Origin of the sequence: Pseudobacillus sp. FSL P4-0506 (genome assembly GCF_038003025.1) — a bacterium.
In the GTDB taxonomy this organism is placed as follows: Bacteria; Bacillota; Bacilli; order Bacillales; family Domibacillaceae; genus Pseudobacillus.
This window is the reverse complement of sequence record NZ_JBBOOI010000001.1, coordinates 2508187-2564367: the sequence shown is the minus strand read 5'-3', so window position 1 is coordinate 2564367 and position 56181 is coordinate 2508187. Positions and strand designations below refer to the sequence as shown.

At 40.1% G+C, this 56181-nt stretch carries 69 protein-coding genes and 2 riboswitches (2 of these 71 cut by a window edge); of the genes, 20 read left to right on the top strand and 49 right to left on the bottom strand.

Features of this window, described 5'->3' with window-relative positions; translation table 11 throughout:
- The 12 genes from MKZ02_RS12950 to MKZ02_RS12895 form a co-directional block, all read right to left on the bottom strand.
- On the bottom strand, positions 1-403 hold the 5' portion of the coding sequence (locus MKZ02_RS12950) for a cobalt-precorrin 5A hydrolase (protein ID WP_340853905.1). Its footprint begins 725 nt before the window's first position; the window shows 403 of its 1128 coding nt (coding positions 1-403); it begins with the start codon at positions 401-403; its stop codon lies beyond the left edge, outside the window.
- Positions 400-1173 (bottom strand): precorrin-4 C(11)-methyltransferase, encoded by a 774-nt coding sequence (gene cobM / locus MKZ02_RS12945; RefSeq protein ID WP_340853904.1) that lies wholly within the window; start codon positions 1171-1173, stop codon positions 400-402. Before cobM ends, MKZ02_RS12950 begins: the two co-directional genes overlap by 4 nt.
- Positions 1170-1874, bottom strand: a complete 705-nt coding sequence (gene cobI / locus MKZ02_RS12940) for a precorrin-2 C(20)-methyltransferase (RefSeq protein ID WP_340853903.1) — start codon at positions 1872-1874, stop codon at positions 1170-1172. Before cobI ends, cobM begins: the two co-directional genes overlap by 4 nt.
- Positions 1871-3088: a precorrin-6y C5,15-methyltransferase (decarboxylating) subunit CbiE gene (gene cbiE / locus MKZ02_RS12935; RefSeq protein WP_340853902.1), complete on the bottom strand. Its 1218-nt coding sequence runs from the start codon at positions 3086-3088 to the stop codon at positions 1871-1873. The genes cobI and cbiE overlap by 4 nt, the downstream gene beginning before the upstream one ends.
- Positions 3081-4190, bottom strand: coding sequence for a cobalt-precorrin-5B (C(1))-methyltransferase (locus tag MKZ02_RS12930; protein ID WP_406908615.1), 1110 nt, complete (start codon positions 4188-4190; stop codon positions 3081-3083). The genes cbiE and MKZ02_RS12930 overlap by 8 nt, the downstream gene beginning before the upstream one ends.
- The gene (locus MKZ02_RS12925; protein ID WP_120031689.1) at positions 4187-4834 is read right to left on the bottom strand and encodes a precorrin-8X methylmutase; all 648 of its coding nucleotides are present in this window, start codon (positions 4832-4834) and stop codon (positions 4187-4189) included. The genes MKZ02_RS12930 and MKZ02_RS12925 overlap by 4 nt, the downstream gene beginning before the upstream one ends.
- Positions 4824-5615 carry a precorrin-6A reductase gene (gene cobK, locus MKZ02_RS12920; protein ID WP_340853900.1) on the bottom strand — a complete coding sequence of 264 codons (792 nt, stop codon included), beginning with the start codon at positions 5613-5615 and terminating at the stop codon, positions 4824-4826. The genes MKZ02_RS12925 and cobK overlap by 11 nt, the downstream gene beginning before the upstream one ends.
- The gene (locus MKZ02_RS12915; protein WP_340853899.1) at positions 5612-6526 is read right to left on the bottom strand and encodes a sirohydrochlorin chelatase; all 915 of its coding nucleotides are present in this window, start codon (positions 6524-6526) and stop codon (positions 5612-5614) included. The genes cobK and MKZ02_RS12915 overlap by 4 nt, the downstream gene beginning before the upstream one ends.
- 14 nt (positions 6527-6540) lie before the next feature.
- A complete protein-coding gene (gene cobJ / locus MKZ02_RS12910; protein ID WP_120031698.1) occupies positions 6541-8127 on the bottom strand; it encodes a precorrin-3B C(17)-methyltransferase in 1587 nt (528 codons plus the stop codon).
- Between the two features lie 19 nt (positions 8128-8146).
- Complete coding sequence (locus MKZ02_RS12905) at positions 8147-8530, bottom strand: (2Fe-2S) ferredoxin domain-containing protein (protein WP_340853898.1); 384 nt, start codon at positions 8528-8530, stop codon at positions 8147-8149.
- A gap of 155 nt (positions 8531-8685) precedes the next feature.
- Positions 8686-8875: riboswitch (cobalamin riboswitch) on the bottom strand.
- A gap of 109 nt (positions 8876-8984) precedes the next feature.
- A complete protein-coding gene (locus MKZ02_RS12900; RefSeq protein ID WP_340853897.1) occupies positions 8985-9854 on the bottom strand; it encodes a GHMP family kinase ATP-binding protein in 870 nt (289 codons plus the stop codon).
- Between the two features lie 12 nt (positions 9855-9866).
- The gene (locus MKZ02_RS12895) at positions 9867-10616 is read right to left on the bottom strand and encodes a MerR family transcriptional regulator (RefSeq protein ID WP_340853896.1); all 750 of its coding nucleotides are present in this window, start codon (positions 10614-10616) and stop codon (positions 9867-9869) included.
- An 86-nt stretch (positions 10617-10702) separates the two neighbouring features.
- Here MKZ02_RS12895 and MKZ02_RS12890 point away from each other — a divergent pair, with 86 nt between their 5' ends.
- From MKZ02_RS12890 to MKZ02_RS12880, 3 genes are all read left to right on the top strand, one after another.
- A complete protein-coding gene (locus MKZ02_RS12890; protein WP_340853895.1) occupies positions 10703-10996 on the top strand; it encodes a hypothetical protein in 294 nt (97 codons plus the stop codon).
- Between the two features lie 3 nt (positions 10997-10999).
- Positions 11000-11401, top strand: a complete 402-nt coding sequence (locus MKZ02_RS12885) for a CPBP family intramembrane glutamic endopeptidase (RefSeq protein ID WP_340853894.1) — start codon at positions 11000-11002, stop codon at positions 11399-11401.
- A 187-nt stretch (positions 11402-11588) separates the two neighbouring features.
- Positions 11589-12161 (top strand): biotin transporter BioY, encoded by a 573-nt coding sequence (locus tag MKZ02_RS12880; protein ID WP_340853893.1) that lies wholly within the window; start codon positions 11589-11591, stop codon positions 12159-12161.
- A gap of 60 nt (positions 12162-12221) precedes the next feature.
- Here the strand turns inward: MKZ02_RS12880 and MKZ02_RS12875 are convergent, their stop codons facing one another.
- The 5 genes from MKZ02_RS12875 to MKZ02_RS12855 form a co-directional block, all read right to left on the bottom strand.
- Entirely contained in the window at positions 12222-12992 is a 771-nt protein-coding gene (locus MKZ02_RS12875) for an NRDE family protein (RefSeq protein ID WP_340853892.1), read from the bottom strand.
- Between the two features lie 21 nt (positions 12993-13013).
- Positions 13014-14066 (bottom strand): mechanosensitive ion channel family protein, encoded by a 1053-nt coding sequence (locus tag MKZ02_RS12870; protein WP_340853891.1) that lies wholly within the window; start codon positions 14064-14066, stop codon positions 13014-13016.
- A gap of 368 nt (positions 14067-14434) precedes the next feature.
- On the bottom strand, positions 14435-15763 hold the full coding sequence (locus MKZ02_RS12865; RefSeq protein WP_340853890.1) for a D-serine ammonia-lyase: 1329 nt from the start codon (positions 15761-15763) through the stop codon (positions 14435-14437).
- Positions 15764-15830: 67 nt separating this feature from the next.
- Positions 15831-16823, bottom strand: coding sequence for a diaminopimelate epimerase (gene dapF, locus MKZ02_RS12860; RefSeq protein ID WP_120031719.1), 993 nt, complete (start codon positions 16821-16823; stop codon positions 15831-15833).
- A 202-nt stretch (positions 16824-17025) separates the two neighbouring features.
- Positions 17026-17367, bottom strand: coding sequence for a GlpM family protein (locus MKZ02_RS12855; RefSeq protein WP_340853889.1), 342 nt, complete (start codon positions 17365-17367; stop codon positions 17026-17028).
- A gap of 125 nt (positions 17368-17492) precedes the next feature.
- Between MKZ02_RS12855 and MKZ02_RS12850 the strand changes: the two genes are divergently transcribed.
- Positions 17493-18389 (top strand): LysR family transcriptional regulator, encoded by an 897-nt coding sequence (locus MKZ02_RS12850; RefSeq protein ID WP_340853888.1) that lies wholly within the window; start codon positions 17493-17495, stop codon positions 18387-18389.
- A gap of 48 nt (positions 18390-18437) precedes the next feature.
- Here the strand turns inward: MKZ02_RS12850 and MKZ02_RS12845 are convergent, their stop codons facing one another.
- A complete protein-coding gene (locus MKZ02_RS12845) occupies positions 18438-19724 on the bottom strand; it encodes an NCS2 family permease (protein ID WP_340853887.1) in 1287 nt (428 codons plus the stop codon).
- Between the two features lie 267 nt (positions 19725-19991).
- On the opposite strand from MKZ02_RS12845, the gene MKZ02_RS12840 reads away from it, so the two are divergent.
- Positions 19992-20195: a hypothetical protein gene (locus MKZ02_RS12840; protein WP_120031727.1), complete on the top strand. Its 204-nt coding sequence runs from the start codon at positions 19992-19994 to the stop codon at positions 20193-20195.
- A 122-nt stretch (positions 20196-20317) separates the two neighbouring features.
- Positions 20318-20779 (top strand): hypothetical protein, encoded by a 462-nt coding sequence (locus MKZ02_RS12835; RefSeq protein ID WP_340853886.1) that lies wholly within the window; start codon positions 20318-20320, stop codon positions 20777-20779.
- An 86-nt stretch (positions 20780-20865) separates the two neighbouring features.
- Here MKZ02_RS12835 and ribH read toward each other — a convergent pair whose 3' ends face one another.
- The 5 genes from ribH to MKZ02_RS12810 all read right to left on the bottom strand — a co-directional run bounded on the left by ribH (position 20866) and on the right by MKZ02_RS12810 (position 24978).
- On the bottom strand, positions 20866-21336 hold the full coding sequence (ribH, locus tag MKZ02_RS12830; protein WP_120031731.1) for a 6,7-dimethyl-8-ribityllumazine synthase: 471 nt from the start codon (positions 21334-21336) through the stop codon (positions 20866-20868).
- 16 nt (positions 21337-21352) lie between these two features.
- Complete coding sequence (locus MKZ02_RS12825) at positions 21353-22546, bottom strand: bifunctional 3,4-dihydroxy-2-butanone-4-phosphate synthase/GTP cyclohydrolase II (RefSeq protein ID WP_340853885.1); 1194 nt, start codon at positions 22544-22546, stop codon at positions 21353-21355.
- Between the two features lie 22 nt (positions 22547-22568).
- Positions 22569-23216 carry a riboflavin synthase gene (gene ribE / locus MKZ02_RS12820; RefSeq protein WP_120031735.1) on the bottom strand — a complete coding sequence of 216 codons (648 nt, stop codon included), beginning with the start codon at positions 23214-23216 and terminating at the stop codon, positions 22569-22571.
- 5 nt (positions 23217-23221) lie between these two features.
- The gene (gene ribD, locus MKZ02_RS12815; protein ID WP_340853884.1) at positions 23222-24310 is read right to left on the bottom strand and encodes a bifunctional diaminohydroxyphosphoribosylaminopyrimidine deaminase/5-amino-6-(5-phosphoribosylamino)uracil reductase RibD; all 1089 of its coding nucleotides are present in this window, start codon (positions 24308-24310) and stop codon (positions 23222-23224) included.
- 147 nt (positions 24311-24457) lie between these two features.
- A riboswitch (FMN riboswitch) is annotated at positions 24458-24599 on the bottom strand.
- A gap of 157 nt (positions 24600-24756) precedes the next feature.
- The gene (locus tag MKZ02_RS12810; RefSeq protein WP_340853883.1) at positions 24757-24978 is read right to left on the bottom strand and encodes a hypothetical protein; all 222 of its coding nucleotides are present in this window, start codon (positions 24976-24978) and stop codon (positions 24757-24759) included.
- A 128-nt stretch (positions 24979-25106) separates the two neighbouring features.
- Between MKZ02_RS12810 and MKZ02_RS12805 the strand changes: the two genes are divergently transcribed.
- From MKZ02_RS12805 to MKZ02_RS12765, 9 genes are all read left to right on the top strand, one after another.
- Positions 25107-25787, top strand: coding sequence for a hypothetical protein (locus MKZ02_RS12805; RefSeq protein WP_340853882.1), 681 nt, complete (start codon positions 25107-25109; stop codon positions 25785-25787).
- Positions 25788-26066: 279 nt separating this feature from the next.
- Entirely contained in the window at positions 26067-26288 is a 222-nt protein-coding gene (locus MKZ02_RS12800; protein ID WP_340853881.1) for a hypothetical protein, read from the top strand.
- Positions 26289-26819: 531 nt separating this feature from the next.
- Positions 26820-27563 (top strand): FxLYD domain-containing protein, encoded by a 744-nt coding sequence (locus MKZ02_RS12795; protein ID WP_340853880.1) that lies wholly within the window; start codon positions 26820-26822, stop codon positions 27561-27563.
- Between the two features lie 159 nt (positions 27564-27722).
- Positions 27723-27890, top strand: coding sequence for an aspartyl-phosphate phosphatase Spo0E family protein (locus tag MKZ02_RS12790; RefSeq protein WP_340853879.1), 168 nt, complete (start codon positions 27723-27725; stop codon positions 27888-27890).
- 822 nt (positions 27891-28712) lie between these two features.
- A complete protein-coding gene (locus MKZ02_RS12785; RefSeq protein WP_340853878.1) occupies positions 28713-28985 on the top strand; it encodes a hydrolase in 273 nt (90 codons plus the stop codon).
- A 234-nt stretch (positions 28986-29219) separates the two neighbouring features.
- Positions 29220-29501 (top strand): hypothetical protein, encoded by a 282-nt coding sequence (locus tag MKZ02_RS12780; protein WP_340853877.1) that lies wholly within the window; start codon positions 29220-29222, stop codon positions 29499-29501.
- Positions 29502-29907: 406 nt separating this feature from the next.
- A complete protein-coding gene (locus tag MKZ02_RS12775; RefSeq protein WP_340853876.1) occupies positions 29908-30456 on the top strand; it encodes a DUF7010 family protein in 549 nt (182 codons plus the stop codon).
- A 125-nt stretch (positions 30457-30581) separates the two neighbouring features.
- Positions 30582-30980: a YkvA family protein gene (locus MKZ02_RS12770; protein ID WP_340853875.1), complete on the top strand. Its 399-nt coding sequence runs from the start codon at positions 30582-30584 to the stop codon at positions 30978-30980.
- A gap of 362 nt (positions 30981-31342) precedes the next feature.
- Positions 31343-31942, top strand: a complete 600-nt coding sequence (locus MKZ02_RS12765) for a hypothetical protein (RefSeq protein WP_340853874.1) — start codon at positions 31343-31345, stop codon at positions 31940-31942.
- A 141-nt stretch (positions 31943-32083) separates the two neighbouring features.
- Here the strand turns inward: MKZ02_RS12765 and MKZ02_RS12760 are convergent, their stop codons facing one another.
- The 12 genes from MKZ02_RS12760 to MKZ02_RS12705 all read right to left on the bottom strand — a co-directional run bounded on the left by MKZ02_RS12760 (position 32084) and on the right by MKZ02_RS12705 (position 37915).
- On the bottom strand, positions 32084-32521 hold the full coding sequence (locus MKZ02_RS12760; RefSeq protein ID WP_445324328.1) for a DUF1064 domain-containing protein: 438 nt from the start codon (positions 32519-32521) through the stop codon (positions 32084-32086).
- Positions 32518-32706: a hypothetical protein gene (locus MKZ02_RS12755; RefSeq protein WP_340853873.1), complete on the bottom strand. Its 189-nt coding sequence runs from the start codon at positions 32704-32706 to the stop codon at positions 32518-32520. The genes MKZ02_RS12760 and MKZ02_RS12755 overlap by 4 nt, the downstream gene beginning before the upstream one ends.
- A complete protein-coding gene (locus tag MKZ02_RS12750; protein ID WP_340853872.1) occupies positions 32703-33608 on the bottom strand; it encodes an ATP-binding protein in 906 nt (301 codons plus the stop codon). The genes MKZ02_RS12755 and MKZ02_RS12750 overlap by 4 nt, the downstream gene beginning before the upstream one ends.
- Positions 33493-34212, bottom strand: coding sequence for a DnaD domain-containing protein (locus MKZ02_RS12745; protein WP_340853871.1), 720 nt, complete (start codon positions 34210-34212; stop codon positions 33493-33495). Before MKZ02_RS12745 ends, MKZ02_RS12750 begins: the two co-directional genes overlap by 116 nt.
- A 163-nt stretch (positions 34213-34375) precedes the next feature.
- Positions 34376-35179 carry a PD-(D/E)XK nuclease-like domain-containing protein gene (locus MKZ02_RS12740; protein WP_340853870.1) on the bottom strand — a complete coding sequence of 268 codons (804 nt, stop codon included), beginning with the start codon at positions 35177-35179 and terminating at the stop codon, positions 34376-34378.
- The gene (locus tag MKZ02_RS12735; protein WP_340853869.1) at positions 35133-36050 is read right to left on the bottom strand and encodes a hypothetical protein; all 918 of its coding nucleotides are present in this window, start codon (positions 36048-36050) and stop codon (positions 35133-35135) included. The genes MKZ02_RS12740 and MKZ02_RS12735 overlap by 47 nt, the downstream gene beginning before the upstream one ends.
- Positions 36050-36244 (bottom strand): hypothetical protein, encoded by a 195-nt coding sequence (locus MKZ02_RS12730; RefSeq protein WP_340853868.1) that lies wholly within the window; start codon positions 36242-36244, stop codon positions 36050-36052. Before MKZ02_RS12730 ends, MKZ02_RS12735 begins: the two co-directional genes overlap by 1 nt.
- A gap of 100 nt (positions 36245-36344) precedes the next feature.
- Complete coding sequence (locus MKZ02_RS12725) at positions 36345-36557, bottom strand: YqaI family protein (RefSeq protein ID WP_340853867.1); 213 nt, start codon at positions 36555-36557, stop codon at positions 36345-36347.
- Positions 36558-36661: 104 nt separating this feature from the next.
- Positions 36662-36814 carry a hypothetical protein gene (locus MKZ02_RS12720; protein WP_340853866.1) on the bottom strand — a complete coding sequence of 51 codons (153 nt, stop codon included), beginning with the start codon at positions 36812-36814 and terminating at the stop codon, positions 36662-36664.
- Between the two features lie 56 nt (positions 36815-36870).
- Positions 36871-37404, bottom strand: a complete 534-nt coding sequence (locus MKZ02_RS12715; RefSeq protein ID WP_340853865.1) for a helix-turn-helix domain-containing protein — start codon at positions 37402-37404, stop codon at positions 36871-36873.
- Between the two features lie 63 nt (positions 37405-37467).
- Positions 37468-37650, bottom strand: a complete 183-nt coding sequence (locus MKZ02_RS12710; RefSeq protein ID WP_340853864.1) for a helix-turn-helix domain-containing protein — start codon at positions 37648-37650, stop codon at positions 37468-37470.
- Positions 37651-37681: 31 nt separating this feature from the next.
- Entirely contained in the window at positions 37682-37915 is a 234-nt protein-coding gene (locus MKZ02_RS12705) for a helix-turn-helix transcriptional regulator (RefSeq protein ID WP_340853863.1), read from the bottom strand.
- Positions 37916-38076: 161 nt separating this feature from the next.
- Here MKZ02_RS12705 and MKZ02_RS12700 point away from each other — a divergent pair, with 161 nt between their 5' ends.
- Positions 38077-38445 (top strand): helix-turn-helix domain-containing protein, encoded by a 369-nt coding sequence (locus MKZ02_RS12700; protein WP_340853862.1) that lies wholly within the window; start codon positions 38077-38079, stop codon positions 38443-38445.
- A 196-nt stretch (positions 38446-38641) separates the two neighbouring features.
- A complete protein-coding gene (locus tag MKZ02_RS12695; protein ID WP_340853861.1) occupies positions 38642-40408 on the top strand; it encodes a DUF262 domain-containing protein in 1767 nt (588 codons plus the stop codon).
- Positions 40409-40848: 440 nt separating this feature from the next.
- Here the strand turns inward: MKZ02_RS12695 and MKZ02_RS12690 are convergent, their stop codons facing one another.
- The 7 genes from MKZ02_RS12690 to MKZ02_RS12660 form a co-directional block, all read right to left on the bottom strand.
- Entirely contained in the window at positions 40849-41562 is a 714-nt protein-coding gene (locus tag MKZ02_RS12690) for a hypothetical protein (RefSeq protein ID WP_340853860.1), read from the bottom strand.
- A 51-nt stretch (positions 41563-41613) separates the two neighbouring features.
- Positions 41614-42444: a DUF5677 domain-containing protein gene (locus tag MKZ02_RS12685; RefSeq protein WP_340853859.1), complete on the bottom strand. Its 831-nt coding sequence runs from the start codon at positions 42442-42444 to the stop codon at positions 41614-41616.
- 437 nt (positions 42445-42881) lie between these two features.
- Positions 42882-44456 carry an NACHT domain-containing protein gene (locus MKZ02_RS12680; protein WP_340853858.1) on the bottom strand — a complete coding sequence of 525 codons (1575 nt, stop codon included), beginning with the start codon at positions 44454-44456 and terminating at the stop codon, positions 42882-42884.
- 22 nt (positions 44457-44478) lie between these two features.
- Positions 44479-46065 carry an IS66 family transposase gene (tnpC, locus tag MKZ02_RS12675; protein WP_340853857.1) on the bottom strand — a complete coding sequence of 529 codons (1587 nt, stop codon included), beginning with the start codon at positions 46063-46065 and terminating at the stop codon, positions 44479-44481.
- A gap of 40 nt (positions 46066-46105) precedes the next feature.
- Positions 46106-46462 carry an IS66 family insertion sequence element accessory protein TnpB gene (gene tnpB / locus MKZ02_RS12670; RefSeq protein WP_082090092.1) on the bottom strand — a complete coding sequence of 119 codons (357 nt, stop codon included), beginning with the start codon at positions 46460-46462 and terminating at the stop codon, positions 46106-46108.
- Positions 46456-46770 carry an IS66 family insertion sequence element accessory protein TnpA gene (gene tnpA / locus MKZ02_RS12665; protein WP_039238169.1) on the bottom strand — a complete coding sequence of 105 codons (315 nt, stop codon included), beginning with the start codon at positions 46768-46770 and terminating at the stop codon, positions 46456-46458. The genes tnpB and tnpA overlap by 7 nt, the downstream gene beginning before the upstream one ends.
- A gap of 79 nt (positions 46771-46849) precedes the next feature.
- Positions 46850-47245, bottom strand: coding sequence for a hypothetical protein (locus tag MKZ02_RS12660; protein WP_340853855.1), 396 nt, complete (start codon positions 47243-47245; stop codon positions 46850-46852).
- A 570-nt stretch (positions 47246-47815) separates the two neighbouring features.
- On the opposite strand from MKZ02_RS12660, the gene MKZ02_RS12655 reads away from it, so the two are divergent.
- Positions 47816-48427: a hypothetical protein gene (locus tag MKZ02_RS12655; RefSeq protein ID WP_340853854.1), complete on the top strand. Its 612-nt coding sequence runs from the start codon at positions 47816-47818 to the stop codon at positions 48425-48427.
- A 96-nt stretch (positions 48428-48523) separates the two neighbouring features.
- On the opposite strand, the gene MKZ02_RS12650 is transcribed toward MKZ02_RS12655, so the two are convergent.
- Positions 48524-49396: a GIY-YIG nuclease family protein gene (locus MKZ02_RS12650; RefSeq protein ID WP_340853853.1), complete on the bottom strand. Its 873-nt coding sequence runs from the start codon at positions 49394-49396 to the stop codon at positions 48524-48526.
- Positions 49397-49898: 502 nt separating this feature from the next.
- Here MKZ02_RS12650 and MKZ02_RS12645 point away from each other — a divergent pair.
- Entirely contained in the window at positions 49899-51101 is a 1203-nt protein-coding gene (locus MKZ02_RS12645; protein WP_340853781.1) for an IS110 family transposase, read from the top strand.
- Between the two features lie 432 nt (positions 51102-51533).
- Here MKZ02_RS12645 and MKZ02_RS12640 read toward each other — a convergent pair whose 3' ends face one another.
- From MKZ02_RS12640 to MKZ02_RS12630, 3 genes are all read right to left on the bottom strand, one after another.
- Positions 51534-52061 (bottom strand): DUF2199 domain-containing protein, encoded by a 528-nt coding sequence (locus tag MKZ02_RS12640; protein WP_340853851.1) that lies wholly within the window; start codon positions 52059-52061, stop codon positions 51534-51536.
- Between the two features lie 406 nt (positions 52062-52467).
- Positions 52468-52752 (bottom strand): hypothetical protein, encoded by a 285-nt coding sequence (locus MKZ02_RS12635; protein ID WP_340853849.1) that lies wholly within the window; start codon positions 52750-52752, stop codon positions 52468-52470.
- A gap of 98 nt (positions 52753-52850) precedes the next feature.
- Positions 52851-53363: a DUF6843 domain-containing protein gene (locus MKZ02_RS12630; RefSeq protein ID WP_340853848.1), complete on the bottom strand. Its 513-nt coding sequence runs from the start codon at positions 53361-53363 to the stop codon at positions 52851-52853.
- A 124-nt stretch (positions 53364-53487) separates the two neighbouring features.
- On the opposite strand from MKZ02_RS12630, the gene resA reads away from it, so the two are divergent.
- Positions 53488-54030, top strand: a complete 543-nt coding sequence (gene resA / locus MKZ02_RS12625) for a thiol-disulfide oxidoreductase ResA (protein WP_340853846.1) — start codon at positions 53488-53490, stop codon at positions 54028-54030.
- Between the two features lie 134 nt (positions 54031-54164).
- Here the strand turns inward: resA and MKZ02_RS12620 are convergent, their stop codons facing one another.
- From MKZ02_RS12620 to MKZ02_RS12610, 3 genes are all read right to left on the bottom strand, one after another.
- Entirely contained in the window at positions 54165-54767 is a 603-nt protein-coding gene (locus MKZ02_RS12620; protein ID WP_340853844.1) for a hypothetical protein, read from the bottom strand.
- 205 nt (positions 54768-54972) lie between these two features.
- Positions 54973-55335, bottom strand: coding sequence for a hypothetical protein (locus MKZ02_RS12615; protein ID WP_340853842.1), 363 nt, complete (start codon positions 55333-55335; stop codon positions 54973-54975).
- Between the two features lie 214 nt (positions 55336-55549).
- Positions 55550-56181, bottom strand: partial view of an S-layer homology domain-containing protein gene (locus MKZ02_RS12610; protein WP_340853840.1) — the 3' portion only. It continues 358 nt past the right edge of the window; 632 of the gene's 990 nt are visible here — the last part of the coding sequence; its start codon lies beyond the right edge, outside the window — the gene reads right to left on this strand; the stop codon is at positions 55550-55552.

Here is a 56181-nt window from a genome sequence, read left to right as displayed (position 1 = left end):
CTTCCCGCGCCAGCTCATTCGCCCCGCCGATATGTCCTGAAAGAACACTGATTACGTGCTCCCCTTTATCATCAACAACGACCACACCAGGGTCCGTCTTTTTATCCTTCAGGATAGGAGCAATCATCCGGACGACAGCCCCCAAAGAGATGATGAGAATCAACCCCCGGTACTTGGCAAATAGCTCAGGCAGCAGCAAACGGACAGAACCCTCGAACAGTGTAATCCCCCGTTCTCCTTCATCGCCCTGCTCAAACTTTTTCATATAGTAAAGATCGCTGCCCGGAAAGACGGCGTTGATTTTTCTGGCAAGCTGGGTGCCGTGCTTTGTAATCGCTACAACGGCATAGTCCCCTCTTGCTATCACCTTAGGCAGATGGTCTGTTTCTGTCTTTACAGTCACGACTTCACCCCCCGGCGGTAGCCGTGCGTGAACTCTTTGTCATACAATTTGGAGCGGAAATCCTTTTCATGAATGGCAGGATCAAGCGCCCAGCCTGCTAAAATCATCGCTTGTTTGCGAATGCCGTTTTTTCTCATATCCTCATCCAGATTCTCTATAGTCGTACGGACGATTTTTTCATCCGGCCACGTTGCTTTGTAGACGACTGCCACCGGCGTTTCCGGTGCCCAGCCGACGTCCATTAATTCTCTCATAACTTTTTTAGTCAGCGTGGCGCTAAGGAAAAAAGCAATCGTGCAGTGATGCTTCGCTAAATCAGCTAGCTTTTCTCGCTCTGGAACTGGCGTGCGTCCTTCCGCTCTCGTTAAAATAACGGTTTGTGTCAGATCAGGAATCGTTAATTCCGCGCCCGCACTAGCCGCCGCTGCAAAGACCGAGCTGACACCGGGCACAATTTCAATTTCGACGCCTTTTTCTTTTAAGAGCGCCATTTGCTCCATAATCGCCCCGTATACAGCCGGGTCTCCGGTATGAAGCCGGACGACTTTCTTGCCCGCCTGCAAATGATCAATCATTGTGTCAACCATTTCTTCCAAATGCATACCGGCCGTCTTTAAAATTTCCGCTTCCGGTTTCGCTTCCCGGAACACTTCTTCATTGACAAGGGAATCCGCGTATAAAATGACATCCGCCTCTTTAATGAGCCGAAGCCCTCTCACTGTAATCAAATCTGCCGCTCCCGGGCCCGCTCCGACGATAAACAGCCTCATTTTCTCACCACCATTAAAGTCAGATATTCCGGCTCCGCGCCTTCCAGCTCTTCCATGCTCCAAACAATTTCTTCTTCTGATGTTACTTTGGAAACGACTTTTGCCTTATCGGTTAAGTCTAGCTCTTTCAAAATACGAAGCATTAAATCAATCACTTTCGCCACTTTAATGAAAATGACGCAATCGTGCTCTTCAATCGCTCTTTTCATTGCCTCATAGTCATCCTTCGCCGGCACAATAGCAACGAGGTCATCTCCATCCGCGAGCGGTAGTGATAGCCGTGCCGCAGCTCCGTTGATAGAGGAGATGCCCGGAATGACTTTCATGCTGACATCCCCGTAGCGCTCCTTCATCACATTCATCATATGTATAAACGTACTGTAGAGAAGCGGGTCCCCTTCGGTAATAAATGCGACATCTTTTCCTTCACTCAGCTTTTCCCATACCGCTTCCGCTGTCGCATTCCATTCTCGCTCCAAAATCGCTGGATCCTTCGTCATTGGAAACACGAGGCCGAGCATATCCTTTTCGGATGGATTCACATACGCATCGATGATTTTTCGTGCATAGCTCTTGCTGCCTTTTCTTTTTTTCGGATAAGCAATAACGGGCGATTCCTGTAATGCTCGAAAAGCTTTCACTGTAATCAGTTCCGGATCGCCGGGTCCTGCACCTACCCCATATAATGTGCCTGTCGTCATGACTGGTCCTCCTTCTGCCTCTTTGCTGTAATGATGTAAATCGGGTTCAATCCTTCCATTCTCGTTAAATGCAAAATCGGTTTGCTTCTCGCTATTTGGGCGAGTGTGATATCTACTTGAAAGCCACGCTCTTTAAGTGCCTGCTGCGCCTCGTATAAATTTTCAAGGGTCACGACATTCATCACAATCGTCCCATCGTCTTTTAAACGGCTGCAGCACTCGTCAAAAATCCCATTGATATTTCCAGCGGTTCCGCCGATAAACACCGAATCCGGATCAGGAAAGCTTTCTAGTCCATCCGGTGCTTTACCATGCACTGCGGTAATGTCTGTCCGGAACTTTGCAAAGTTTTCTCTGGCATTTTCAAGATCCTCTTCATTCTTTTCAATGGCGTAGACCGCCCCTTCTGAAGCAATTTTGGCCGCTTCAATGGCAACTGAGCCGGTACATGTACCGATATCCCAAACAATGCTGTTTTCATGAAGATTCATTTGGCCGATGGTAAGGACACGAATTTCCTTTTTCGTCAGCAAGCCCTTATCCGGCTTTCTTTGGGCAAACTCTTCATCAGGAATGCCAAGAGGCCATTGTTTCGGCTTCTCTATCTGCTTTAAAATCACTACGTTCAACGGTGAGAATTCCGACTTTTCCATCTCCGTTAATGACAGCCAGCGGCAGCGTTCCTGTTCGCCGCCAAGGTTCTCAGCTACGAATGCTTGATACTCATTCATCCCGAAAGATGTTAAATACCGGGCAATCGCCTGAGGAGAATTGACGTCATCCGTTAACAAAGCGATCTTTTCCTTGCCGTCAATCCGCTGGGCAAGACCCGTGATTTTCCGGCCATGCAAGCTAATGACGGCTGCATCGCTCCAGCTTTCGCCCATCCTGGCAAAAGCGAGCTGCACCGAACTCGGCTGCGGGTAAATATCTGCTTCTGCTTCTTTGGATAGATAACCGCCGACCCCATAAAACAGCGGATCACCGGAAGCAAGTACGACGATTTTTCCTTGCTGAGGTTTTTTCAGCCTTTCCTTTAATTCCCGCAAATTTCCTTTAATCGTGAAGGTCTCTCCCGCATAGTCAGGAAAAAAGGCGAGCTGCCGTTCCCCCCCGGCTAATAAGTCCGCCTCGCTGATCCACTTTTCATAAAGAGCCGGCAAGCCTGTCCGGCCGTCGTCCCCTATGCCAATAATCTTTATTCGTTCACCCATGACGCTCCGCCTTTCCTAAACATTCACCTTTAAACGTGTATAAAGTGGTTTCGATCTCCATTCCGCCGCCTACTTCCTTGAGCGCATGCTCGCAGCAGCTGGCACAAAGAATATCAAAAAAGCGATAATGACCGGCTGCCGCCATTAACTCCCCGGCATGAGAAGCCGTATTGGCTCCTCTGACTTCTTCTGCTTCCTCCGGAGAAGCCCCCGCCTGCAGTGCTGTTTCAGCCAAGAAGTTAAAATCAACAGGGGCACTTTTCGAATGAACCATCATGACTCCCTGGGCGACCTTGGAAAACTTGCCCATCATGCCGATCATGGATATTCGCTTAATGCCCAGTCGTTTGCAATGCTTCAAGGTAAACCCGATAAAGTCACCCATTTCAATAAATGCTTCTTCTTTCAATCCCGGAAGCTGCTGGATTGCATATTTCTCGCTGCGCCCACCCGTTGTAATAGCTACATGGTCACAGCCGCCAGCCCGCGCTACTTGTATCGCCTGAATAATGCTCGCTTTATAAGCGGCGGTAGAAAAAGGCATGACGATCCCACGTGTCCCTAAAATCGAAATGCCTCCGATGATACCTAACCGCCCATTGAGCGTTTTTTTCGCCATCTCTTCCCCGCCAGGAACCGAGATAATAATTTTTAAGCCTTCCGTCCGCTTAAAATCCGCTAAGATTTTTTCCGCTTCTGATAAAATCATCTTTCTTGGTACCGGGTTAATCGCTGCCTGGCCAACTTCGACTGCAAGACCTGGCTTCGTTGCCCGGCCTACCCCTTCCCCGCCGTCCAGCTCAATGCCGGGTTCTTTTTTTAAAATGACTTCCGCATAAATAATGGCTCCATGTGTAACATCCGGATCATCGCCGGCATCTTTTTTTATAGATGCTATCGCCCGATCTTCCTTTACTTCGCACTGCTCAACAGCAAAAGTGGCGAACACCTTGGCCGGAAGATAGATGGTGGCGGTTTCTTGTTTTTCCCCGGACAGCAGTGAAACCAATGCCGCCTGGACAGCAGCGGTCGCGCAGGCACCGGTCGTATAGCCTTTTCGAAGCGGCTTCTCTTCTTTCTTTTCTTGCGTTTTCATTGTCATGCTTTTTGCGCGAGCAGGGACAAAGCGTTGACAGCAGCAACAGTCACTGTGCTTCCGCCTTTTCTTCCAATGTTCGTAATATAAGGAATATCTAGCTTGGCCAGCTCTTCTTTTGATTCAGCCGCTGAGACAAAGCCGACAGGCAAACCAATGACAAGGCTTGGCTTGGCGATTCCCTCTTTCACAAGACGAATCAGTTCAAGCAAAGCGGTTGGTGCATTGCCGATGGCATAGATACCACCGTCAGCTTCCGCTGTCGCTTTACGCATCGAAACAATCGCTCTTGTTGTATTTAATCGCTTCGCTTCCTCCATTACGTCTTCATCAGAAATATAGACGTGGATGCTTCCGCCAAATTTTTCGATTCTCGGCTTGCTGACACCTGATTGCACCATTTGCACGTCACAAATAATGCGTTCTCCATTCCGGATGGCCTGGATGCCCGCTTGAATCGCATCCGGATGAAACAGCATGCTTTTTCCAAGCTCAAAATCAGCTGAAGCATGTACAACACGCTGCACGACTTTGTATTCTTCATCCGTCAGCGAATGCGGGCCAAATTCTTCTGTAATAATGTCAAAGCTAAGTCCTTCAATTTCCATTGGTTGAACCGTTTCCGGCTTAAATTCTGTTTTAAAATCCAATTCGTTCTCCCCCTCTAATCTCTAATTTGTGAAGCATGTCCCGTACTTCTTCGAAGCTCGAACAACGGTTTTTATAGTCAATTGCCGGCCGCTCGATGACAATTGTTTCGATGCCAAGTTCTTTGGCCGCTTCAATTTTCTGATCAACTGATCCTCTTTGGCCGCTCGCTTTCGTGACCATGCATTTTACGTCATATTGTTCATACAGCGCCTGGTCAAAAGCTTTTGTGAATGGCCCTTGAATGGCGACAATGTTTTTTTGCGGCAGGCCAAGCTGTTCACATTTCTCCATATTGTCTTTTCGCGGAAGCATCCGGCACACAAGGCGAATGTCCTCCATTGGCAGCAGTTTTTCGGTAAAAGTCGCCAATGTCTTACTTCCCGTTGTCAGCATAACCGTTCCTTTTGTCTTAGCTGCTCTATCTGCCGCTTCCTCGTACGTAGACACATATGTAATGAGCGGCGATTCTGTAAAGCTCTGCTCTTTTCTTTCAAAACGAATATAAGGAACGGCGGCCTGTTCTGCGGCTTCCATCGCATTTTTGGATGCTTCTTCTGCAAATGGATGGCTCGCATCGACAACGGCCGATACCTCTTTCTTCAATACGAATGCCTGCATTGCTTCTGCATCCATGCGTCCGGCAAATGCCGGAACATTTACCTGCTTCAGCTCTTTCGCCGCATTCTCTGTTACGACGGAGGCAATCAGCGGATAGCCATCCTGCTGCAAAGCGACCGCAAGCTCCCGTGCATCGCTTGTTCCCGCTAAAAAGAAAATCATTTAACTGTTGCCGCCTCACTTTCTTCTCCGTGGCTATGTTCATGGTGGTGATCATGGTCGTGGTGATGATCATCATGATCATGGTGATGGTGATGGTGATGATCAATGTGCTCCATCGCCTCAAAACGGTATTGACATGTGTCACAATTCATATACACTTCGCCTTTCAGCACTTCTTCCACCCGGTCTTTAATGACAGTTTTTAACTTCGGATGAAAGCCAAAGTATTCTGCCAGAGAGAAAGAAACTCCTGGATAGGCGAGGCGAAATTGTTCCGTCATGCTCTCCAAGCGCTTGATTAACACACCGGTAAACAGAAAGTAGGGAAGAATGATCACTTTTTCGGCGCCAAGACGGATCGTTTTCTCTACTGTTTCCTCCAAGCTTGGTGAAGTGACGCCAATAAAGGCCGTCTCGATGATGGGAACAGGCAGCTTTTCCCATAAAAGTCGGGTAATTTTGAACAAATCACTGTTCGCATCAGCATCGCTGCCACCTCGTCCAAGCAGGATAACAGCCGTCTGCTCGTCTGATCCTTCTTTGTATTCACCCGTTTCCAACACGCGGTTTTTGCAAATATCCACCGCTTCATAATGAATGCCAATCGGTTTGCCGTAAGTAAATTGGACGGCAGGGTATTTCTCCTTCGCTTCGTCGATCTCATGAGGAATATGGATTTTAGAATGGCCCGCTGGCAGCAGCATGAGCGGGACAAGCGCAACAGATGTTGCTCCTTTTGCAATACATGTATCGATCCCTTTAGCAATGTTCGACCGTTCAAACTCTAAAAAACAAGTTTCATAGATTACATTCTTTGCGAGCTCCGGGACAAGCTGATCGATAAATTGTCTGATTTGTTCATTTCCTTCTGGGTCCCGGCTTCCATGGCCGACAAATAAAATTGCCTTCATACTTTTCCGCTCCTTTAATCCCCACATGGTGCAGGTTCAAGATTTATTTTTGGTTCCATGTCGCGATAGTCAAAGTTTTGAATTCTTTTTACACGCTTAAAATATTTAAAGAATCGCTCATTTGGATGGCCTTTTTCTTTGTATTCAGCAATAATCTCCTCCAGCAGCGGAACGAGCGCCTCTGGTTCGACTCCTTCAGCAACAGGCTGGCCAGCATGAGCCGTACGTCCAACTGTCTTTGCCCCTAGAAACAAATCAAATTTGCCTTTGCGAAATACAATGCCGATATCCTCTTTCACCGCTCCATAGCAGGCCATTCCGCAGCCATTCAATCCAATTTTTAGTTCTTTCGGCATTTCTAAGCCGTCAAATTTCTCATGAAGCAGTTCAGCGTACGGAATTGCATCTTTCTTTTCTCCGTCACAGAAGTCACAGGCTTTCACCGTTGCAACATCCCCAATAGGTGAAAGCAAAAATCCGGCATCTTTTAAGGAAGCTGTTACTTGATGAGGATCTTCTGTCGGCACCCGTAAAATTACTTGGTGATGAGGCGTATATTCGATAGCCCCTTTTTCTCCGGCTGCTTTTGAAAGAACGAGCATTTGCTCAGCCGAGAACACCTTATTCGCCACTCCCGGGCTGACAGCTACTTCAAAAATGGATTCTACTTTTCTCTTGAACAGCGGCTGACTTGTCTCTTGTTTGTCTTTTCCATCTAAAAGGCGGAGCGCTTTCATTCCAAGCTTGTACAGGTCTGTTTTCTCCTCTTGCCCTCCATGAAGAGCCCACGGCTCATTTTTCGGCTTCAACCGTTCGTGCGGCTTTAGCGGCTGCTTTTCTGATGTTAATGTATATTTGCGCTGATAGCCCCTCGGTGTAATCATTTTGTTGTCGTAAAGGAATGTGGTTGAATTGCCAATGATTACGGTCGTCAGCATGCCGATATCATGATCCAGCATATTCTTCAAGTCTGTGATCACCACTTGTTCTCTTTCCCGGTAAGCGCTCTTGACGAGGCCGACTGGCGTATCCGGTGAACGGTGCTTTAATAAAATGCGCTGCGCTTCCGCAATTTGTCTCGTTCTTCTTCCGCTCTTTGGATTGTATAAAGCGATGACAAAATCAGCTGCCCCTGCTGCTTCTATCCGCTTGGCAATCAAATCCCACGGCGTTAGATGGTCACTTAAGCTGATTGTGCAAGCATCGTGCATAACCGGTGCCCCAAGAAGAGAAGCACAGGAATTGATCGCCGAAATTCCCGGTACAATCTCTACTCCCACGCCGTCCGCTTCTTTCCAACCTTGTTCAACGAGTACTTCATAGACAAGACCTGCCATGCCATAGACACCGGCATCTCCGCTTGAAATGACCGCCACCGTTTTTCCTTCTTCCGCTAATTTAACAGCGGCCTGTGCACGGCTCACTTCCTCTGACATCCCGGTGCTGATGATTTCTTTTCCCTCAATAAAGTCTGCGATCAAATCGACGTATGTTTTATAACCGATAATACAGTCGCTTTCCTTTAGCGCTTCCTTGGCCCGTTCTGTAATGTGCTCTGCGCTGCCCGGTCCAAATCCGACAACCAATAATTTTCCCTTCACTCTATTCGCCCTCCTCTGCTTACTTGGCTGTTTGCTTTTCTTTATCTTTGGCCACACCGGTTACACGGTCATTTTGAAGAATCATGCCTTTTTCGTAATAAGTGTACGTGACAGCTTCTTCAACCGGCTGGCCTTCTTGGAGATGGGAAGCCACAATTTTCTCTGCGAGCTGTTCATCCACCTCGTGGTACCATGTGCCTTCCGGGTAAACGATGACGACACAAGCATCTTTACAGCGGCCGTTACATCTTGTTCTTGTCGTATGCACCCGAACATCAAGCTCCCGTTTTTTTATTTCTTCTCTGACTGTCTGCGTGACCTCTTCTCCGCCTTTTCGCATACAGCTCGAACCATTGCAAATGAATACATGATGGTTCATTTCTGTTAAATCCCATGTCGCCACATTCCCCACTCCTTTTTGGAAAATAAAAAAGTCCTTAACTTCAGAAGAAGTTAAGGACTAAGAGCTACGTATATAAGCTACTCAAGGAACGAGTAATCATGCCGAATGCACCGACACCGTTCCATACAGTCATCCTGTTCTTCCCTCCGAAGAATGATGGTTCGAAGAAGAAAGCAGGTCTCCTGGCTTACGGGTCCACTTACTCTTGTCCCTTCCCGGCATTACGCCAGTGGCTGTTGACAATTTCATCACCGTTTACAGTAGCGGGGGCTGCATCGGACTTTCACCGATTTCCCTATTATCCCAGAAATGACTCTCCCGGGCACTCTCTTCTTATTATTCAATTTTTATGTATGTCATCCTGATTTTTCTAAATTTCAAACTCTTTTATTAGATTAGCAGGTTCTTCATTCATTTGACAAGGGAAATTTTACATAACGTTTCTTTTGTTGAACTATGAAGAAGAAGATAAAGCAGGTACAGGCACGGAAATGAAAGGCTTCCAGCCTGTTTTCTGCTTAATGATCTGCTTGACGGCAGACATTTTTTCTAAAAAAGAAGGATCATATCTATGACACAGCAAGCCTATCACGGTCCCGCTGTGACCTACAATGACTCCCAATTCAAATCTTTTAGCCAGCTCAGCGAACAACGAGAAAAAAGGCTTAGGCAGCAGCTCCTCATTTAACTTCGCGCTTTTCGTGACGGCAGACAAAATGGCAGGTACACTGCCGGACAAGAGACTGTCGTGCATTTCATCAAATAATTGAGCCATTTGCAGCTTTGCAGCAGCAGAATATTCACCTTTCATCCTATAGTACTGTTGTGTATTCAATCGTCCCCCACTGTCATAACCGATAAGAAACAACTCAGGGAAATTTGGATAAGAATAGAGCAGTTCGCCTGTTTTCTGGTTCACGGCATTGATGCCCTGATACATAACTCCATCTGTCGGTTCAACAGCAGCAGCGATTTCTGCAATAGCTGAGTCCGTAAAGTCTATCCCCACACTCATAGCGACAGCGCGCACGGCAGCAGTTATATCCGCAGAGCTGCTTGCCATCCCTTTGCTGACAGGAATTTGTGACGAAAAGTATAATGTTCCTCCTACACTCATCCCAGCTCTCTTCAATGCAAGCTCTGCAGCGTAGATCGCTTTTCTCTTATAAGGATGGTCACTGCGTACACCAGGAGAGTGAGTGGGAACAAACCATACTTTGCTTGTTAAGGGAACAGGCAGCGTAAATAGGAATGGCTGACCATTCTTTTCTCCCTGGGCAAGCTCGCCAAATGTACCGGTGGATCTTCCAACTCCTTTTTTCACTATATAACCACCTCATTCACGTGCTTGTTCAAATAAGTAAATAGCGTCCTCCAAAAAACAGATCACCTCTTTTTTAATAGGATATAAATTTAGAAGCTCTGATTTATCTGCTGATTTCCGTACACGCCAAAACTTTTCTTCCAGCTCCCGATTTCCGGCAAACATTTCATCTGTCAGTAAGAGAACGTCAGAAGCAATCAACTTTCCCTCCTCTGATTCTGGGCCAATATTTTTAGCTACACAAAGGTCAATCCTTTTCAATAAGTTCATCCACTTATTGATCAGCTTATCATCCTGTTCCAGTTTCGGAAGCTGCTCCTGCAGGGTGTTTTGCTCTTCCTCATCAAAGAACTTATTCCAATTTCCTTTCTCTTTTTCATCGCTTCTTTCTTTTCTGACTAAAGGAATTAAGTGCTCCCACTGTAAATCCCCTTCCACCTTTAAGATATTCAACAGCGTATTCGTATGAAGCACCGCTTGTTCAAGCTCCGCTATGTTTTGCCTCAATGACTGCTTATGTATGCTCAACAACTGCTCAATCGTTAATTGGGATAACACTTTCTTTATATCTTTAAGCGGCAGTTGGAGACTTTTTAAAATTGTCACCTTCTCTATTTTCAGAACATCTGCATCATTGTAAAACCTTTTTCCATGGTCATTTTTAAATGAAGGAGTCACTAAATCGATTTGATCATAATATCGCAGCGTCCGGACAGAAAGATTTAATTTTTTTGACACTTCCCCTGTAGAGTAATATCTCACTTCACTCACCCCTAAAAAAGTGCTTCCACGTGACGCGGCGTCACCTTTTACACTTACTATATCACAATGTAACGGGAGGAATAAGAATGAATGAGAAACCTTTATTTTTTAAATATTCACCATGGAAGCGGAAGGAACCTCTCCAGCTTCTTTTACTCGTGTTCGTGATCGTGCCCTTCTTTATTGAATATCTATTAAACGATTACTTGGAAAGCACATTTCAAAATGATTTATACGCCGGAATCCTCGCTGGTTTTATCATGTCTATTGTCTTTACATTGGCCGTTTATTGCCTTCCTTTAAAACCACAGCGACTTACCTGGAAGGAAGTCGGCTTATCCAGTTTCCCAAAAACTTATTGGGGGGCGATCGGCGGCTAGGCAATGGTATTAATTATCGCCAGCATTTTTTTAATTATAGTAGGAGATTTATTTGGGCTTGGCTATGAAAATAAAAAAACTGACAGCCTGCAATCTCATCTTAATTTTATTAATTTTACGATTGGTTTTATCTCAGCAGCTGTCATTTCGCCTGTGTATGAAGAAATTCTTTACCGCGGCTTTCTTTACCGCTGGTTAAGAAGCAAATATGGACTGGTTATTGGAATGATAGGCAGTTCTTTTATCTTCATGCTCGTCCATATTCCAACATACAATGTTCTGCCGATTACTTTCATATCCGGCCTCGTCTTTTCCTGGACTTATGAAAAGACTAAATCAATTATCCCCGGAATGATCATTCATGCGATTTTTAATGCCCTAGCTGTCATTCTTACAGTCGTTTAGTGACTAGCAGGGGATCATATGCCTCAATGCTCCTATTGCCTTTTGTTTAATAAGACTTTATTTGAATTTTTCATATAATGAATTTTATTCAAAAATAAACAAAAAACGCCGTTGACACAATGAGTCGCCTTTATTTAAAATAAGGTTAACATTTATTGCTTGTTTAATTTTATTTGGAGGGATTCTTATGTCTGCTCAGCACGAAAGATTAAGAATGATGCTAACAGCCGCCCTTTTCGCTGCTATCATCGGTATTTTTGCTCAAATTACCATTCCTTTGCCACTCGTTCCTATTACAGGACAAACGCTGGCGGTCGGTTTGGCAGCCACCATTCTCGGTTCCAGATACGGAGCACTGGCAGCTCTTTTATACATGCTGATCGGGGCAGCCGGCCTTCCTGTGTTCTCAGGTATGTCCGGAGGAATGGGCATTATCTTCGGTCCAACGGGCGGATATATTATCAGCTTTGTTTTATCGGCCTTCTTTATCGGCTGGTATATTGAAAAAACTAAACCGACTGTGCTGCAAGCTTTTCTAGCCAACATTATCGGCATGGTGATTAACCTCGCTTTCGGTACGGTCTTGTTAAAGATTTTCGCTGAACTTGGCTGGGTGGAAGCCTTTGCTAGTGGATTTATCCCATTTATTATTGGGGGCATCATTAAAGCCTTTCTTGCTGCCTGGATCGGTATTCAGGCACGTAAACGCTTAGCTTCAGCCCGCCTGCTGCCGCAATCGGCTTATAACCATACGGCCTAATTGCCAAAAAGAGCTGTCTGACAAGTTGGTCACTGATGACTAACTGTAAGACAGCTCCTTTTACATAGATTCAATTTTAAGCTGAAACGCTTCTTCACCAACAAGATTTCCCTGAAGATAGCTCCGTTCGGTGAAAGTAACATGGTTCGTCTGGTCAATTGTGACAACCGTTGATGAGCGGGTCCCATAGTCTTCACTTCTAATAAAAAGAGGCGAAAGCTTTCTTTCCCAATCGAGAGAGACGCCTGTACGAGGCAGTTCTTCATCCGGAGCCAATTCTTCATCCTGCAAAAAGGAAAACAAACAATCAACAGATAAAGCTGGCGAATGATGCAAACACTCTTCTAGATAAGCTTTTCCTTTTCTTGATTTCGGCCAGGGCGTGTTCAGCGTGGCGTTGCTTAAGCTGTGAACGCCGGGAGCAACAGCTTCTTTCAAATCTTTTCTGTTGTTATAATGCCAAAGCTCATCTGCTGTTCCAGCCAGTAAGTTAAAGCCGGGATAACTATCTTTTTGCTCCCGCAGCTCATCCATAAATACTTCCGGCGGCTCTGTGCCTGTTAAGAAAGCTTGAACGATTTCCCCACGCGACCGTTTTCCTTCGGTTTTTTCAGAAGGATCACGAAAATTCGTTAGCGCCGCAAACCGGCCTGTTTTTGTGATTCCGAGCCATGTTCCCATCTTCTCAAGATCACGCCCAGCTAGAACACTGGGCGTTTCCTCCCAATAATGGGCTTTTTGAGTCGGACGATTGAAAAACTCATCCCGGTTGGCAGCAATAACTAATTTATAGGGGGCATACGCCTGAAAACAAAAGTTAATTAAACACATACATTTGCACCTTTCTGGCAATTATGACGGCTTCACTTCGATCGGCTGCGAAGCAAGCCGGATATCATTTTTCTGGAATAGAGAAGCAATCGCATGACGAAGCCTGCTTTCTATTTTTTGCTTAATGACGATGCTTTGGACAGGGACTTCTATCTTGAACACCATCGCTTCATTGCGAAAATCAATAAAACGGACAGACTGTGGCCCCTGCGGCTTGATTTCCTTTTCAGCAATGACTTTATCAGCAGCGGCATATAACAATTCTTCAACCTTTTCCGTATCCTGCCCGAATTTTACTTCCACTACTACTTGAGCTACCACTTCAGCTCCGGAACGATTCGGTACAATCTGTTCAATAAAATACTGGTTCGGCACAATTAAAGAGCCTTCGGTTGCTGTTTTGACAACAGTGGAACGGAGCCGGATTTTTTCTACCCGGCCAAATTTGCCATTCACTTCGACTACTTCTCCGACTTCAATCGGTCGCTCAAACAAAATAATAATGCCCGAGATAAAATTACCAGCTACATTTCTCATGCCAAAGCCAATTCCGATACCGAGCACGCTAAATAAGGCGGCCGCTGCTGTTAAATCAAGCCCTACGGTCGCAAAGCTGATGGCCAGTGCAATAATCATAACCGTATAGTAGATCATCCGATTAAAAGTATAAGCAACCCCACTATCTAATCCATAATAATGATAGACTCTGCTCATCACAAAACGATTAAACAGCTTCACAAGCCTTTGGGAGAGCGATACAGTAAGGATTGCCACAAGAATTAAAAAGACAGTTACCTGTGCCTCTCCTGACGTATATAGAGGATAAAACAGCCACTTTTCCCTAGAAAAATAATAGAGAAACAGTAACAGAACGCCATAAAAAGTGAGCCAGTTTAACGTCGTATTAAGAAGAGGGATCAATTCCTCTTTCCAGGAGCCAGGCTCATATTTTTTTCTTCTGATGAGTTTCATAACCAGCCATTTAACGAGCAAGATAATGGCCGTGAATAAGCAAAAATCCAGCAGCCTGCCCGCAAAATGATCCATTGAAAAAAAACGAATGACTTTCTCCATATTATCACCACTACTTTATTCTCTCCTTCTTTTCATTGCCTAAATCCCGTAGAAGTAAACAAAAGAGAAACGTACTAACGAAGGATTATTATTTCGGATATAGCGGCTTGCTGCTTTGTAATAAAGCCTGATAAAGAAACTATATGGAGATCGATTATGTAACTCTATATTATTCTTACATTTTGCTATTAAATGGATTGAAGATGAGCAATTTTCGAACACCACTAATTGTTAAACAATGAGAACTTTTCATTAATACACACTTTTTCTAATTTTCTTCCCCATTTATGGAACGGTTTATAAGCATACTACTATCCAATTTGCTATCATTGCCCAAATAGGGTAAAGCATCACCACCTTATTTTAAATCAATACTGCTCTCCCTTTTTGATCATTACGATCATTTCTTCTTCAGGAACGAGGCTACCTCCTGTCGACCATACAAGATGAACAGCACCTTTTTGCTGACTGTCGGTGAAATGGCTCTCCAGCCAGCCGCTTACTTTTGCCCGAACAGGCCCTTCTATTCCCGCAAGAGCGGAAGGCTCCAGTTGCTCACCTTCAAGCTTAGCCATTTGATTCAAATAGATGAACAGCTTGTCATCCAACACGGTAAATACTCCGTCTAAATCATTTGCTACTGCTTTGCCGACAAAACTGGATGGTCTGCCGACGGCGAGGCCATCCGCCTCAGTTTTCAATTCGATCCCGGCATCCTGGACGGCTATTTGATCATGCAGTCCGGTCATTAAACCGAGCAGCATGCAGGGAGCTTGCACTGGTTCGGCGAAAAAGCCATAGACATGTTCTCCAAACACCCGCTTCAAGCCGGTAAAAATCCCTCCAGGTGCGCCGCCTACTCCACACGGTAAATACACAATCAATGGATGGTCTTCATCGACAGCAATGTTCTCTTTCTGAAACTGCTCCTGCAGACGAAGGGCAGCTGTTGAATAGCCGAGAAACAGCTCTTTTGAATGCTCATCATCAATGAAGAAACTGTTTTTTGTTTTTGCACTCAGCTCTCTGCCTTCTTCTACGGCACGGCTATAGTCATCTGCATACTCAATGACTTCAACCCCTCTATCCCGCAGCCGCGTCTTTTTCCATTCTTTCGCATCTGTGGACATATGGACGGTTGTCCGGAACCCAAGAGCTGCTCCTGTTATGCCAATGCTTAAGCCTAAATTCCCGGTAGAACCGACAGCGAGTGAATAATTAGAGAAAAACGCTCTCATTTCTTCGTTTGCTAGTTTACTATAATCTTCTTCTGTCGATAATAACCCATGTTCAATTGCAAGACTTTCTGCATGCTTCAACACTTCATACATGCCGCCGCGTGCTTTTACAGAACCGGCAACCGGCAGAAGGTGATCAGCCTTCATATATAAGCAGCCGGTAATCGTTTCGCAATGATACTTTTCAAGAAAAGCTTTCATATGTTCAATTTCCAGCAATGGTGACTCAATGATGCCGCCTGCTTCTTTTGTTTCAGGAAAAACGGCCGTCAAAAAAGGCGCAAATCTTCTGAGCCTGGCATCGGCCTCATGTATTTCCTCGAGCGTGATCGGCCAATCGTCTGGTCCATTTTTTAACTTCTGGTCGTTTATCCATGTTACTTCCTCGCCGTTCCTCATTGCAGATATGAGCGGCCATTGGCTCTCCAGTCTCTTTATTTCTTGTTTTTCGTTGCTCATCTACATCCCCCTGTTCATAATGAAGAAATTCCAAGAGCGGCCTCTTGGAATTTCTTTAGGTTATGATTTAAGCAAATACCGTTTGCTTTAAAAGTTCTTTTACTTCGCCGCCAAGCTTCTCATACTGTGCCTGTTCTGTTCTCTCTTGTTTATTCACTACAGCAAATGAAGCTGGATCGTTCAGATTCACTTCAACAACCGCGTCATATAAGTAAGTAGCATTGCCAATTAAATCAATCCAGTAGCCGCCGTCTGCTTTTTTGTGCGCGACACAGCGGACTTTGCCCCCATTATTATACACTTCAATGATTTCTTCCAGCTCATTTTTATCAAGTAAGCAAGTAATTAAGCTAGAAGCGGACATCGCTGTTCCGCAAGCATTGGTGAACCCAACCCCGCGCTCAAATGTTCTTACATAGATTTTTCCCGGTTCAATTGGATAGACGAAGCTCACATTCACACCATCAGGGCATATGTCATTTGGACCGTTTAATTTTTCGGCAATCTGTTTTTGCTCGTCAGAAGCGATTTGATCTTGATTTACCATCGCAATTAAATGAGGATTAGGCACTGCTGCTGCCGAGAATGCAATAGAATCAGATAGTTCCGGCACGATTTCATTCAGTAGTGTGTCCTTCCCTTCAAGGTACATCGGCAGGCTTGACAGTGAGAACAGCACCGGTGAGATTTCCACACGGTAAGTTGGCACCTCTTCATATAGCTCTTCGTCCTTTGTTACTTGTAGATCAGCTTTCATCGTTTCAACGACAATTTCATCTTTTTTCAGCAATTCGCATACGTAACGGCCCAGACAGCGAAGGCCATTCCCGCACATAGAAGCTTCTGAACCATCGGAATTAAAAATCCTCATTCTTGCATCGGCCCGCTCGCTTTCCATGACGAACAAAATGCCGTCTGCTCCGAGGCTTGATTCTCTGTCACACAAAGCAATCGATAGATTCTTTCTCTCTTCCTCAGAAAAGGAATAACCGTTTGTCCATTCATCTATTAATAAGAAATCATTGCTTGATCCATGGCATTTAACTAACTCAATTTGCATGTCTTCTCCCCACAATCCGCTTTTGCTTTTTCTTATTAGCATACAAAAAAAACAGGCATTGGTCTATGCTTTCGTCACAAATATGCGAGCGTTCCGGACGAGTTGTCTTTCGAAAAGATAGGAAGCTAGGAAATGGGATGCCTATCTAAATATAAATAAAACCGTTTAATTTTTAATTTATCACTTGATATCCTTCCAATTTTTATACACTTAGCTTTTGAGAAATAAAGCACATATAGCCAACCATGTAACCAACATAAATCACCGACGCGCCTATAACCGCGTATAGAGGTTTGACCCAATTGGACAGAAGAAAAATGCTGCTCATTAAAATAACCGCTCCGAAAGCACCGACGATGGCATTTTTCTGCGTCATTCTAAACTCTGTGAGATTCATATTTTTCATTTGTAAACTGATGTTGATCAACGTCATGATTGGAAGCAAGGTGATGACTCCTGACAAAAAAAGATACTTGGATTTGCTTAAAAGCGAAGCCAATACCAAAATAGAACCACCGATGGCAAATTGTACAACATAACTCAATGACGCTCTCCCCTTTTATGTAGCAATCTTTAGATGGGACCATTTTATTCTCTGGCTATATATAAGTAAACTAAATATAATTAATATTAAATATAATAAAACCTTATATCTTAGGAGCCATACAAATGAACCTAAAGAAATACATGACTTACATTAAGGTAGTGGAAACCGGCAGTTTAACGAAAGCGGCCGAACTATTAAGCTACACACAGCCGAGCATTAGCCAGATGATCAGCAGCTTAGAAGAAGAATACGGCTTCGCCCTGTTGGTCAGACAGAAAAACGGCGTAAAGCCGACAGAAAATGGCTGGAAGGTACTGAAAGCGATGCGGGACATTCAGAAAGGCTATGAAAAATTGATGGAAACTGTGGGCGAAATTAATGGGCTAGAAACAGGGAAAGTTCGGATCGGCGCCTACATTAGCATCGCCACCAATTGGATGCCGCGCATACTGAGTGAGTTCAAAAGTCTGTATCCTTTTATAGAGATTGAATTGTATGAAGGAAACGCATCTGAACTGGATCTCTGGCTGGAAGAAGACATCATCGACTTTGCTATTGGTTCTTCCTACAATCATAAATGGCACTTCCGCTTTCTGCTGGAGGACCCGATTATGGCTGTTATGAGTACTCAGCACGAGCTGGCTCAATCAGATATCATCGACCTAGAAGCAATCAAAGCGGCTGACTGGATTCTCCCGTATTCAGATTCACTTTTCGAGGTGCATCACTTAATCAAAAAAGAAGGATTCACTCCTCGGGTTGCTTATCAGATAAGAGGAGATGAAACGATCATTGCCATGATACAGAACAACCTGGGGATCAGTCTGCTGCCCCAATTGCTGTTGAGTAATTCTGCTTTAGACAATATTACAGCCAAACCATTAAGCATTCCGGTCTCCAGAAAAGTAGGCATCCTCACAAATACAACGAAACATGTACACACCCCCTCGATTAACAAAATGATGAGTTTCGTGGAAGAATGGGTAAAAAAACCTAATCAGATGGAGAAGAATCTCTAGGATAAAAAAAGCACACCGCTGCCCAACAGCGGTGTGCTTTTTTATCTATTATGCATAATGCAAGACATAGTTAAACAGAAACAGCAACGAAACAATCCATAAGAGCCTGGATACTTCGCGGCCTCTGCCCATAACTATCTTTAAGATTGGATATAAAATAAAACCGGCAGCAATCCCGTCCGCTATGCTGTATGTGAATGGAATCATCACAATAATAAACAGCGCCGGGATGGCATCCGTTAAGTCCGTCAAATCCAAATGGCGGATATTTTGTATCATCAAGCTGCCAATCATCATTAAGACCGGAGCGATGGCCATGTCAGGAATTAGCTTCATGTAAGGAATGGCAAACACCGACAGCAGGAATAAGACGCCTGTCGTCAATGTCGTTAGCCCTGTTCTTCCGCCAGCAGCGATCACCGCTGAACTTTCCACAGTGGACACCGTTGGGCTCGTTCCCAAAATCCCTGAAAAAAAAGAGGAAAAGGCATTGGCTTGCAGCGCCCGCTTAAACTTATCTGGACGGCCGGCAAATTCCGTATGGCCGTGCACAAGGCCGATATTTTCAAATATGAGCACCATCGTTAACGAAAACACGGCAGACCAGAAAGGAACCGTGGCCCATTTTGACAGGGAAAATGCTGAAAACACATCGCCATACACAGCGAAGGAAAAAGAGGTATCTCCTACTTCCGGCAGCAACCCCATTCCCCAAGCAGCGATGGTGCCAAATAAAATGCTCCATAAGAAGCCGCCTTGAATGCCTTTCAAAAAGACGATGATCGTAACGATCAGCGTCAATACGGTAAGGAGCACAGCCGGTTCTCCCAGATTCCCCATCGCCAAAATGGAGTGCTCTCCCCGTACAACGAGCCCGCCCTTTTCCAGTCCAATAAGCATTAGGAAAAAACCTAACCCGACTGAAATGGCCTCCTTTAAAACAGACGGAATGGATGCATTGAGCCAATCGGCCAATTTCGTCACTGTCACTAGGAAAAAGATAAGTCCTGATACCGCGACGACTCCAAGTGCTTCCTGCCAGCTCAGCGCCATCGCATGAACGAATGTATACGTAAACATTGCGTTCAGCCCCATGCCTGGCACAAGTAAAATAGGGGCATTTGCCCAAAAAGCCATAATCGCACAGCCGATAAATGAAGTGAGAATGGTCGCAATGACTGCTCCTTCAAATGGCACGCCTGCCTCCGACAAAATCAATGAGTTAACAGCCACAATATAAATAATTGTGAAGAAACCGATAACTCCCGCTGTCACTTCCCGCTTAATGGTTGTTCCGTGATCAGCTAACTGAAAAAAACCTCCACTCTTCTTCATAAATAAATGTACCTCTCGTACATCGCCCTCTCCCTACCCGCTTTTGCTGCATAAACAGCCAAGCCACAACAAGTATTGTATCAAAGCACTACTTGAAGAACAACACTGACAAAAAAGGACCTGCCCCGTTGCCGTTTGCAAATAAGCAGAACAGGTAAACAGGAGTGTGTGACACGATTTCAAATTGAAGAAAACTGATTCGTGTAGATGGTCTGAATAATTAATTATAAAATACATATCCTATTCCTGCTTAGGAGGTGAAACTTAATGAATAATCAAAGAAATAGTCAAAATCAACAAAATAACAAAAGTGTCACAGAGAGCATTAAGAACACAGCAGGCTCTGCATTTGAAACAATGCATAATGCTTTAGAAACAACAGAAAACGTTGCAATGAATACTGTTGATGCAACTAAAAACGCCGTAAATAATTTAACAGATAACACAAAAAAGAAGCGAGACAACCAATGATGAATAATGATTAAACGCCATTTATCTGGCGTTTTTTCATCTCCCCATCTTTCTCACACTCCTTTCTTCATTTAAAGGAAATCCTTTTACTGTATCCATTTTTTGCAAGGAGAGAAATTACTATGCCTATCCGCAATCCAGTTGGAGAAGCAGAAGCGGCGGAACAATGTTTAAGAGAAGAAACGACACGTAAAGTAAATGAAGCTAAAAATAGGATTCAAGATGCAATTAATAGTGGAGTTGACAGTCTTAACCGTCAGGATGTGGCTAAGGTATCAGAACATTTTAAAGAACACATTCCTCCCGAAATAACTAAAAAAGGAAAAGAATATGCACTTAAGTTGGAGGAGGTAAAAAGCAAGATTCAAGAACTCCAAGACGCCTTAGATATAAACATGATAAAGAAGGAAATACTATACAGAGCAGAGGAATTTTGTGAAGCATGCCTTAAAGAAAAGCTTGGATTTCTTTCGTCTATCAGTTTAAAGAGCATTCCTAGAGTGAAATTAGATTTTAACGGTCAAGAAGAAAACCTTGATGCCCGCATCAAGGTTTTCTTTATAGGTGCTCCCTTTCAGTCATAAGCCTTGCAATATTTACTTTACCTTATTATTTCCTCAAATAACCTGCCCCGTTGCCGTTTGAAAATAACAAGGGGCAGGTCTTTCTATTATCCTTCGATCGATCTGACCAAGTTTGCCATCTCAATCGCTGTCGCAGCAGCTTCCCAGCCTTTGTTGCCAGCTTTTGTACCAGCACGCTCAATCGCTTGCTCAATCGTGTCCGTTGTCAGCACACCGAAGATGACCGGTACGCCTGACTGCATGGCGGCTTGGGCTACCCCTTTTGTTGCTTCATTGCTAACGTATTCAAAGTGAGCTGTAGATCCGCGGATGACTGTGCCAAGTGTGATAACGGCATCGTATTTGCCGCTGTCCGCCATCTTTTTGGCGATCAACGGAATTTCAAACGCGCCCGGTACCCAAGCGGTATCCACGTTTTCTTCTTCAACTCCGTGACGGCGCAGGGCATCCTCTGCTCCGCTCAGTAATTTACCAGTAATAAATTCATTAAAGCGGGCGACAACGATGCCCACCTTCAAGCCTGTTCCAATTAAATTCCCTTCAAATGTTCTGCTCATGTTCTTCTCTCCCTAATTAAATAGTTAAAAAATGACCTAACTTTGTTACTTTCGTTTCCAAATAGCGGCGGTTTTCATCTTTCGGTGGCATTTCCAGCGGCACGCGATCGATGATTTCTAAGCCGTAGCCTTTTAAGCCGGCAATCTTACGCGGGTTATTTGTTAACAGCTTCATTTCTTTAACGCCGAGGTCACGTAAAATTTGAGCCCCAATGCCGTAATCACGCAGATCGTCCGGGAAGCCAAGCTTTTCATTGGCTTCTACTGTATCATAGCCCTGTTCCTGCAGCTTGTACGCCTTCAGCTTGTTGATCAAACCGATGCCACGGCCTTCCTGCCTCATATAAAGCAAGACGCCGCGGCCCGCTTCTTCGATTTGCTGAAGCGCCGCATGCAATTGAGGGCCGCAGTCACAACGGTAGGAACCGAAAACATCGCCCGTTAAGCATTCCGAATGAACACGGACAAGCATAGGAGAACCATCGCTTACATCACCTTTAATAAGGGCTACATGGTCTTTTCCCGTCAAATTTTCCGTGTAGCCAACCGCCTTAAAGTGGCCGAATTCTGTCGGCAGCTCAATTTCTACTTCCCGGGTAACCAATGCTTCCTTCTTGCGGCGATATTCAATTAAATGTTGGATGGTAACGATTTTCAAATCCAGCTCTTCCGCCATCGCGAATAAATCCGGAAGTCTTGCCATCGTTCCATCTTCCTTCATAATCTCACAAATCACCCCCGCACCTTGATGGCCGGCAAGCAGCGCTAAATCCACCGCTGCTTCTGTATGGCCGGCCCGTTTTAATACACCGCCTTTTTTGGCAATGAGCGGGAAAATATGGCCTGGCCGTTTAAAATCGGCAGGCGCTGCATCCTTCTTCATCATTTCCTGAATCGTTGCTGCCCGTTCAAAGGCGCTGATCCCTGTGTGAGTCGATACGTGGTCAATGCTCACAGTAAATGCGGTTCCGTGGCTGTCTGTATTATGATCAACCATCATATTTAAGCCGAGTTGTTGGGCTTTTTCTTCTTCCACTGGTACGCAAATGAGGCCGCGGCCCACCTTCGCCATGAAATTCACCATTTCGGCATCAGCCAGGTCTGCCAGGCCGACAAAGTCGCCTTCGTTTTCGCGATCTTCATCGTCCACAACGATGATGACTTTCCCATTTCTAAGGTCTTCCAGTGCTTCTTCTATCGATGCAAACATCTTTTTCACCTCGTTTGTATTATTAGGCAAAGCCGTGTTTTTCCAACAGCTCCATCGTTACGTTGGAAGCTGGTTTTTCCGCTTGCCGATTCATCATTCGCTCTACATATTTCGCAAGCATGTCACATTCAATATTAACTGGATCACCGATCGCTTTTTTCGCTAAAATCGTTTCCTCTTGTGTATGCGGAATGAGCGAGATCGTTATTTCTTTTTCAGACACATAAAAAATTGTTAATGATGTTCCATCTAGCGCCACCGATCCTTTCGGCATCAGGTAAGGCGCCAGCTCAGCCGGATAAGTGATATCCACATAAAGCGCATTTTCAACTTGTTTCTTGCCCGATATTGTCCCGACACCGTCTACGTGGCCGGAAACGAAATGACCACCAAAACGGCCATTCGCTGCCATCGCCCGTTCCAAATTCACTTTTGATCCCCGATTTACTTTGTTCAAGGAAGTGTCCTGGAACGTTTCCGGCATAACATCAACCGTAAAACGCTCAGCGGTAAAACTTGTAACGGTTAAGCAGACACCGTTCACCGCGATGCTATCCCCGAGCTGGACATCCTCCAGCACTTTTGAGGCCGCAATTGTCAGCTGCATCGACTGGGTCCGGGCAAGCACCTCTTCAATGGTGCCAATTTCTTCGATAATGCCAGTGAACAATATTGTCACCCTTCTTTCCGTGAAGCCGTAATCTTAATATCTTGTCCGATCATTTCCACCTTATCAAACGTTAATGGAATGGACTCATCCATCGTTGGGAATCCTTCTCCCCCGAAAGGAGTCGGCGCGATTTTGCCGCCAATGAGCTTAGGTGCCATGTAAATGATCAGTCGTTGAAAGGCTTTTTCCTGGTAAAAGGAAGCATTCACTTCACCGCCGCCTTCTACGAGCAGCGTCATGATCCCTTCCTCCCCTAATTTTTTTAAAAGAAGAGGGATTGGAATATCAGCCGTTTCCAAGCGAATCACATCAGCGCCTGCGGTAATTAACGCTTCTTCTTTGTCAAGAGAGGCTTCGTTGCCACAGATAATAAGCGTCTCGGCTTCTTTGTTTTCGATTACTTTTGCAGTTATAGGAGTACGTAAATGTGTGTCTAAAATGACTCGAATGGGGTGTTTTCCTCCGTGGGGCAAACGGGTGGTAAGGAGCGGGTTGTCCTGAAGAACGGTATTGACACCGACTAAAATTGCGTCATGCTCATGTCTTAAAACATGAACATCTTCTCTTGCCGGTTCATCTGTTATCCAGCGGCTATGTCCTGTGTAGGCGGCTGTTTTGCCATCGGCTGTAATGGCTGTTTTCATTGTGACGAATGGGGTTTGATGTTGAATAAAATGAAAAAATGGTTTTAACAAGCGATCTGCTCGTTCTTGGCAAACGCCAATCTCCACTTCGATTCCGGCAGTTTTTAATTTCTGAACACCTTTTCCGCTCACTTGCGGGTTCGGATCCATCGTCGCAATAAAGACCCGCCTGATTCCAGTAGAAACGACAAGGTCCGCGCACGGCGGCGTCTTTCCATGATGTGAGCAAGGCTCTAACGTAACATATAAATCAGCGCCCTCTGCTTCTTTCCCAGCAGCACGGAGAGCATGAACCTCCGCATGGGCCGTGCCTGCTTTTAAATGGGCACCCATCCCGATCACGCGGCCGCCCTTCACGACTACCGCACCAACCGGCGGGTTCGGCGACGTCTGTCCCCTAACTCCCTCAGCAAGCGACAAGGCTAACTCCATATATTGTTCCTTTAACATTTCGCTAGTCCTCTCTCTATCCATATAATATTTTCGTCCAATGAATGGTTTACAGCCAATAAACCACAAAAGCCCCGTATATATAAAATATACGGGGCGTAAAAGGCATAGCCAAATAAGCATCTTAAAAACTTTTTTTAAAAATGCGCCATCCTTCTCCCATCCAGACTGTCACTGTCGGCTTCGGAATTTCACCGAATCCACCGCATTAAAACGAACGCGGGTCACGGACTAAGAGCCATTGCTCATCACCGCCGGTGGGGAATTTCACCCCGCCCCGAAGGATTACCTATTCAAGTTAATTCTTATTATCTCTCTAGGAATATGATTGTGTCAAGGTTTTTAATCTTCCCATTATGATTAATTTGGGTCAAAAAAAAGGTTTTTGATGAATTTGGTCACCAATTGGTCACCATGGTGACCGTGAAAAGAGGTGGCTTTATTCTTTATTTCCTCTTTGCTGATGGTACTATCTCAAATGCTTCCTCTAATTGATGCGCTGCCAGTTCTACCAATGATCCGTCTTCTAATACAAGAAAAAGCATGGCTCCTTCTATTGGCTCCAAATGCCTCAAAAAGAGCCCTGTCTTTCTGCATCGAAGATTTATATTATTTTCACTCCTGAACTTGTCCAACTCTTTAAAGCCTTTAATACTATTCAATGACAATAATATCCTCTCCTTCACACGATACATAGAACTATGTAATCAAATAATTAGAAAAACTTTCTAATTATTTCTTCCCAACCCTATTTTACCTGATAAAATAAACTTATAAATAAAAAAGGAGGAAAGAAATGAAGAAATATTTAAAGGTACTTATATCTATGGTCTTATTACTTGTCGGTTTTACAGTCTTTCATTCAACTGCAGAAGCAGCAAAAAACCCGATTAGCCCTAAACAAAGCCGAATTACATACACATTGAAAGATGCAAATGGTGTGGCTTATAAAGTGTATTTCGCCGGTGTTAGAGAGAAAAAGGCAATTGCGTCATACAGCCGTGATGATTGGGCTAGTGCTTGGGCCGGTGCTAATGAAGGAGATTTGCTTTACAAAGGGAACTACACACTCTACACACAAAAGGTTGGAACAGGTCAGATCAAGAAGTCTCGTTATTACTTTAAAGACTACACAATCAATACAAATCGTAAATCTGTTCATATGTACCCTTCTAAATATAAAGGACAACCAGATATTCTAGCTGTGAGCGAGACTGGAAGTTCCAATTATGAAGGTGCTGACTGGTACTATATGAAGAATGGCGTTTTAACGCACATTACTGAGGCAGGTTACACCGAACGTGCACAAATATTGAAAAAGAATCAGTTTCTAACTGCTTTTTATGATAATTCGGATGGAAAATGGTATTTTAGCGGTATGAACTTTAATCCAACGAAAAATACATTTGAAACCTTTACTCCAGTATATAAAAATCCTAGTGCTGTCATAAGAAATTGGAAAAAGCATTGGAACTAACAGAAGCCCCGCTCAATGTGAGTGGGACTTCTGTTATTAGTAGCGGTTGCGGTCACAAACGCCATTACTGCCATCCTAAAACCCCTGCTCGACTAGGTAGCTTAGGAGCCCACTCCCCTATAATACCCAATAAATTAAAGAGGTGATAGAGCAATGAAGTATACTTTTTTACTTATTTTATCTGTGGTAGCCCTGTTAGTGACCATCATATCCTTTTTCGTATGATGAACATTACCTCTTTATCCTGCTCAATCATTTTGATTAAAGGAGGCGGCCTATTTGACAGAAGAAGAATATAAAACACAACAGAAATGGTGTGAAGAAAACTTAGTTATGGCAGCAGAGGGACATAAGATAACTGGTCAATCTTTGACTGGCTTCAACCAATCAGTCATGCTTGGACATATTAAACCATTCTTGTCATTCGGAGAAAAGAGAAAGACTAACCTTTATCTTCGTTCAGAATTAGAAGAATACGCACGAAATAAACGTGTTCGATAATAGAAAAAACCCCTATCCGTTAAGGACAGGGGCTTTCGTCTGTTATTGTTCTTGCCTAATTTACGGATTGAACCCAAACTCTCGGCGGATATTCTGTTGAGCTGTCGAAGCTAATTCTAGCGTCAGTGTATTGAACACACGCGCTTAAACTTTTTCTTTATCCAAACAAATTTATTGCATGTAACCTTCTTCTAGTAAACTAATTCCCTTATAACCTCATAAGTATAATTCCATATAAAATTACATATTCCATAAACCAAAGGTTTTGTTATATCAATTATGTGGATCTAACGATTTTTCTTGAAATTTAAAATTATTCAAAATCAGTATTTTCTCTTACCTAATTTATTACACGCTGTCTTCTATCCAAGTTACTTATTAACTAAGTGTGAATCATTTCATGTAATTTATAGTTCCCTCTTGATAATTATATACTTTTTCATATAAATAGTTTTATCTGTTTTGTGTAAAGGTAAATTTGCAATAAGTAGTTTATTTTACCAAAACAGAATGGAAAGGAGAAAACTAAATATGAAAAAAACATTACAATTAAGTAGCCTTGTTCTTTCACTAACGCTTCTTATGATTGGTTGTGCAGATTCCACAGAAGATGCCACTCCCACTGAAACAAAAAATAATAAAGTAGAAACAGAAAAAGTTATAGAAGAAGAAATTAAAAAGCCCCAAATTAAAGATGAAAAAATTTCAGTCTTTAAAGATATAGATGGTAACAGTATTTACCACTACAGCGCCATCATCAAAAATAATGAAAAAGCTACCATTCGAATCTATCCTTATACTTTAACATTATATAAAAAAGATGGAAGCGTGGGAGATACAATGGATGCTGATGTTACCCCCATGTATCTAAAACAAGGAGATGAGTCATTCGTATCTGCATGGGGAGCGATTGATGGAATTACTCCAGAGTCTTATAACAAAACTGATGTTAATATTGACTTTGAAAAAACGGAAAAGGAGCTACTCTTACTAGATACAGAAAACGTCAAACTCCAAAAACCTGAAGATGAATATAGCAGTCCAAAGGTTACCGGCGTTATTAAGAATGCAACCAAAAAAACTGCTAAAGATATTGTTATAGCCGTTAGTTTATTTGATAGCCAAGGAAAACTATTAGCTGTACATGAAGACTTTGCTGACAATGACTTAGATGATAAAGAATCGGAAGGGTTTAGTATCGACATTCCCTCTCAAAAAGAAATTCTTAACCAAGTGTCAACTATAGAAGTAAAAGCCCAGGGATTTGTGGAGTAAACTCATTAAAAAGCCGGGACTTTCCCGGCTTTTTTCATCTGCTCAATTAAATAAGGTAAATTTTTGAAACGTTTTGTCGAATTCCTTTTTCCTTACTTTTTTAGTTGTATAATGTACAAGCTTGTAGTTTTTTATATACATTATTAGGAGAGATGAAAAGTGATTACGCAAGAAACGCCTGAAGAATTAATCACTAGGATTAACAATGTACGTAGTTTAATGATTTCAACTGGCATGAGTAAAGGTCTCAATGATTGTGAAACCTTAAAATACAGCGAAGAACTGGACAAGCTTATTAATAAATATCAATTAACAGCCTTGTCCTGAGCCTATAAAATTACAGCCATTAAAAAGTGTTTAAATTAGAGATATTGTTTAGAGGGTCACCTGTCCGTTCCCCTAGAACATATACAGGTTAATAAGTATGCCAGGAGCTTTCCTGGCTTTTTTCACATTTATTTTGTCCTTGAATAAACTGTTTTATATTCAATGGTACTCCTCTTTTACTTAATTGAATAAGACTATTGATAAGCCGGACAAAGTCTGGCTTTTTTTTGCATGCTTTCTTTATCTTTGGATAAATTAATTATAATCAAGGTTGTTTCCCTTTATCTCTTTATACATCCCTGACTTAGGCCTTGATCGGCCAGGCAAATGCCTGGCTGTTTTGTATATTCTCGTCCAAGTTGGAAATACTGTTTAAAGTAGTACTCATCTGTAGTCCTCCTTAGAATATATAGTCTAATCATTGTGCCAGGGCTTCCCTGGCTTTTTTGTGTATTCCTTTTATATTTAGGGTATATTATTACTCGTAATCAAGGTCCTTCTACAACCACCTCTACTCAACTATGATATGAACCTTATTAGCTGGGTGAAAGCCTAGCTTTTTTCTTTTTGCAAAAGCCACTTTTACCTTTAATTTCATCGAAATTTCTTGAGCAATATGAAAACTTCTATGCCTTGCTTCCCTCAGCGCTTTCACTTGACCCTTGACCCTCGACTTCATATAAGACCACAAAGCATTCAATTGCATAACTTCCACATGAAAATTGGGGAATAAAGTTAAGAAGTTTGTCCAAACAATCTTGATTCTTAATTCATAAAATATAATGTAAGTTCTTACTAAATAAAAAAGGAGGGAATTACTTTATGCATAATAAGCACAAAGATTCTGGCAAACATGAAAATAAAGACCATGAACACGAATGCAATGGATGTATTTGTGATCAATTAAGAAAGTTACAAACACAGACAGAAGTAGACGTTTTTTTATCTAGTGGCCAAGTATTAGAAGACGTAGTATTTATTAACTTTGATCGGGATAACTGCTGTGCCTTCTTTTCAGATCCTGAAACAGAACCAGGCTCAACCCTTATTGTAGACTGCCAAAGAATTGATGCGATTCGTATCGAAGCAGATTAATGTAAATTCATGAATTTCAACTGTCAAGTTTAAAGTAGTGGTCGGAAAAAGCCGGGAGCTTTCTCGGCTTTTTTTGTTTGTGTCAGTTTTTAGTCAATATCATGCTTATCATAAGAGTTTTTTTATAGTAGTTTCTTTGAATCATATTAATAAAAAATTGTAGTTTCCCTTATAATCATCCACTCCTTTCTTAGAAAATCGCATTTATTAATATTAAGAAAGGAGGTGTTCAATTTGAGTCAGCAAGACTTTCATCACTTTGCCCACAGTCTGATAGGACAAGAAGTTGAGGTTATAACAACTGAAGGTACCTATTCAGGAACCCTGTTATCTGTGGGTGGAGATTCTATTATTTTACGATCTAGAATTAATGGACGTTTAGTACGTTTAGCTATTCGGATTGCTTTAATCGTCGCTCTTTTCCGATTAGTCACCGGGCGTAGAGGACCTTTTTGGGGACCTTCTCATGACAACAGACCAAGCTCTGTAGAGCATGAGGACGACTATGATTATTAGCTAAAACAAGTACAAAATACGATTTAGATCCTCGACTATTTCATACTGTCTAAAAGCCGGGAGCTTTCCTGGCTTTTTTATTTTCCTTTTTTTAATTCTTTCTGAACTTAATTCAGTGTGTAATATTGTTTCTTCACGCACTCTTCAACTGGATCACTTACCGTCAACATGAGAGCCAATACACCTTTCCGCATCTTCCACCAGGTGAATCAGCCCCTCAGTTCAAAGGCTCTTAATCTGTGATTCTAGTAAAATGCTCATTTAAAACCCTCCTTCGCATTTTCAACGTACTATGCCATAAACCTTTTCATTATATTTATCTTGAATAAAATGATAGTAGTAAATCCATTGAAAAACTGTTAAATTATAGAAGTCGGTAATTTACTATAAAGGAGTGCATACATATATGAACCGAACACTTGAACAATTACAAACTGATATCACCTTTACTGGAAAGAAGGGCTATCCTATTTTATTATCTGGCGCCATTGTCTTTTTATTATTTACCTTTATGCCCTTATTCTTTCCAACGAAGACCCTATCTCTTATATGGATTTTTGGATTAAGTGTCATTTTCCCATTTGGAGTCCTACTAGGCAAAATAGTGAATGTTAATCTTTTATCCAGTGATAATCCATTAGGTACATTAGGTGGAATAGTTGCAGCTATACAAGCATTTTACATACCTGTATTTATCATCGTGTATACGCACATCCCTGAATATGTCCCTTTTACCATCGGGTTATTAGCAGGATCTCACTTTCTACCCTATATGTGGATTTACAAAAGCAAAGCTTACTTATTTGTCACTCTTGCCACTTGTATATCCTCTTTCATCTTAGGTGGGTTCTTTATTGAACTAGCATTTAATCTAGTCCCTTTGGCCATTTCGATTTCGTATGGAGCTGGTATTCTACTAATTCTTAGAGAACTCAAAACGGTCAAACCAGCTTAATCACCTAATAGGTGATTTTTTTATGGTTGTTACACTCCTTCACATTTTTAACAGACTACGACATAATACTTTTATTTTTCTTTCCCATTTAAGGCTTTATAATGTGTATAAGTGGGGGCGTTGAAATGAAAAATGAAAGTATTTTATCTAAACTCAAGAGTTATGCAAGAAAATTAAAACAAAATTTATTTGTTCTATACTTATCCTATAGAGACAATAGAACACCATGGTATGCAAAAGTTGTAGCAATTTGTGTTGTAGCTTATGCGTTTAGCCCAATCGATTTAATTCCAGATTTCATTCCGGTTTTAGGATATTTAGATGATTTAATCATTGTTCCCCTTGGTATCTCATTAGCCTTAAAATTAATTCCACTTCATATCATAGAAGATAATAGAGAAAAGGCTGAAGAGATGAGAAAGAACGGTAAACCTAGAAATTGGCTTGTTGGCATTCTTTTTATACTAATTTGGATATTGGTTGCAGTTTGGATTTATAAACTTGTAGTACAAGCATTTTATTGAAAAATGCTTGTTTTTTATTTAGTTAAACAACCGCCTTGCTGCACATTTTGTGTCTATCACGACTCTGAGCCGCGTTTGTTCTTTTTCCTGTTATCAATGTATACCTTTAACAGACTTTCCTCCCCCTCTTTTCGCCGTTTCAAATGCTCCTAATACCTTTTCATGAAAGACGAGCAGTGGCTTTCTTGCATATTTGATAATCCTCTGCCATTCAACGTTCAATCGCAACGCCATTGCTATGAAGTTCTCTAGATTTCAGTCTTAGAATGTTTTGAGCCTTAGAGGCATTTATCCAAACTTTAAGTAAAACAAGTTAATACAATATATAAGAGATCCTTTCACGTAAAAAAGGAGGTATTTGTGTGAATAATGAAAATAAAGGTCCTTCTCAAAATCACTGCCTCAATGACTCTCTCATAATAGATAGCGTAATATGCTCAAAAGAAGTAAAAAAAGTTACAGAATTAGATATTCCACTTCCTCTACTACCTATTCCTATTGAAATTGGTCCTGGCGGAATAATAACTCCTGAATTATCAATTACAGTAGATTCAAGTGGTATATCGCAAAATGTTATTGTTCTTAAAGATATGGTTGTTAACATAGGGTATGTTCCGGCGTCTTCTTTTGTAGGCGGTACACTTTTAGGATCGGCCAACATCCCATTTCAAGAGGAAACAGATTGTCCCGGCGTCTGCCCCGGCGATATAGCAGTTGAATCGCCTCTTCAAGTTGAAGCCATTATTATTCAACCCCTACCTAACGCAATAATACCGGCACTAATAACATTGGGTCCTACAGATATTGCCAGAGTTAAAATTATATTGCGTACGACGATTACCGTTATTCGACCAATTATTAAATCCAAAGATGGTTGCTTTAGTGACTTAAACACAGATCGTTGTAAAAACCCCTCTCCTTCAAATATCACCCTTCCTGTCCCACCTGCAAATGAAGGATAAGCAAATTACCCAATAGAATGTCAATGTACAAAGATATTAACTACGGATAAATCCTGGTTGGGTTTATCTTTTTCTGTTCGTTTTTCTTACACAGTTTGTGTCTATTGCGACCCTGAGCCGTGTCGTTTCTTCTTCCTGTTATCAACGTAGAGGCTTTCCTCCACCTCTCACCTTCTTTTTCTTCCGTATATAAGCTCGATACTCTTCCGTCGGCAAAAACCCCTCATGATCCGAGCTATATGTAAGCAGACTCAAAGTGTGAGGATACCTCTTCTCAAACAGCTTCCGCTTGATCTTAAATACTTCGGTTTCTACTCCCTTGATGTCTATCACCTCAATGCTGCCGTCCTTCTTATGCACTTCAAAATCGGCTACATATTCAATTTTCCGGTGCGTTACCCCATTCTTCATAAAAGCTTCTTGAAGCAAGTACCGCGGCTGTGTCCGGAAGAAAAGAATTTGCTCATTCGCCTGCAGCCGTTTCAGATGCTCATAATACTTGGCTTCAGCCTTGCTATCGAAAGCGATGCCGTCCACCCCAACTTTCTTAGAACCGTATTTTGACCTCACTTTCTTCAATTTGCATCCTTCCCAACGAGTTCAGTTTGCCGCATAGCTTCTCGCAACCTCTTTTTAAAGTCTGCATGTTTTTTCTCCCAAACCTCTTCTGGCATCGGTCCACACTTTGGACAAGGCTGCTTGACCCACCCAAAGCCAATGTCATTTGTGACTACATAAGTACCGTTGCATAAATTGCATGTCATCGTTTTAACCTCCAATCTATTCCTTCTGTCTCTAATAGGTATTCTCCGCATTCTCCAATTAGTCGACTCGCCGCTGCATATCCAATCTTGTCAGCCAGCGTCCCTCTGTCCTCATTGCTGTTAAAAACAATCGGCTTTTGCTTGCGGTATCGTTCGTTAATGATCGTGTAGTACATCCGTTCACGCGCCTCTGTCCAGCTCACTTTTCCAATATCGTCCCAAATAAGCACATCTGCCGATAAAGCCCCGTTTAAGAGTCGATGATAGGTTTCTCCCTCATCATCCATCTTCTTCGCTTGCATAAGCTCTTCCATGAACGACACATCCGAGACAACGAGTACATTAAATCCCTCTTTGATCAACTGCTTGGACAAAGCTATCTGTAAATGTGTTTTGCCAATCCCGAAGTTGTTATGTTGCTGCTTTAATACCGCCCTCTCTGAAGAAGGCATTTCTTTCAACCGCTGTTCTCCAAAAACGGCAATCAGTCCAAAGTTATGAGCAGGAATCATTTTCTTTTTCTCATCACCTTGCTTGACGATCTTAAACAAGGACCGGTATCTCTTTGTTAGCCCCAGCATGTCCTTCTGAACCGATGATGCAGTTTCATAGTTTTCAAAGTTCGCTTGAGTAAGCTCCTCTGGAATCATGGATTGCTTGAATCGTCGTTTCCAGGCTTTCCTCTCGCGACACTCGCAAGGCTTAGCAAACTCATATATCAGGCCGTTAGTAGCTGCTTCTTGGTAATAAACGAGCTCTGTGTCCTTGCAAATTGCACACTCGTATTCATCCACCCCAAGCTCTTCTGGCTTCTTCCAGTTCTCGATAGGCTTGTTCCACCGATTTGCCTTTGCCTGTAGATCGTCCATAACTTCTGCGATGCTGATAAACTTTCTGGCCACTCTCTTCACCTCGTTTTTTGTTAGGGTTTTTCAAGATAGATTCCACGTACTTTAAGTTGCGAGCTCCATATAAGACCGCTTCACCCATAGCATGTAAGACTAAACTTTCTCCATAATCGTCAACTAGGCTCCCTAACTTATCCGCTACAAAGCCACTAAGCTGTCCAAATCCTTCTTGTTCATAAAACTGAAAAGGATTAACCAGCGCGCGCTTATCTTCTTCATCTTCTTTATCTTTTTGTTTAGTTTTATTTAGTTTAATTAATGCGGAACGAAGTTCGGAAATATTTTCCAACCCTTGAGGAAGTTCGGAATTACTTTCCGTTCTCTCAAAAGAGATCATCTTGTAAATAGGTGCTTTTCCTTTTCTAGAAATGAAGTCTATTCGTCCTTTTTGCTTTAACTCATTTCTCACTTTTCGGAGGGTGCGATCTGTTAATCCTGTTTTAACGCATAACACCGATTCAGCCACCGTAAATGTGTCTGTCCATCCAGCCTTATTATTTATATGCATGAGTGCGTACCATAAATTAATTGCTGATGGTGACAGTTCATTTATTTCGAGCCAATCATAGAATGCGTTTATTTCTTTAATGTAGTTCACGCCTATCCCCTCCTTTCACATATAGCGAATCCATTCTTCACTCTTTTAATCACGTAGTCTGGATAACACTTGTTCATATACTGCAAGATTAGCTGTTTCAATTGTTCTTTACTTTGAGCTTCCTCCCATAGCCGCTGAGGAAGAAGAACGCGGATTTGTATGATCATTGCCAGATCAACTCGCCAACCTCTATCGTGTCATTTAACTGTTTGGTCATTCGGCAGTAATCACATTTCTCACAACGAATAGGGTCTACTTTTCCAGCTTTCACTTCGATCAGTCGCTCCATTTTCATTTCAATGTATTCATACTCGAAGTCGAAGCGAGTTTCATCGAAATGCAGCACCGCTTTATTCGGTGGGTTTTCCTTTGTTACTGCAACGATATAAGGTGTATATGTACTTCCTGTAGCCTCCTGTAACACTCTTCGATACAAAGCCATTTGAAGCACATAATCCCAAGCTTCCACGAAGGAAACCCAGTTATCATACTTAACTGACCAGTACCGTTTATAGAGGTCTTGTGTTGTTTTCAAATCACTAAATGTCCGGCGGCCATGATGAATGCTGTCCACTTTAATCTTCCAATCTGCTCCGAATAAGTGAGCTGTGTAAATTTCTTCTTTCTCCCCTTCTAACGCAAACATAGCGAAAGGATCTGCTTTTAATGTTTCGATCATTCGATCCGCTGTTTCAAAGTCTGAATACTTACCGCCACGTGATTTGAAGATTGCCCTATTGTTTTCTTCAATGAACTGTTCAAATGCCTGGTTACTTTCAAAAGCTGCATGAACATAGGAGCCGACTAACAAGGCGTTGGAGTGGGGCTCTTGGTAAGCCCCAGCTAATTCCGCCATTGTTTTTGCCTCACACTCAATAAAACTTTTAAACTGTGAAACAGAGAAGAATTTTTGATTAGCCTCAATCGAATGATAGTTCTCCTTGGTCAAAGTCCATGTCTGCAGCACTTGGCTTCACCTCTTCTTTCTTCTCTTCTCCTTCCTTCTGATATTCAGCATCATCTTGATTTTCACTTTCGAAAGACTTAGCTAGTTGGCTTTGTTTCTTTTTCTTCGAAGTACTCTTATCAAACCAACCTTCCACTTTGGACATCCCGTCTTTTAAGGAGTTAAAGATCTTGATAAGTTCTAAATAGTCATACTCCGTAAAAGCTTCCGCATTGTAGCCAAACCTTTCTTCGATCATGTCCTGTGTAACACGATGCTGTTCTTTAAAAGCTTTTAATGCACTTGCGACCCGATCTTTTAATGGTCCCTTGTTGTTTCCTCGGAGTGTTTCTTCACATTCGGCAATTGCTTTGTCAACGATATCTCCTGGAATAATGCCTAAGATGCAGGCACGTAATCGGCGGGAACCGTCATTTGCTACTTTTTCATAGATATCTCGTGGATCGGTTAACTGCTTTAATCCTTTTTTCGTTCCAATGCTGTGTTTCACAGTGAATGTCTTTTCTTGTCTAACGTTCGTTTCAAGATCCCAAGCGTATGCCATAGCAACCGATTCTCCTGGACGCTGTTCTAGTTCCTTTACGCCGAATGAAATGTTGCCCCAGTTTTGAGCAAGCACTTCCGCTAATCGGATGGAAGGTCCAGTCACCTTTGTTCCTCCACGTGGATATTGATACATGGCAACCTGCGCTAAGGCAGGTCGCTTACAAGAATCTAAAATGCGCTGTTCAGACTGGAAAACGTTACGTGGAAATTGCTTCGCCAGAAAGATCGCTCCTTTTACCTCTTCCATTTCACGGGAAGCTGAAGCTTGTCCGAGTACTCCTGGTTGCTGTTGTTGCTGATTAAATTGTTCAGTTAACTGGTTCATTAAACGGCCTCCTTAATAATCACTGATAGTAAATCGTTATATTGCTTAACAAGTTCCTTTAAATCTGCATGTGTACCTACTCCAGCAACGGCTTGACTGACTCCTATATACACAGAATCTAAAGCTCTCTTATCGTCCATATCCGGAAAAGTCTGTTTTGTTCGATTGAAGTGACTCTCTAAACAAATATCCATTCCAATCCGCTCCTCTTGATTCAGTTTTCAAAGTCCGTTACATATAGAAGCAATCCTATATTTTCTAAACATTTGACTCGCTCTGCCAAGCGAGTCTTTTTCATTCCGCTGTTTTAAAGGTTGCCCCAAGATACTCAATTAAATAATCCTCCAAATTCTTTTCTAAGATCACTTCCCCATTGATTTCAATAATGTCATCCCCTACTAAGATTTCATCACCGAAAGCATCCATACCAACATGTTCTGGCTGACTCATCATGTTTGCATAACCTGTTTCCATCGTGCGAGTAATTGTAGGATGTTCAATATTCATTTGATCCACCTTCCTTTTCATTTACTAATAATGTGAATATTCCCATTAAAGGTAAAATGTGTTACAATATTCTTATTAGCCCATATGGCGGTGAGCAACTCCAACTAGCTTGCCGCTTTTCCTTTTGAGGCGAAATAACGTTTTTTAGCTTCAAACTCTACTGATAAAAGTAAAACTGGATTATCCCTCATTTCCTGACAAAGCTTTCTTACTTCAGAAGCCTTCATTAAACGACTTGCTGATAAAGTGAAATACATTTTCGGCATCCCCCTATGTGAACGGTTCTTTTTCTGTTATCTAATTGACACTCTACTTATAACAGCCATCCTTTTGCCTTCCATTGAGGCAGCAACTTCTTAATCCGCTTTTTAATTGGAATGCCATATTCTTTTTCTAGCATCATATTCAAGTTATCGATGAATGCCCTAGCTTCAAGCAACTCGTCCATCATTTGTGCAATGCCTTCTTTTTCATGTTCATCAATGATGCTAGGCGGTTTAGCTAAACAGACTGTTTGTATCTTGTTAAGAGCCTCAGTTATCTCTCTTTCTGCATTTGCTTCTAGTGCCAACCGATGCCTTTCTATAGCTGGTCCTTTTAAAACCGGTGAAGTGTAACCATCGGAAAACTCATAGAGCAACTCTCCTATGTACTCCGGGCTGTCTTCATACACTCGGATTGATTGTTTAGCAATGTCTTGTTGCATTCTTCTGCGGTCATTCTTATAATGGCTAACCAATTGTTTCGAGATATTGAGGTCCAACGCCATTTGTTCGTTTGTCATGTCCTCTTCTATCAGCAAGTTTCTTACGGCTTCTCCGACTTCTGCAGACGGTTTAATCGTCATAATCCTTCCTCCTTTGTATTTGGCTTTTAATTTTTAAATACAGAAATTAGTAGTATGGTAGATTTAAGAAACTACCTGTTGTTCTTGTTGACGAATCCAGTCATCAATAGCTGCTGTGGTGAAAAAGATGCGGCGACGTACTCTAAAATGTGGGATCTCTTTTTCACGGACCATGTTGTAAATTGTGTCCGTGCATACACCCAGATAATCAGCAGCTTCCTGAACGGTCATTGTTTGGCGGTTCATTTAGCTTACCTCCTTATTGACACATTTAGTTTTATTGAGCAATTTTAGTTTTTGTATGAGAATCTTGTTCTTTTTGATTATAAAAAAGGTATGCTACATCTTTTTCTAGAATTTTAGAAAGAGCAAATGCATCTTTCATTCGTGGTACAGATACGCCGTTTTCCCAATTCGAAACTGCTGCTTTAGTATAACCAAGCATTCCAGCAAGTTCTTCTTGGGTGAATCCCTTTTTTATTCGGGCTTTTATTAAACGATTATTTTTCAAATCATTCACCCCTTTGTATGATATTCTTGTACTTCACACCCTAATTATATGTACAAGTTTCTTATACGTCAAGAGTTTTTATATGAATTTCTTGTACTTTATTTTTATTATTTTGCCATTGTTGTACAATAAACTTGTACATCTTAAAAGGAGCGTTGTTCATGTTATCAAAAAGATTAAAAGCAGCGCGTTTAAAGAAAAAGCTTACACAACAAGAGCTAGCTAACCGCCTAAAAACCACTAAAGGCACGATAAGTAACTACGAAAACGGCCATAGTACGCCGTCCAATGAAATGTTAAAAGAACTGGCTCTAGTTTTGGAAGTAAGTACTGACTATTTACTCGGAGTCACCGATTCAATAAATACTTCTTTAACTCACCTTCCAGATGATGAAGAAGAAATGAAGGAATTCTTCAGTAATCCTGAATTGAATTTGTTCTTTAAAGAAATGAAGGAATCTCCAGAGGAGCAGCTAGAGGAGTTGCGGGAGATTTGGGAAGTTATCAAAAAGAGAAATAAGAAGAAATAGTATATGCGGTTTTGTTGAGCACGCTAAGGCGTGTTTTTATTTTAAACGTCTATTGGTACTTTTTTCATCTTATGTATAATTTATCTTGAGTTTTGATCCTTTATTTTCCTTACTCATTCGAAAATTATTATGTTTTGACATAGAACCTTCAATTACCTAAGAAGTAATAATCCTATAAAATAATGGAGGTATTAAAATGAAAGCCACGGAAACAAATTTTCTAATGTTTTTAAAAAATCCAAAACAATTAGTAATCCCTATTTATCAACGTACGTATAGTTGGACAAAAAAACAGTGTGCTCAATTATGGAACGATATTGAACGTTTAGCGAAGGATGAAACTCTTTCAGCACACTTTTTAGGATCGATAGTTTATATAGAAAAAGGCCTGTACCATGTAACTTCAGTGCCTCAGCTTCTAGTAATCGATGGGCAACAAAGATTAACAACTTTGAGTCTCTTATTATCAGCCTTCTCTGAAGTGCTAGATGAAAAGATAAAGACTTGTGAAACGATTACAGCAAAAAAAGTTCGTAACTACTTTCTTTTTAATGCTGAAGAAGAGGATGACACACAATATAAACTACTTTTAACACAAAAAGATCGCCAAACATTTATAGATATATTAGAGAAAAAAGAGATCAAGGACGATTATTCAAAAAGAATCATCGAAAATCAAAAATATTTTAAGGACAATATAATACAAAGCAATTTTACTCTAGATCAAATTTATCAAGCTTTAAATAAGTTAATTATTGTTGATATTGCATTAGATCGTGATAAGGACAATCCACAGTTGATTTTTGAGAGTCTCAATTCTACAGGACTTGATTTGTCACAGGCGGATTTAATACGGAACTATTTTCTTATGGGCTTACAACCCAAAGAACAAGAAACGCTCTATAAAGATTATTGGTTTAAGCTAGAAATGAAATTTGATCAACTACAAGACTCTAGCTACTTTGATCGTTTCATTCGAGATTATATTACACTAAAAACAGGTGTCATACCTAAAATTGGCTCAGTATATGAAGCCTTTAAATCTTATGTTATTGGAAACCCCAAGTTAACTACTAAAGAAATTATTTCTGACGTTTACACATTTGGAAACTATTATATAAATATTAACTTAGAAGATAAAGATCCAGATTTAGAAAAAATATTCCATGATATTCGCACCCTAAGAGTAGATGTTGCGAATCCTTTCTTAATGCATGTCTATAATGATTTTACTCAAGGTATTATTAGCAAAGACGAATTAATTACTGCTTGTAGATTAGTAGAGAGTTATGTATTTAGACGTGCTATTTGTGGCATACCAACTAATTCACTTAATAACACATTTGCCTCTTTGTCAAAAGAGATTAATTCAAATGACTATATAAATAGTTTAAAAGCAGCCTTTGCATTAAAGACCTCTTATCGACGTTTTCCATCTGATGAGGAGTTCCGTCGTGAGTTAGTAGTTAAGGACTTGTATAATTTTAGAGGTCGCAATTATTTATTGAGAAAACTAGAAAATTATAATCGAAAAGAGATTATCCAAGTAGAAAATTACACTATTGAACATATCATGCCACAAAACAAAAATCTTTCAGAAGAGTGGCGAAAAAGCTTAGGACCTGATTGGGAAGCAATCCAATCCAACTATCTTCATACTTTAGGAAATCTGACTTTAACCAGCTATAATTCTGAATTAAGTGACCACTCCTTTTCAAAAAAACTAAATTTAGACGGTGGCTTTTCGGATAGCCCTCTTTGGCTAAACAGGAGCGTGTCTAAATACACGGATTGGAATGTCAATACAATTGAAGAAAGAGCAAACGTTTTATCTGAACGTGCAATAAAAGTGTGGAAGTTCCCTACTCTTTCTCAAGATCTTATAAATGTATATCAGAACAAGAAAAATCAAAAAGGTGAAACTAATCAGACACTGGAAAGTTATGCGGATACATTTAACTAAGAAAATAAGAAGGAAGAAATAACTTATATATCTTGGTGAGCACGTTGCGTGTAGCTTTGTAATAAAGTTTGATTAATTAACGATATAAATCTTAAGATAAGAGCAAATATAAAGAGCATGTTTTGAAAAGCATTGTTCAAAACATGCTCTTTTTAATGTGATGAATTAGTTTCTTTGTAATAAAGTTTGATTGTTTTTCAAAATCCTTAGTTTCACTAAAGCCCTCGACAGTTTAAATACAATATTTGATAACCTCTCTTTTAGAAAAAAGAAAAAATATGCTTCTAGTTGATGAAGCGCCCTCATTAGTTCTCCTTTGCAAATGGTTAACTGAAAAAATTACGGTTAACATTTTGAATATTTTAGCAAACTTTACTTAGAATTGTTTCCTATCGTTTTATGGGGTTATGAAAAATATAATCAGTCACTAATAAAAGATCCTATGCTGTATATTTATTCAGTTTATTTGAATAATCCCTTAATTTTACCGTTAAATTATTAAATCCTATTATTCCATCATCAAAATAAGATAAATCGGTTTTTTCAAAACTAACTTGTTGTCCTTTAAATCGGTTTAAATAAATATCAAAATGCTCTTCTATCTTAATAATTATTTCCGTAAGTTCGTCATCATTAAATAAACTTTGCTTTGATAAAGAAGAGATTACCTCATTAATTTCTGTATGTTGATAATTAAAATACTCGAACCAGTTTGACAAGATAAATGTTTGTGTACCATTAACTTCCACAGGCTGATAAGGGTTGATTTTACTGCAGCATTTATTGACTAAATCCTTTGTTAATGTTTTTTTACCAAGGTTTCCATTAGTTTCAATATCACCGTATCGAATTAATGCTTGTTGAAGCTCTGTATTAAGGCGTATGATTTTTTGTATTTTGTTATGTGTATACGTACGGCCTTTGACCTTGCTATTAAATTGTGAAAGGTGCTGATTAATAAAGAAAAAAATAAAAGCCGAGATATATGAAAGAGAAAGAGTATATGTAATTTTTCCAATTTCATAAAAATACGGTAAGAACTCGGGCTCGTTTGCAAGATAAAAGACGTATGTAATTACAAATGCTAAAGCAAAAAGAAGTCCGTATCGGAGTGATTTATTTACACTAATAAATCTATAAAGTATTTTTTTCATTCGTAGTCGTCCTTTAAGTGAATTAGTTAAATCTCAAATCAAGATATGATTTTATGAATTTTCATCCAGTGATTCACCAAATAGAGTAAAAACAAACTCTTTAAATTCTGCTATCTGGTTTTGTAAATATTTATTTATAATCTTATTAGTAGTATTTGTTAGAAAACTTCTAACTAAATGTACCGGCATCAATGGTATTTCTGTACTTCTAATGGGGGCCAATAATAAATTATGATTTGGGTTAGATAGATTTGTAATTGCTTTAAGGCCATGCGCCTCTGCTGACATCCCCTTATATAGTATAGAATGAACACCTTTTAAAGAGGTTTTCTTCGATAACTCACTTAGACTACTTGGACCATTGTAGAGAGAGTACCATTTAGGCGGGTATTTAATTCCTAGTTTTCTCATAGTCCTTACAATTTCCTTTTTAAAACTTATAAATTCAGCATCTAGTAATTTATTATTCATTTGTCTTTTTAATATCAGGGTTTCTCTTGGTAATAAAGGATCTTTAACTAGTAGCTGTTTATTAATAAACAATACCTCTTCAAACAACCACGTACTATAATAGGATAAAGCCTTTCGATTAATATCTTTTTCATCTTTAAACATAAAGTCTAGTTGTAAAAACACTTCATAAGCAGCTCTTGCAACAGATATTGATGGACTTTCTAATCGATAGTCAGCTAGAACAAATACGCCGTCTGCAGTTTCAATTAATTTTCGATAAAGAGTAATTATCGTAAGCTCTTCATAGTGAATAGAATTCATTTGTGTTAGTTCTTCTAATATAGATTGACTATACCTGATTACTTTGCTTAAATTGTTTAACTCATCAGGCAGATTTAAATCTAACAGTGAATATGTTAAGTTATCCATTTTATTCTCCTAATAAAGGCTTTTTTAATATTTAACCGTTATTGCTTATCTGCTTCTAATTTAATTTGATTTAATTCTATACAAGGTTTGGAGATTTTTAGATGCTGCTAGCATTAAAATACTTCTTTAAAAAGTTGTCGCTTTATGTCAAATTTTCATATTGAGCAAAAACTTTAATCAAACGCCATGTTAATTTCATATATAACACAATACTCAAAATCGGTAGTTTATTTTTAATCATATTCGCTTTACTTCTAATACATCATAATATAATGTCGACTGAGGTATTAACATCTATTGTTAAAAACAACTCGTCAAATAAAAAACCGCACCAATAGATGAAGAGAGTGCGGCTTTGTAAAAGTTCAACTTTATATGAGCATACTAAAAAGCTGCATAATTGTATAACCCTTAAATTGAATCTAAATCCATATATCTTAAACGTAGCTTTTATCTTTCCTTGAAAATAGATCTCTTATTGATTTCCTATTACTATGTCTCTCTTTTAACTTCTCTAGTATTAAGAGGGAGTATTTTAAATAATGAATATGTCTTCTTGACACAGTCAGTATATCGTCATTATCTTGTTTAGGATTGGTCATATAGTTATTTATATCTAATATTGCTCCCCGCTTTTCACTAATTCGCCTATTATAAATCTCTTCCATTTCACTATAATGCTTTAATCTTGTTTCACTGTTTTCTTGTAACCAATCACTAGTATCAAAATCAATATCTTCTTGCATTATCTTCATATATTTATTATTTACAAACCTCGTCGTATACATATACCTTATATTATGAAGCTTCAAGGTAAACGCAGCTGATAAACGATTCTTTTTGCTGACGTCATTATGCTGCTCTTCAATTCCGTGGGTTGATTTGTCCCCTATTGTAACACTCTTAAATGATAAATCTAGAAATTTAAGAGCGGAAATATCTTTATCTGAATCCTCAATTAAAGATTTTATCTCCTCTAGCATTGGGATAAGAAAATTTTTTTCTAGCTTAACTCTATTAATTTCAAATAGCATGCTAAATACTGTATCCGTATGTAATGAACCTGGATTCTGTTCTGCTAGCTCAAATAAGTAATCTTTTTGTTCTTCATCAGTAAGACTATTTATAAATTTAGCCGTAAAATATTCTTGAAAAGAGCGATGCTGATACTTATATTCTGCTCCATCTAAGGTTAGAATGCACACAGCTTCACTCAGATCAACACTAAAATCATTAGAATCAAAACTTAAACCCGTAAAATCCTTAGCCTGTCTAATATACTCTATTAATAAATCCTTTTCAAAAGTAGTTATTGAATTCAAATAACTTATAGCTGAAAAAGCACTTAATGCATTTTGAAAATCATCATAAGCAAGACCATTTTTCTCAAAAAACTTTTCTCTTACAAAAGAGCCTTTTCCCGCATCATGTTTAGCATAAAGAACATCAAATGCTCTTCCATAAAAAATATGTATTTTATCTGGTATCTCAGCAAACTCCTGGTATGTTAATAGCATTATAGTTAATAGTAATGGGTTTGAGCAGAATGATTGATGTTTTTCAAATAACCCTTCTTGGCTAAGTTGTAAAATAAATTTTTCTTTTACATCTACATCATATTCTAGGTTTTGTAACAATTCGATAGCTTTCTGTTTAGTTAAGGGTTCTACAGTAAAATCACAAAAATTATCCCAGCCTCTTTCCAACATAGAGTTTTTTCGAGAAGATACAAAGTAATGATTATCTTGGTATTTATTTGTTACCCGAGATATTTCTTGTGAAATGAAAACTTTTTTCTTTTCTTTGACTTCATCGTAGCCATCTAAGAATAATACGTACCTTCCACTATTCAGTGATTCAATAAAAAGTTCTTTTTCTAAGGTGAAGTTTAAATTCTTTAAAGAATCAAATATTAAATCTTCTAGGTTATAATCGTCTTCTTTTTCATTAATATTTTTCAGTTCTACAAATATAGGTATAAAGTAAGCGTCAAAAAGGGCCCACCTGGACAACGGTTGGGCCTTTGTGCTGTCATTATTTTGTTTTCTTAGGAATCCGGCATTCCCCTGGAATGCTCTTCGACCAAGGGAGGAGGCTGTCTATCGCTTGTTCATCGGTTCTATCGATCAAAGGGAGTTGCTCCAGAACGTACGTCAAATAAGCAAATGGATTAAGATGATTCTCCTTTGCCGTTTCAACAATACTGTAGATCACCGCGCTGGCTTTCGCCCCTTTCATCGATTGGGAGAACAGCCAGTTTTTTCGTCCGATGACAAATGGTTTGATAGAGCGCTCGCTGCGGTTATTATCGATCTCCAGACGGCCGTCTTCTAAGAAAGTGGTCAGCCGCGGCCATTGATTCCGGCAATAGGCGATTGCTTTTCCTAGAGCACTTTTTGGTGTGACCCGCTGGCTTTGCATTCGAAGCCAGCTTGAAAAAGCATCCAGCACTGGCTGGCTGCGCTCTTGGCGGATGAGCTTACGCTCATCGGGCGTCACTTCCTTGGTGTCACGTTCAATGGCAAATAATTGATTGCAGAACTGCAGGCCTTCTTCAGCCGCCGTCGGCGTCTCTTTGCCTTTTGCTTCTGAAGGCAGAGCCGTGATCGCTTCATCGAATTTGCGGCGCGCATGAGCCCAGCACCCGGCAAGCTTTACATGGGCCAGGTCATTATAGCCTTGATAGCCATCGACATGGAGATATCCTCGGAAGCCCGAAAGGAAAGCCTTCGGATGTTTGCCTGCACGAGTCTGGCGATAATCAAACAGAATGTTCGGGGCAGCGTCTGATCCTGTCCGATATAGCCACATATAGGATTTCGAACTGGCTGGACGCCCTGGTTCGGAAAGAACCTGCAGGCTCGTCTCATCGGCATGCAGGATATCATTCTTCAAAAGATGGGCGTGCATTCGGTCATAGAGATGCACGAGCCAATGGTTTGCCCCATATAACATCCAATTTGCCAGTGTCTGGCGTGGCAGGCGGACACCCAAACGCTCCAATTGCTTTTCTTGGCGGTAAAGAGGCTGGCTGTCTACATATTTTTGGCTCATGATATACGCCATGGCGGAAGGAGAGGCCAGGCTGCCTGGATACATAGGCGCAGGCATAGCTGCGGTCACGACAGGCGTTTCCGTTCCTTCGCGCTCACATTGGCGGCAACTATAAACATGGCGCACATGCTCTACTACTTTTACCTGGGCAGGGATGATTTTCAATTCACGGCGCACTTCCGTGCTCATTTCATGAACAGCTCCGCCACAGCACAAACAGACTTGCTCATCGGCAGCTAAACGATAGTGGATCGTTTCTGTCGGCAGGTTTTCCAGTTTCTCTTTCCGTTGGCCCTCGCGGTTCTTAGTCCGCAGAACCACTCGTTCCACATCCGGCTCCTCGATTTTCTCATCTGCCGTTGCCTCGGCTTCGTTGAAAAGAGAAAGGGCGAGCTGGTCGGGACTGGTTTTTTCGCTCGAAGAGCCAAACTTCTTCTGCTGGCTCAGGCGGAATTGTTCCTCCAGCCAGTTCAGTTTGGCTTGGAGCGCTTCATTCTGTTTTTGAAGCTCCGCGTTTTTCGCTTCTAATTCTTCAATTGTCTGAGAGGGAAGGGTCAATTTTTTCATAATAAAAAGGATTCGGCTTTTTTCGCCAAAATCCTCTTTTTCACACGATTATTTTCGCAGAAACTCTGCCATGTGCCTGCGTTTGTTCAAGGGTGAGGCCGTCCAGCAGCCAGTTCAGCTGGCGGTGGCTGATCGCCATTGGCTGGGCGGAGGAAGGATCGGGCCATTGAAAGATTCCTTTCTCCAGCCTGCGGTAATAAAGCCAAAACCCGTTGTACTCCCAGTGCAGAATCTTCAGCTTATCCTTTTTCCGATTGCAGAAAACAAACAGACATGGAGAAAAGGGATCGAGCTGGAATCCTTCCTGTACGATCGCAGCGAGTCCATCAATCGATTTGCGCAAATCGGTGCTTCCACGGGCGAGATATACACAGTCTACTTTGGCCGCATTTAGCATCGGCTTTCTAGTACCCGGATTACATCGAGCAGAAGCTTTTCATTGAGAGGTTCCTTAATTTCAATTTCGCATACGCCGACTTTTATGGTAAGGGAAGCTTTATCCTCGGGTCCATCGGTGACATCAAACCTCATCCACTCCGAAGGAGAAGCCGGTGCAGAGGCAGCCGAGTTCTGCCTTCTTAGCCAGTAATAGAGCCGATGAGTGGAAACACCATTCTCCGCGCACCACTGCCTGGCGGTCAGCCCGCTTTCCCTGTATGCCTGAATCCGTTCTTTCCACAAGCTCCTCAATTCTTCTTTCTTCATTATAATCCTCCCTATGTTTTTCTTAGGAAGGATTATGCCATAGGATCATATAGATAAGAAGGTGTGCTGTGTTTACCGCTTACGGTATAAAGTTTGTGGATCTTAAAGTATCCAAAAACAAGTGTTTAAACAATGTTGATTTTCCTGTCCCTCCAGTTCCAAATATCGTAATGAAATTCGAGTAAGATAAGAGATCTTCAATATTTTCAGTTGAAATTACGTCATAGCCACATTTAACATCAAGATTCACATAAAATTGATATAAAGGCATAGGTTTATGGCTATATATAATTGTTTTCACCATGTTAAATTTCTGTACGGATTTATTTAAATAATCTTCAAATGCAAAACCGGTCTTGACCATTAGCTCCTTGTATTTTGTCCCGCCCTTACTGTAGATTCCTGCAAAAATCCCTTTTATATTGCTTTGAATAAGATCTACTATAACTTTTGAATAATCAAATTGCTGTTCCACCCTTTGTTCCTCCTATTATTTTAATTTATATAATTAAGCTTTTTATATTATAAAATCAACAACAAACGAAGAGATTATTCTTGACTATCTATATATAAAGAAATTTGATAACTTCCTCACTTTTATCTACTATAAGAATGCTCAATCTCCAGAGCTTCTCAAACTGAATTGATACAGAAAAACCCTCAATAAAAAACCTGTTCATTCTAACTTTTAATAACTAAAAGCTATTCTTCATTAGTTACTCTCACAAGTAATCCATTACTTACGAAACAAGCAGCCAATGATGAACCTTTTAACTCTTTTTTTCTTAAAATGACTTTTGATGTTTTCAAGCAACGGCATTGTCAGTTATCCTAACTTATATGTATTGAATTATAAGAATTATTAAAATCAACTTTTCTTCTTCAATCATTTTGCTCAATAAGTTCTATATGCCTATTATACCGAAACATTTTTAGGTATATTGTCGTTAACTGTCGAATACTGGATATAGAATTTCAAAACAATTTATAGAATAATAGAAGAGAATAATTTTCACATTTGAACATCTAGAAAGGAAAAATGTAAATGGGGAATTTATTTAAAGGTTGTTTGGGCTGTTTAGGTCTGGTCATTTTGTTGTCTCTTGTAGTTGGTGGATGTACGGCATACTTCGGTGCAAAAGAATATGACAAGACGGAGGAATCTGTTACTGAAACACCTGCAGAAAAGACTCCTAATAGTGAGGACGATGAAACAGTCAATAAGAAAGAAGAAACAATAAACGAAGAAAAAGAGGCAGTAGAAAAAGGAAGCTGGTTATCTAAAATTCAGGAAGTAGCCGCTTCAAATAAATCGAAAACCGAAAAATTTGATGAAGTCAGCTTGTATGCTCAAGATTACAACGCTAGTGACAGTGAGCGTGCAGAATTTGAGAATTACATCGTTAAGGAATATAAAACGGGTAAGTATCTAGCAGATATAGAAAATGACGAGTATATGTTGACGAATATCTTTAAAGCCGAAGTTGTTGATACTTACTATGATCATCGAGGACAGGACAATACACCGATCGCCCTCTTCGCTTTCGATTTTTGGCAGAACACAAAGTATACATACAGAGGCGTTGATGATGTGAATAGTCATGAGGTTAAAGCGAATGAGGAACAGATGGATAAGGCTTTGGCGAAGATGTATTGAATAAATGACAACTCCCACTGAAGATGCTTGAATTCAGTGGGTTTTCATTGAAGTATAATGTAACAAACCAAAACATTGGTTTAAGAGGCTTTAAAATTAGTTTGAATTCAATCCAAATGCTCTTGTTCCTAGCTTTTCTTTATATTTATTTTCTTCTCTAATAGCTTCTCTAGGGGTTAAAGCGGCAGGAAGCGTCTGTAAAATTGTATATTTAAATTTATGAATTCGTTCCGGCTCCTTCTCCAATATCTCTTTCAGTTTTTTGTTGTTGCCATGTCCATTTTCCACGTACTTTTTCCAACGTCCATACAGCCCTTCTTTACCGGATGCAGAACCGACATATTGCATTCCATCTGTTGTATCCAAAATGAGGTAAATCCCACCAACAGAAGACAGCGATTTGTACCAAGTCCTATTTACATCGGGATCGCTGATTATTTCCTTGAGTTCTTTGAAAGTCAAATTTATATCATAATAACCGGGAAAATCTTTAACAAATCCTTTCGGTAGAAGCTGTACCACTTCATTTGGGTATGTATCCAACCATACGCACCATCCCTGGGCCACTCCGCTCCAACTAATGACCAATCTTCTTTCTAAATCCTCGAAGCCTATTAGTTTTTCTAAATCATATCTATATCTACTTTCGAGTTTAGCTTTTCCTCTGAACGAAACGTCTTTTCCAAGTGGTAATTCATTAGCTGGCGGAAAACCATCTACTTTGTATGTATTTTTGACCTCGTAAACCCCAACAAAAAGTGCCTGGTTATTGTTTATACCTAGACAGGAGACAAGATATTTACAACCTTTGAATCTATCTTTTTCTTGATAAGATTGGTATAACTCAAATTCATTATTATAAAATAACTCGTGAACATTAACATCTCTTGTATCCTGGTGCCTTGCTATCTTAATCCTCTCAGTAACATCCAACCCGTATAGTCCTAACATTTTCTTTATAGTCAGCATATGTACCCCCATCAATTGTCTATCTGTATTTTCATTATACATTCGATTCTGTGTAACTAAAGTAATAAATTTAATATACAGCCTTCAGTTTTTATTCCTCTATATGTAAAGAAATACTCTTTGGCTAAACAACCTCATAACCAAAAATATAATAGTCTCTGGTATAAGAGCTGTCAGAACAGACACCAAGACACCAAGACACCAAGACACCATAAAAATTAAATGATTTATTATTCAACTAACCTACCTCTATCGTATTATAAGGTCAGCCAGATTTTTCTGGTTGATCTTTTTTGTTTAGGATTTATCCTATCGGTAGCCGGGGTAGAACGTACCTGCCCGTGGAACAACGATTCCGCCAACTAACCTGTTCGCCCCCTACTTGTAGAAACATGTTTGAGGCTGGTTGGGACTGCGATCCCGTATAACAAGCGAAGCTATGAAACTGCAAGCAGGAATTAGGGGTTACCGGCAATCATTCAATCAGGAGGAGATAACAAGCATGAACCCAGTAATTGGTCTGGATGTGGCGAAAGGTGAAAGCCAAGCCCAGGCATTTTTAGACAAAGGAAAACCTTATGGAAAGAGCTTCGGCATTCAGCATACACGTGAGGGATTAGATACATTTCTTCACTTTCTAAAAGAGGTGGAAAAGCAGACAGGACATCAACCTGCGGTCGTTTTAGAGTCAACAGGACACTACCATACTCCCGTCATTCAGTTTCTGGAGGAACATTATTACCTGTTTATTGTCATTAATCCTATCATCTCTTATCAAGCGAAAAAAGCCAGTCTACGCAAGGTAAAAACTGATGCCATTGATGCCTATCATCTAGGGGAACTTTACTACAAAGAAGAACTTGAACCGTATAAAAAAAGAGGAATTCAGCTTTTAAACCTCCGACATTTGACTAGGCAGCATGAAACCCTGACGGGTTTATGTGTTCAAGCCAAGTTACAGTTTCATTCAATTTTAGACCAGGTGTTTCCTGAGTATAGAGGTGTGTTTGGTGACTTGTACTCCAAAGTATCTCTGCATACTTTATTGGAGTTTCCTACGTCAGAAGCTATATTAAACGCTGGAGAAACGAAAGTAGCTGAAAGAATTGCCATACTATGTATGAGCCGTTCCGAACGGTGGGCAAAGGAAAGAACAAAAAAGCTAATGGAGGCAGCCAAACGAAATCCATTTCAAAGCATTATATATCACAGTCACCTCATCAGCCTAGAAATGTATATCAAGATGGTTCTCCAATACCAAGAGCATCTAGCTCAGTTGGAGAGCAAAATTGATGCCCTAGCTGGAGAACTGGAAGAATATAAGATTATCCAATCAATCCCTGGTATAGGAGAAAAGATCGCCGCCACGATTATTTCTGAAACAGGAGAAATTAATCGGTTTAATCATCCTAAGAAACTGGTGGCCTTTGCCGGTATAGATCCTAGTGTTCACTCATCTGGTAAGTTTACAGCTACGATCAACCGTATCACCAAACGAGGCTCAAGCAGGCTTCGGCATGCCTTATACATGGCTGTTCTCTGTGGTATTAGAGGTTCCCGAAATAAAAAGCTGAAAGCTTTCTATGACAGAAAACGAGAAGAAGGAAAACCCTTTAAGGTGGCAATTATAGCCTGTGCCAACAAGCTAATTCATTGGATTTATACTCTTTTGAAACGCAAAGAACTTTTCCTTGACTTAGATTAGAAAGAAATTTTAATTAAAAAACCCAAAACCTTCCACATAGAAAATGGAAGGTTATTTGGCATGTCTATTTTTAGTATAGCATCTAATTCTTAAAATATTTATAGAAAAATATTGACAAACTATTAGCTGGGTTAGTGAAAAAAGAAAATCATAAAAATGGACTTTTAATCATACTTAATTATGATTTATCAACGGGTATAAGATAACACACTGATCACCCTCCTCACTTTTAACTTTTGGCAGAACACAAAGTACAAAGTATATGTACAGAGGCATTGATGTTGTGAATAGCCATGAGGTTAAAGCAAATGAGGAACAGATGAATAAGTCTTTGGCGAAGATGTATTGAATAATCAAAACTCTCGCTGAAGAAACATGCAGTAGGAGTTTTGATTTGTTTGCCTGGTATCCCTGTTAGTTCACCAAGAAAAGTTATTGTTGTTCCTCTGCGTCACATAGTTCTTCTGCAATCTGCTTTATACGTTCTATTGTTATCCCTTCTCTTTGTTCTTTAGCTAAGGGGTGTTCAGTTGGTTCTAACTCAATATAAGGACGTACTCCAACGGAACGAGTATGAACCATTGTTTTTAAATTTACTGTTTCGGGATAGCAAGGAATTGAAGTTGATAACCAACCAAACATCGGCTCTAGTTCTAGTTCTCTTTCCTCCACTTCCCAATAATCATTAGTTTTATCAAAATTCCCTTCGCTTAATGAAACCCAGACATCCCAAATAAATGATCCCTCTCCATCTAATATGGGAATTTCAATACATCCACGGATAAAAAAATACTCATTGTCAATAATGCACAAATCTTCGTTCATCTCTATTCGACCCTCATGTTCCTCTGATGGTATGTCGTAACAATAATCTGGAACTGGACTTCCATAACTCATTGGAAGTTCAGTGTGATACTTTCCACAACGTCTACAAAAATAACTTTCTTGATAATCACTCATTCTATAACCTCTCCTAGAAAAAATAGCTTTTCCTCAATATTACCTCTAAAACTCAGTAAATGATTAATATTTTTCTTCTTCAACTAACCTACCCCTATAGTTGTTGTTGCTGTGAATAGCCATGAAGTTAAAGCAAATGAGGAACAAATAGATAAGGCTTTGGCAAAGATGTATTGAATAAATGAAAACTCCCACTGAAGAAATTTGAATTCAGTGGGAGTTTCACTTTGTTTGTCTGGTGTCCATTCCAGTACAAACAGATGAAGGATTTTTTGAAATTACTATTACGATTTTTATAACAAAGTTTGATAACTTTAATAGATCCTATTGAACCAAAGCATCCGTTAGTTATACTTAAGACTTACACAATAATTGCATATTATACAAATGCTATGACAATAAGTCATTATTTCTTACCTTTTCGTTCTAAAAGTATAGGTGCTATATTTAGTAAGATAGAAACAATTGTCAAAAACCATAATGCCCTTTCCATACCAGGTACCACATCCATTAAAGCTGCCCAATCTTCCACTTTTACCCACACCGATACAAGACTGTATTCTGCACAAAGTGTTAATGCTGTAAATGATAATCCCATCGCCATAGCAAGCTTATAATCCTTTCCTGCTTTATACATATAAAGATTTATAAAAGTTACGATTATTGCAATAATCCCTAATATTACCCACATAACTATACCTCCATATATTTTTATTTATGTCGTTGAATTACATGCTGCAGTTACAAAGATCATGAGCATAATTATAAAGAGAATAAATGATTGTTTTTTCATTTTAAACCGCCCTTATGTATATTTACCTCGTAATATTTTTGCACCACTTCTGCAAGAAGTGGATCTAGATCGTCGTGATTTATACTGTCACTAGATTGCATGAACTCTTGACCGCATACCTCTTTTGTTATTTCAATCCCAGTGTAATTAATTTTAATCTTTTTAGAACTTCCTCGATCATATTCAACACTGCCGTTTCCAATTTCTCTAACACATTCTTTGTTAATCTTAGTTCTTTTCCCATTCTTATTTACGTAATAGTATTGATTAGTTATTGTCCCATAATCCATATCAAAAGTAGAAGTAGTATAGTAACCTTTATCATTTACAGTATAAACTTCATGATGGCCTTCTCTTTTGACTTCAGGAGCACCTTTTACGTTATAAAAGGCATATACATACCCCTCATAATTTTTAGGAATTAAATAAATATCATTAGTCACATTATTATCTGTGCAACCTATCAGAGTAAAAAGAGCAAAAGATAGGGCTAAAATAGTTTTTTTCAATCTTCTCTCCGCCTTTCCCATACCCTTATTTTACCATGTATTGTTCTCGCTTTCTTTTTTATTATTCCCTAACAAGATGCTTAATTGGTATAATGTTGGTAAAAAAGTAAGAGGTTGTCTTAATATGAATAACAAGAGTAAACGATTAATATTTAGAACCCTTGTTCTATCAACTTTATTTTTAGCTATAGGTTTTACGCTATATCAAAACTTTAATAAAAACGATGGACATCTAAGAATAGGTGATAAAGCCCCTAATTTTTCATTAAAAAGTATTGATGGTAAAGAAACCAAACCCAGTCACATAAAGGGCAAACTAGTCTTAGTAAACTTTTGGGGATCTTGGTGTGAACCATGCAAGAGGGAGATGCCACTCATTGAAAAAACTTATAAAACCTATAAAAACCAAGGATTCGAAGTTTTATCGGTTAATATGAGAGAACCCTACTGGACTGTATTAAATTATATTAAGCAAGAGGGACTTACGTTTGAAGTTTTACAAGACTCAACAGGAGAAATGACCAATGCTTATAATGTTTACTACTTGCCTGCTACCTTTCTAATAGGGAATGACGGAAAAATACTAGCTAAACATGAAGGAGAAATAAAGAAAGAGCAAATGGATACCTGGATAAAAAAATATTTAACTAATTATCATCGAAGTTAGAAGAAATAGGGCTGTATATTCCATGAAGTTCTAGTTCACCTAACAACATATTACCTGAAATCAAAAAGGATCTTTGATAGAAAGATCCTTCATAGTGTTGAAAAATAATTTAAGTAACGGGCAAAATGTAGATGCTACTTGACCCTCAAGATAGGGTCTTGGTCATGGAAAGCTATGCAAACAGGAATAGAACTTGTGCTGGATAGTTCTTTAAAGACTTTGACATAAGATACAACGGTTCTCGTGACTAAATAAATGGTCGAACCAATTGCTACATTACTACCGTCAAAACCATTTTTTGAATAAATCTCACTGAAACGTTCTAAACTTGGACCTTCCAGATCTTCAATCCAGTCACAAGCCCAGTCCTCTTCATTATCTTCTAAAGGACTATACTCCTCACAAATAAAAAATGTACTATCCCAATTGTTATCTAAGTCATACTCAAAATAAATAGCTTTAGCTGACTCGCTTTTTGCAATATCTAAAGCTTTATTTAGCCCGATTTTTAACTCATCAGTATAGGCATATAAGTCTACTTCCTTTATTTCATTAGATAGCTTAATACCAGCAAGTTTCAAGCAGAGTTGATAATATTTAACTTCAATTTCGTCCAAGGTTTTTTCATTTAAATCTTTTTGTAATTCTTCTAATTGCTCAAAAATATCCATTTTTCCTCCTCTATTTGTAACTTTCAATTTCTCTATATCTATTATTTTATCTGTTTCCTTCTTCAAATAATCTGTCCCTTTAGTTGAGGAAGAAAATCATAAAAATAGGACTTTCAATCAAATTCACTCGTAATTTATCAATCTTTATTTCAAATAACCGAACTTTGTTTTAAATGATACAGTTGCTGAAGGTATAAGGTTATTTAAAGTTTTTCATTTAGAAACTCTGGTCCTTTCTTTGATTAACATAACCCTCGATGTCAGAAGTTAACTACTCGATTTTTTTGTCTTTATCAGGAAGATTGTTAAACACATCTTCATACTCTTCAAACCCTTCAGGATTCCAATATTCTTCTGGGTATCCATTCTCATTAAATATCATTCTTAAATATTTAATAGCTTCATTCCAAGTATTAAATTTCAAAAACGCATATGGAGGATAACCTTCATCATTCCAAACAATCCATGTTCCGTCTAATAACTGTGTGGCAAAATAGAAACAATCCGGAGGAAGCTGAAAGATACTAAAGGTATTCTCCAAGACTTCATTCCAAGATGTAAAACCTAATTGGTTTGCAAAACCTTCATATTTTCCAAAGAAAAGTGTTTTTATGAATTTAGAGATCCGTCTCATCAGTTCTTGGACTCCTTTTTATTTAATTACTTCAAAAAGTGCAGCAAGAGTAACCCCACTTATCTTTTTTTCTTTCTCATTGAGATAGTAGTCTTCTGGACTATGAAAAGTTTTAACAATCCGGGTCACTCCCTTCGTGTGTTGATAAAAATGGTAGCTCTTAAAAAATAAAACACTAGAAAAACCCGCATAATGTGGATTTTCTAGTGTTTATTTACTTTGTTGCTTGTGTTGCAGGCAGACCTTCGGTATGGATAAACGAAGAATCCACATTTGCACTTGAAGATGTTTTCACTGCTGTAAAATCAAACGAAGTTTTTGTTTTAGCTTTGAGGTCTTTAATGATTATCGTTCCTTTTTTACCGGCTAATGATAGATTCGTGTGATCAATCACGAGAGCTTTACGGTCAGCCGTAAGAGAATAAGAAGTAGGATCAAATTCCACTACACTTCCGTTGCTATATTGAACATTGAATTGCAGCCAAGCCATTACATCGCCTGCTGTATATTCTTTCGGTACTGCTTCAGTCAAATTAATTTTCGTTTGAGTAGTAGAAATCACTTGCGCATTTGTAACCCATGGGATATACAAACTTTCTTTTCCTAATACAAAGAAAAACGTTCTATATAACAAATTGGCAAATTCGCCACGAGTAATATTTAGGTTTGTACCGTAAGATGTATGAGTCTTGCCTGATGTAATTCCGGTTTCATATAAAGCTTCAATATAAGGCTTGAACTCTCCACTGGCATCTGTGAATGGAGTTTGCTTTGCATGCTTCTCCAATTCATATGCTGTTACCAGAAATTTAGCCATGGCGCCACGGCTTAGAATCTGTCCTGGTT

Excerpts from the sequence above, each read along its gene's own strand:
- cobM (WP_340853904.1), bottom strand. The coding sequence starts at position 1,173 with ATGAGGCTGTTTATCGTCGGAGCGGGCCCGGGAGCGGCAGATTTGATT.
- cobI (WP_340853903.1), bottom strand. The coding sequence starts at position 1,874 with ATGACGACAGGCACATTATATGGGGTAGGTGCAGGACCCGGCGATCCG.
- cbiE (WP_340853902.1), bottom strand. The coding sequence starts at position 3,088 with ATGGGTGAACGAATAAAGATTATTGGCATAGGGGACGACGGCCGGACA.
- MKZ02_RS12930 (WP_406908615.1), bottom strand. The coding sequence starts at position 4,190 with ATGACAATGAAAACGCAAGAAAAGAAAGAAGAGAAGCCGCTTCGAAAA.
- cobK (WP_340853900.1), bottom strand. The coding sequence starts at position 5,615 with ATGATTTTCTTTTTAGCGGGAACAAGCGATGCACGGGAGCTTGCGGTC.
- MKZ02_RS12915 (WP_340853899.1), bottom strand. The coding sequence starts at position 6,526 with ATGAAGGCAATTTTATTTGTCGGCCATGGAAGCCGGGACCCAGAAGGA.
- MKZ02_RS12890 (WP_340853895.1), top strand. The coding sequence starts at position 10,703 with ATGAATGAGAAACCTTTATTTTTTAAATATTCACCATGGAAGCGGAAG.
- MKZ02_RS12885 (WP_340853894.1), top strand. The coding sequence starts at position 11,000 with ATGGTATTAATTATCGCCAGCATTTTTTTAATTATAGTAGGAGATTTA.
- MKZ02_RS12880 (WP_340853893.1), top strand. The coding sequence starts at position 11,589 with ATGTCTGCTCAGCACGAAAGATTAAGAATGATGCTAACAGCCGCCCTT.
- MKZ02_RS12875 (WP_340853892.1), bottom strand. The coding sequence starts at position 12,992 with ATGTGTTTAATTAACTTTTGTTTTCAGGCGTATGCCCCCTATAAATTA.
- MKZ02_RS12870 (WP_340853891.1), bottom strand. The coding sequence starts at position 14,066 with ATGGAGAAAGTCATTCGTTTTTTTTCAATGGATCATTTTGCGGGCAGG.
- MKZ02_RS12865 (WP_340853890.1), bottom strand. The coding sequence starts at position 15,763 with ATGAGCAACGAAAAACAAGAAATAAAGAGACTGGAGAGCCAATGGCCG.
- dapF (WP_120031719.1), bottom strand. The coding sequence starts at position 16,823 with ATGCAAATTGAGTTAGTTAAATGCCATGGATCAAGCAATGATTTCTTA.
- MKZ02_RS12850 (WP_340853888.1), top strand. The coding sequence starts at position 17,493 with ATGAACCTAAAGAAATACATGACTTACATTAAGGTAGTGGAAACCGGC.
- MKZ02_RS12845 (WP_340853887.1), bottom strand. The coding sequence starts at position 19,724 with ATGAAGAAGAGTGGAGGTTTTTTTCAGTTAGCTGATCACGGAACAACC.
- MKZ02_RS12840 (WP_120031727.1), top strand. The coding sequence starts at position 19,992 with ATGAATAATCAAAGAAATAGTCAAAATCAACAAAATAACAAAAGTGTC.
- MKZ02_RS12835 (WP_340853886.1), top strand. The coding sequence starts at position 20,318 with ATGCCTATCCGCAATCCAGTTGGAGAAGCAGAAGCGGCGGAACAATGT.
- ribH (WP_120031731.1), bottom strand. The coding sequence starts at position 21,336 with ATGAGCAGAACATTTGAAGGGAATTTAATTGGAACAGGCTTGAAGGTG.
- MKZ02_RS12825 (WP_340853885.1), bottom strand. The coding sequence starts at position 22,546 with ATGTTTGCATCGATAGAAGAAGCACTGGAAGACCTTAGAAATGGGAAA.
- ribD (WP_340853884.1), bottom strand. The coding sequence starts at position 24,310 with ATGTTAAAGGAACAATATATGGAGTTAGCCTTGTCGCTTGCTGAGGGA.
- MKZ02_RS12805 (WP_340853882.1), top strand. The coding sequence starts at position 25,107 with ATGAAGAAATATTTAAAGGTACTTATATCTATGGTCTTATTACTTGTC.
- MKZ02_RS12795 (WP_340853880.1), top strand. The coding sequence starts at position 26,820 with ATGAAAAAAACATTACAATTAAGTAGCCTTGTTCTTTCACTAACGCTT.
- MKZ02_RS12785 (WP_340853878.1), top strand. The coding sequence starts at position 28,713 with ATGCATAATAAGCACAAAGATTCTGGCAAACATGAAAATAAAGACCAT.
- MKZ02_RS12775 (WP_340853876.1), top strand. The coding sequence starts at position 29,908 with ATGAACCGAACACTTGAACAATTACAAACTGATATCACCTTTACTGGA.
- MKZ02_RS12770 (WP_340853875.1), top strand. The coding sequence starts at position 30,582 with ATGAAAAATGAAAGTATTTTATCTAAACTCAAGAGTTATGCAAGAAAA.
- MKZ02_RS12755 (WP_340853873.1), bottom strand. The coding sequence starts at position 32,706 with ATGACATGCAATTTATGCAACGGTACTTATGTAGTCACAAATGACATT.
- MKZ02_RS12735 (WP_340853869.1), bottom strand. The coding sequence starts at position 36,050 with ATGAACCAGTTAACTGAACAATTTAATCAGCAACAACAGCAACCAGGA.
- MKZ02_RS12730 (WP_340853868.1), bottom strand. The coding sequence starts at position 36,244 with ATGGATATTTGTTTAGAGAGTCACTTCAATCGAACAAAACAGACTTTT.
- MKZ02_RS12725 (WP_340853867.1), bottom strand. The coding sequence starts at position 36,557 with ATGAATATTGAACATCCTACAATTACTCGCACGATGGAAACAGGTTAT.
- MKZ02_RS12720 (WP_340853866.1), bottom strand. The coding sequence starts at position 36,814 with ATGTATTTCACTTTATCAGCAAGTCGTTTAATGAAGGCTTCTGAAGTA.
- MKZ02_RS12715 (WP_340853865.1), bottom strand. The coding sequence starts at position 37,404 with ATGACGATTAAACCGTCTGCAGAAGTCGGAGAAGCCGTAAGAAACTTG.
- MKZ02_RS12710 (WP_340853864.1), bottom strand. The coding sequence starts at position 37,650 with ATGAACCGCCAAACAATGACCGTTCAGGAAGCTGCTGATTATCTGGGT.
- MKZ02_RS12700 (WP_340853862.1), top strand. The coding sequence starts at position 38,077 with ATGTTATCAAAAAGATTAAAAGCAGCGCGTTTAAAGAAAAAGCTTACA.
- MKZ02_RS12695 (WP_340853861.1), top strand. The coding sequence starts at position 38,642 with ATGAAAGCCACGGAAACAAATTTTCTAATGTTTTTAAAAAATCCAAAA.
- MKZ02_RS12690 (WP_340853860.1), bottom strand. The coding sequence starts at position 41,562 with ATGAAAAAAATACTTTATAGATTTATTAGTGTAAATAAATCACTCCGA.
- MKZ02_RS12685 (WP_340853859.1), bottom strand. The coding sequence starts at position 42,444 with ATGGATAACTTAACATATTCACTGTTAGATTTAAATCTGCCTGATGAG.
- tnpC (WP_340853857.1), bottom strand. The coding sequence starts at position 46,065 with ATGAAAAAATTGACCCTTCCCTCTCAGACAATTGAAGAATTAGAAGCG.
- tnpB (WP_082090092.1), bottom strand. The coding sequence starts at position 46,462 with ATGCTAAATGCGGCCAAAGTAGACTGTGTATATCTCGCCCGTGGAAGC.
- tnpA (WP_039238169.1), bottom strand. The coding sequence starts at position 46,770 with ATGAAGAAAGAAGAATTGAGGAGCTTGTGGAAAGAACGGATTCAGGCA.
- MKZ02_RS12655 (WP_340853854.1), top strand. The coding sequence starts at position 47,816 with ATGGGGAATTTATTTAAAGGTTGTTTGGGCTGTTTAGGTCTGGTCATT.
- MKZ02_RS12650 (WP_340853853.1), bottom strand. The coding sequence starts at position 49,396 with ATGCTGACTATAAAGAAAATGTTAGGACTATACGGGTTGGATGTTACT.
- MKZ02_RS12645 (WP_340853781.1), top strand. The coding sequence starts at position 49,899 with ATGAACCCAGTAATTGGTCTGGATGTGGCGAAAGGTGAAAGCCAAGCC.
- MKZ02_RS12640 (WP_340853851.1), bottom strand. The coding sequence starts at position 52,061 with ATGAGTGATTATCAAGAAAGTTATTTTTGTAGACGTTGTGGAAAGTAT.
- MKZ02_RS12635 (WP_340853849.1), bottom strand. The coding sequence starts at position 52,752 with ATGTGGGTAATATTAGGGATTATTGCAATAATCGTAACTTTTATAAAT.
- resA (WP_340853846.1), top strand. The coding sequence starts at position 53,488 with ATGAATAACAAGAGTAAACGATTAATATTTAGAACCCTTGTTCTATCA.
- MKZ02_RS12615 (WP_340853842.1), bottom strand. The coding sequence starts at position 55,335 with ATGAGACGGATCTCTAAATTCATAAAAACACTTTTCTTTGGAAAATAT.